55 protein-coding genes (2 of these 55 cut by a window edge) are annotated in these 57,671 nt (G+C 36.8%); 29 read left to right on the top strand and 26 right to left on the bottom strand.

Annotated elements, in window-relative coordinates:
- Positions 1-233: the final stretch of a hypothetical protein gene (locus tag E0F89_RS06350; RefSeq protein WP_131909008.1), read on the top strand. 247 nt of this gene lie to the left of the window's left edge; the window shows 233 of its 480 coding nt (coding positions 248-480); its start codon lies off the left edge, out of view; the stop codon is at positions 231-233.
- Between the two features lie 427 nt (positions 234-660).
- Here E0F89_RS06350 and E0F89_RS06345 read toward each other — a convergent pair whose 3' ends face one another.
- On the bottom strand, positions 661-1,008 hold the full coding sequence (locus tag E0F89_RS06345) for a helix-turn-helix domain-containing protein (protein WP_131909007.1): 348 nt from the start codon (positions 1,006-1,008) through the stop codon (positions 661-663).
- Positions 1,009-2,400: 1,392 nt separating this feature from the next.
- Here E0F89_RS06345 and E0F89_RS06340 point away from each other — a divergent pair.
- Genes E0F89_RS06340 through E0F89_RS06330 form a run of 4 tightly spaced genes read left to right on the top strand, consistent with a single transcriptional unit; the run spans position 2,401 to position 9,431 of the window.
- Positions 2,401-5,433, top strand: a complete 3,033-nt coding sequence (locus E0F89_RS06340; protein WP_131909006.1) for a SusC/RagA family TonB-linked outer membrane protein — start codon at positions 2,401-2,403, stop codon at positions 5,431-5,433.
- 19 nt (positions 5,434-5,452) lie between these two features.
- Positions 5,453-6,112 (top strand): RagB/SusD family nutrient uptake outer membrane protein, encoded by a 660-nt coding sequence (locus tag E0F89_RS17315; RefSeq protein ID WP_243699486.1) that lies wholly within the window; start codon positions 5,453-5,455, stop codon positions 6,110-6,112.
- 51 nt (positions 6,113-6,163) lie between these two features.
- Positions 6,164-6,823: a RagB/SusD family nutrient uptake outer membrane protein gene (locus tag E0F89_RS17310; RefSeq protein WP_243699485.1), complete on the top strand. Its 660-nt coding sequence runs from the start codon at positions 6,164-6,166 to the stop codon at positions 6,821-6,823.
- A gap of 1 nt (position 6,824) precedes the next feature.
- Positions 6,825-9,431, top strand: a complete 2,607-nt coding sequence (locus E0F89_RS06330) for a S9 family peptidase (RefSeq protein ID WP_131909005.1) — start codon at positions 6,825-6,827, stop codon at positions 9,429-9,431.
- 73 nt (positions 9,432-9,504) lie between these two features.
- Here E0F89_RS06330 and E0F89_RS06325 read toward each other — a convergent pair whose 3' ends face one another.
- From E0F89_RS06325 to E0F89_RS06310, 4 genes are all read right to left on the bottom strand, one after another.
- Positions 9,505-9,768: a DUF6520 family protein gene (locus E0F89_RS06325; RefSeq protein ID WP_072944067.1), complete on the bottom strand. Its 264-nt coding sequence runs from the start codon at positions 9,766-9,768 to the stop codon at positions 9,505-9,507.
- 83 nt (positions 9,769-9,851) lie between these two features.
- A complete protein-coding gene (locus E0F89_RS06320; protein WP_131909004.1) occupies positions 9,852-11,378 on the bottom strand; it encodes a MauE/DoxX family redox-associated membrane protein in 1,527 nt (508 codons plus the stop codon).
- 220 nt (positions 11,379-11,598) lie between these two features.
- Positions 11,599-12,507, bottom strand: coding sequence for a helix-turn-helix domain-containing protein (locus E0F89_RS06315; RefSeq protein WP_131909003.1), 909 nt, complete (start codon positions 12,505-12,507; stop codon positions 11,599-11,601).
- A gap of 55 nt (positions 12,508-12,562) precedes the next feature.
- A complete protein-coding gene (locus E0F89_RS06310) occupies positions 12,563-12,946 on the bottom strand; it encodes a DUF7793 family protein (protein ID WP_072944060.1) in 384 nt (127 codons plus the stop codon).
- Between the two features lie 253 nt (positions 12,947-13,199).
- Here E0F89_RS06310 and E0F89_RS06305 point away from each other — a divergent pair, with 253 nt between their 5' ends.
- The 6 genes from E0F89_RS06305 (at position 13,200) to E0F89_RS06280 (ending at position 21,699) form a co-directional block, all read left to right on the top strand.
- Positions 13,200-15,629 carry a bifunctional aminotransferase class I/II-fold pyridoxal phosphate-dependent enzyme/GNAT family N-acetyltransferase gene (locus tag E0F89_RS06305; RefSeq protein WP_131909002.1) on the top strand — a complete coding sequence of 810 codons (2,430 nt, stop codon included), beginning with the start codon at positions 13,200-13,202 and terminating at the stop codon, positions 15,627-15,629.
- A 120-nt stretch (positions 15,630-15,749) separates the two neighbouring features.
- Complete coding sequence (locus E0F89_RS06300) at positions 15,750-16,595, top strand: RteC domain-containing protein (RefSeq protein WP_131909356.1); 846 nt, start codon at positions 15,750-15,752, stop codon at positions 16,593-16,595.
- Positions 16,596-16,871: 276 nt separating this feature from the next.
- Positions 16,872-17,180 (top strand): helix-turn-helix domain-containing protein, encoded by a 309-nt coding sequence (locus E0F89_RS06295; RefSeq protein ID WP_131909001.1) that lies wholly within the window; start codon positions 16,872-16,874, stop codon positions 17,178-17,180.
- Between the two features lie 83 nt (positions 17,181-17,263).
- Positions 17,264-18,715 carry a DUF3945 domain-containing protein gene (locus E0F89_RS06290; protein ID WP_131909000.1) on the top strand — a complete coding sequence of 484 codons (1,452 nt, stop codon included), beginning with the start codon at positions 17,264-17,266 and terminating at the stop codon, positions 18,713-18,715.
- 21 nt (positions 18,716-18,736) lie between these two features.
- On the top strand, positions 18,737-20,824 hold the full coding sequence (locus tag E0F89_RS06285) for a type IA DNA topoisomerase (protein WP_131908999.1): 2,088 nt from the start codon (positions 18,737-18,739) through the stop codon (positions 20,822-20,824).
- On the top strand, positions 20,824-21,699 hold the full coding sequence (locus E0F89_RS06280) for an ORF6N domain-containing protein (RefSeq protein ID WP_131908998.1): 876 nt from the start codon (positions 20,824-20,826) through the stop codon (positions 21,697-21,699). Before E0F89_RS06285 ends, E0F89_RS06280 begins: the two co-directional genes overlap by 1 nt.
- Positions 21,700-21,747: 48 nt before the next feature.
- On the opposite strand, the gene E0F89_RS06275 is transcribed toward E0F89_RS06280, so the two are convergent.
- From E0F89_RS06275 to mobC, 5 genes are all read right to left on the bottom strand, one after another.
- Positions 21,748-22,983, bottom strand: coding sequence for a hypothetical protein (locus tag E0F89_RS06275; protein WP_131908997.1), 1,236 nt, complete (start codon positions 22,981-22,983; stop codon positions 21,748-21,750).
- A 3-nt stretch (positions 22,984-22,986) separates the two neighbouring features.
- A complete protein-coding gene (locus tag E0F89_RS06270) occupies positions 22,987-24,237 on the bottom strand; it encodes a hypothetical protein (RefSeq protein ID WP_131908996.1) in 1,251 nt (416 codons plus the stop codon).
- A 190-nt stretch (positions 24,238-24,427) separates the two neighbouring features.
- A complete protein-coding gene (locus tag E0F89_RS06265) occupies positions 24,428-25,084 on the bottom strand; it encodes a hypothetical protein (RefSeq protein WP_131908995.1) in 657 nt (218 codons plus the stop codon).
- 73 nt (positions 25,085-25,157) lie between these two features.
- The gene (locus tag E0F89_RS06260) at positions 25,158-26,366 is read right to left on the bottom strand and encodes a restriction endonuclease PLD domain-containing protein (RefSeq protein WP_131908994.1); all 1,209 of its coding nucleotides are present in this window, start codon (positions 26,364-26,366) and stop codon (positions 25,158-25,160) included.
- A 241-nt stretch (positions 26,367-26,607) separates the two neighbouring features.
- A complete protein-coding gene (gene mobC / locus E0F89_RS06255) occupies positions 26,608-28,608 on the bottom strand; it encodes a conjugal transfer protein MobC (RefSeq protein WP_131908993.1) in 2,001 nt (666 codons plus the stop codon).
- Positions 28,609-28,818: 210 nt separating this feature from the next.
- On the opposite strand from mobC, the gene E0F89_RS06250 reads away from it, so the two are divergent.
- The gene (locus E0F89_RS06250) at positions 28,819-29,376 is read left to right on the top strand and encodes a hypothetical protein (RefSeq protein WP_131908992.1); all 558 of its coding nucleotides are present in this window, start codon (positions 28,819-28,821) and stop codon (positions 29,374-29,376) included.
- Positions 29,377-29,403: 27 nt separating this feature from the next.
- On the opposite strand, the gene mobB is transcribed toward E0F89_RS06250, so the two are convergent.
- Together mobB and mobA are read right to left on the bottom strand one after the other, a co-directional pair.
- Positions 29,404-30,705, bottom strand: a complete 1,302-nt coding sequence (gene mobB, locus E0F89_RS06245; protein WP_131908991.1) for a conjugal transfer protein MobB — start codon at positions 30,703-30,705, stop codon at positions 29,404-29,406.
- A gap of 1 nt (position 30,706) precedes the next feature.
- Complete coding sequence (gene mobA, locus E0F89_RS06240; RefSeq protein ID WP_131909355.1) at positions 30,707-31,144, bottom strand: conjugal transfer protein MobA; 438 nt, start codon at positions 31,142-31,144, stop codon at positions 30,707-30,709.
- A 724-nt stretch (positions 31,145-31,868) separates the two neighbouring features.
- Between mobA and E0F89_RS06235 the strand changes: the two genes are divergently transcribed.
- The 4 genes from E0F89_RS06235 to E0F89_RS06220 are packed head-to-tail and all read left to right on the top strand — an operon-like array spanning position 31,869 to position 34,580.
- Complete coding sequence (locus E0F89_RS06235) at positions 31,869-32,636, top strand: ParA family protein (RefSeq protein ID WP_131908990.1); 768 nt, start codon at positions 31,869-31,871, stop codon at positions 32,634-32,636.
- A gap of 4 nt (positions 32,637-32,640) precedes the next feature.
- Complete coding sequence (locus tag E0F89_RS06230) at positions 32,641-33,057, top strand: DUF3408 domain-containing protein (protein WP_131908989.1); 417 nt, start codon at positions 32,641-32,643, stop codon at positions 33,055-33,057.
- 2 nt (positions 33,058-33,059) lie between these two features.
- Positions 33,060-33,692, top strand: coding sequence for a conjugal transfer protein TraD (locus tag E0F89_RS06225; RefSeq protein WP_131908988.1), 633 nt, complete (start codon positions 33,060-33,062; stop codon positions 33,690-33,692).
- Positions 33,693-33,725: 33 nt separating this feature from the next.
- A complete protein-coding gene (locus E0F89_RS06220; RefSeq protein ID WP_131908987.1) occupies positions 33,726-34,580 on the top strand; it encodes a hypothetical protein in 855 nt (284 codons plus the stop codon).
- Positions 34,581-34,832: 252 nt separating this feature from the next.
- On the opposite strand, the gene E0F89_RS06210 is transcribed toward E0F89_RS06220, so the two are convergent.
- Genes E0F89_RS06210 through E0F89_RS06190 form a run of 5 tightly spaced genes read right to left on the bottom strand, consistent with a single transcriptional unit; the run spans position 34,833 to position 40,225 of the window.
- Positions 34,833-35,633 (bottom strand): TIGR02391 family protein, encoded by an 801-nt coding sequence (locus tag E0F89_RS06210; protein ID WP_131908986.1) that lies wholly within the window; start codon positions 35,631-35,633, stop codon positions 34,833-34,835.
- Positions 35,634-35,638: 5 nt separating this feature from the next.
- Entirely contained in the window at positions 35,639-36,676 is a 1,038-nt protein-coding gene (locus E0F89_RS06205) for a nucleoid-associated protein (RefSeq protein ID WP_131908985.1), read from the bottom strand.
- 2 nt (positions 36,677-36,678) lie between these two features.
- On the bottom strand, positions 36,679-38,553 hold the full coding sequence (locus tag E0F89_RS06200; RefSeq protein ID WP_131908984.1) for a DUF3732 domain-containing protein: 1,875 nt from the start codon (positions 38,551-38,553) through the stop codon (positions 36,679-36,681).
- The gene (locus E0F89_RS06195) at positions 38,550-38,996 is read right to left on the bottom strand and encodes a three component ABC system middle component (protein ID WP_131908983.1); all 447 of its coding nucleotides are present in this window, start codon (positions 38,994-38,996) and stop codon (positions 38,550-38,552) included. Before E0F89_RS06195 ends, E0F89_RS06200 begins: the two co-directional genes overlap by 4 nt.
- Entirely contained in the window at positions 38,993-40,225 is a 1,233-nt protein-coding gene (locus tag E0F89_RS06190; RefSeq protein WP_131908982.1) for a hypothetical protein, read from the bottom strand. Before E0F89_RS06190 ends, E0F89_RS06195 begins: the two co-directional genes overlap by 4 nt.
- A gap of 216 nt (positions 40,226-40,441) precedes the next feature.
- On the opposite strand from E0F89_RS06190, the gene E0F89_RS06185 reads away from it, so the two are divergent.
- The 12 genes from E0F89_RS06185 to E0F89_RS06130 all read left to right on the top strand — a co-directional run bounded on the left by E0F89_RS06185 (position 40,442) and on the right by E0F89_RS06130 (position 50,233).
- The gene (locus E0F89_RS06185; protein ID WP_131908981.1) at positions 40,442-40,747 is read left to right on the top strand and encodes a DUF4134 domain-containing protein; all 306 of its coding nucleotides are present in this window, start codon (positions 40,442-40,444) and stop codon (positions 40,745-40,747) included.
- Positions 40,748-40,758: 11 nt separating this feature from the next.
- Positions 40,759-41,088 (top strand): DUF4133 domain-containing protein, encoded by a 330-nt coding sequence (locus E0F89_RS06180; RefSeq protein WP_131908980.1) that lies wholly within the window; start codon positions 40,759-40,761, stop codon positions 41,086-41,088.
- A complete protein-coding gene (locus tag E0F89_RS06175; protein ID WP_131908979.1) occupies positions 41,085-43,580 on the top strand; it encodes a TraG family conjugative transposon ATPase in 2,496 nt (831 codons plus the stop codon). Before E0F89_RS06180 ends, E0F89_RS06175 begins: the two co-directional genes overlap by 4 nt.
- A 34-nt stretch (positions 43,581-43,614) precedes the next feature.
- Positions 43,615-44,247: a DUF4141 domain-containing protein gene (locus E0F89_RS06170; protein ID WP_131908978.1), complete on the top strand. Its 633-nt coding sequence runs from the start codon at positions 43,615-43,617 to the stop codon at positions 44,245-44,247.
- A gap of 3 nt (positions 44,248-44,250) precedes the next feature.
- Positions 44,251-45,243 (top strand): conjugative transposon protein TraJ, encoded by a 993-nt coding sequence (gene traJ, locus E0F89_RS06165; protein WP_131908977.1) that lies wholly within the window; start codon positions 44,251-44,253, stop codon positions 45,241-45,243.
- 24 nt (positions 45,244-45,267) lie between these two features.
- Positions 45,268-45,891 carry a conjugative transposon protein TraK gene (gene traK, locus E0F89_RS06160; RefSeq protein WP_131908976.1) on the top strand — a complete coding sequence of 208 codons (624 nt, stop codon included), beginning with the start codon at positions 45,268-45,270 and terminating at the stop codon, positions 45,889-45,891.
- A 10-nt stretch (positions 45,892-45,901) separates the two neighbouring features.
- Positions 45,902-46,171, top strand: coding sequence for a nitrogen regulatory IIA protein (locus E0F89_RS06155; protein WP_207915784.1), 270 nt, complete (start codon positions 45,902-45,904; stop codon positions 46,169-46,171).
- A 5-nt stretch (positions 46,172-46,176) separates the two neighbouring features.
- Positions 46,177-47,502 carry a conjugative transposon protein TraM gene (traM, locus tag E0F89_RS06150; protein ID WP_131908975.1) on the top strand — a complete coding sequence of 442 codons (1,326 nt, stop codon included), beginning with the start codon at positions 46,177-46,179 and terminating at the stop codon, positions 47,500-47,502.
- A gap of 25 nt (positions 47,503-47,527) precedes the next feature.
- The gene (traN, locus tag E0F89_RS06145) at positions 47,528-48,421 is read left to right on the top strand and encodes a conjugative transposon protein TraN (RefSeq protein ID WP_131908974.1); all 894 of its coding nucleotides are present in this window, start codon (positions 47,528-47,530) and stop codon (positions 48,419-48,421) included.
- A gap of 27 nt (positions 48,422-48,448) precedes the next feature.
- On the top strand, positions 48,449-49,009 hold the full coding sequence (locus tag E0F89_RS06140; RefSeq protein ID WP_131908973.1) for a conjugal transfer protein TraO: 561 nt from the start codon (positions 48,449-48,451) through the stop codon (positions 49,007-49,009).
- Between the two features lie 11 nt (positions 49,010-49,020).
- On the top strand, positions 49,021-49,461 hold the full coding sequence (locus tag E0F89_RS06135; protein WP_131908972.1) for a DUF3872 domain-containing protein: 441 nt from the start codon (positions 49,021-49,023) through the stop codon (positions 49,459-49,461).
- A 217-nt stretch (positions 49,462-49,678) separates the two neighbouring features.
- Complete coding sequence (locus E0F89_RS06130; RefSeq protein ID WP_131908971.1) at positions 49,679-50,233, top strand: sigma factor-like helix-turn-helix DNA-binding protein; 555 nt, start codon at positions 49,679-49,681, stop codon at positions 50,231-50,233.
- Between the two features lie 269 nt (positions 50,234-50,502).
- On the opposite strand, the gene E0F89_RS06125 is transcribed toward E0F89_RS06130, so the two are convergent.
- The 9 genes from E0F89_RS06125 to E0F89_RS17450 are packed head-to-tail and all read right to left on the bottom strand — an operon-like array spanning position 50,503 to position 56,071.
- Positions 50,503-51,309, bottom strand: coding sequence for a PRTRC system ThiF family protein (locus E0F89_RS06125; protein ID WP_131908970.1), 807 nt, complete (start codon positions 51,307-51,309; stop codon positions 50,503-50,505).
- The gene (locus E0F89_RS06120) at positions 51,309-52,031 is read right to left on the bottom strand and encodes a PRTRC system protein B (RefSeq protein WP_131908969.1); all 723 of its coding nucleotides are present in this window, start codon (positions 52,029-52,031) and stop codon (positions 51,309-51,311) included. Before E0F89_RS06120 ends, E0F89_RS06125 begins: the two co-directional genes overlap by 1 nt.
- A complete protein-coding gene (locus tag E0F89_RS06115; protein WP_131908968.1) occupies positions 52,028-53,203 on the bottom strand; it encodes a hypothetical protein in 1,176 nt (391 codons plus the stop codon). Before E0F89_RS06115 ends, E0F89_RS06120 begins: the two co-directional genes overlap by 4 nt.
- A gap of 17 nt (positions 53,204-53,220) precedes the next feature.
- Positions 53,221-53,439 carry a PRTRC system protein C gene (locus tag E0F89_RS06110; RefSeq protein WP_131909354.1) on the bottom strand — a complete coding sequence of 73 codons (219 nt, stop codon included), beginning with the start codon at positions 53,437-53,439 and terminating at the stop codon, positions 53,221-53,223.
- A 16-nt stretch (positions 53,440-53,455) separates the two neighbouring features.
- Positions 53,456-53,995 carry a PRTRC system protein E gene (locus tag E0F89_RS06105; RefSeq protein WP_131908967.1) on the bottom strand — a complete coding sequence of 180 codons (540 nt, stop codon included), beginning with the start codon at positions 53,993-53,995 and terminating at the stop codon, positions 53,456-53,458.
- Positions 53,982-54,356, bottom strand: a complete 375-nt coding sequence (locus E0F89_RS06100; protein WP_131908966.1) for a hypothetical protein — start codon at positions 54,354-54,356, stop codon at positions 53,982-53,984. The genes E0F89_RS06105 and E0F89_RS06100 overlap by 14 nt, the downstream gene beginning before the upstream one ends.
- A 52-nt stretch (positions 54,357-54,408) precedes the next feature.
- Positions 54,409-55,482, bottom strand: coding sequence for a DUF932 domain-containing protein (locus tag E0F89_RS06095; protein WP_131908965.1), 1,074 nt, complete (start codon positions 55,480-55,482; stop codon positions 54,409-54,411).
- Between the two features lie 44 nt (positions 55,483-55,526).
- Positions 55,527-55,904 (bottom strand): single-stranded DNA-binding protein, encoded by a 378-nt coding sequence (locus E0F89_RS06090; RefSeq protein WP_131908964.1) that lies wholly within the window; start codon positions 55,902-55,904, stop codon positions 55,527-55,529.
- 38 nt (positions 55,905-55,942) lie between these two features.
- Positions 55,943-56,071 carry a hypothetical protein gene (locus E0F89_RS17450; protein ID WP_262709520.1) on the bottom strand — a complete coding sequence of 43 codons (129 nt, stop codon included), beginning with the start codon at positions 56,069-56,071 and terminating at the stop codon, positions 55,943-55,945.
- A gap of 682 nt (positions 56,072-56,753) precedes the next feature.
- Between E0F89_RS17450 and E0F89_RS06085 the strand changes: the two genes are divergently transcribed.
- A protein-coding gene (locus E0F89_RS06085; RefSeq protein WP_131908963.1) for a recombinase family protein crosses the window boundary here: on the top strand, positions 56,754-57,671 show its 5' portion. The gene runs 582 nt beyond the window's last position; only the first 918 of its 1,500 coding nucleotides appear in the window; the start codon lies at positions 56,754-56,756; the stop codon falls past the right edge of the window.

The following is a 57,671-nucleotide window of genomic DNA, read 5'->3' as shown; positions in this document are numbered from 1 at the left end:
TCGCCGGAGAATTCCGTGGAGATACATTATTTGCCAGCTATACATTTATTCGGGACGTTAATAACAAAATAACATATAAAAATCCAATGGCATTTCTAAAGCGAGGGAACGAATTTATTTTAGGCAAAGGTGATATACAAACCACTTTAGGTGCCTCTTATTTAGTTAAAGGCACTATCGATTTTGAACGTGTGAAATTTAGATTTACAACTGTTGACTGTATCGATAAATGATAAGCAAAAAGCGGAGAGTTATTCTCCCCTTTTTGGATATAGCCTAGGTTTATCAGCTAATTTACGGGGATTTCAGGTTTTGAACTATTTGAACAAAGTTACACGAAATGATACAAACAGACATCTTTTCCTTATTAAGTTGGATTCCCACGTTTTTTTTGAGTCTCAAAAGTATTTGAAAGAAAACATTAAACCAGTGCTATTATTTCGTAACATTCCATAGCTCAAATATAGAACCTATAAAGAGTTGCTTTTTTAACATTAAATCAAAGCCTTAGCAATTATGGTAAGAGTTTTAACTATTGGGGTTGTTTCTCCTACTTCAAATCTCAAATTATTTGTCCTATTTTATTCTCTGCCTAATGCTTTAAAACTATTTCTGTTATATTTTACGGTTTTCCGTAAATACATTTAAATTATAGTATAATTATTTTAAATGCTCAATCTTCACCACCTCAGAACTCAAAGCTTTAGTGCCACTTTCATTCATAGTTTGCTTTACGGTTACTTTAATTCTATCATATTGAGGAGTAGGGAACTTCATCAGGTCTGAAATATTTTTATACCCAAAAGCTCTGGCTAATAAAGTTAAATGGCGAGTTGAATACTTATGTGATTCATTAATATTCTCCACATTGCCTACAAAACTGCGAGCTAATCCCATACTTATACTTAACTGTTCTTGTGAGATTTTTTTCTCTAGCCTAAGCGTTTTTATATGATTTATCAGGTCAAAATCAAATTGCGATATGGTATATTCTGTAATTTTCATCATTAATTTCGTGAAATTTTACACCTATATATTGGTGTATTAAATAATTTTAGTATATTTGTTCTAGCGAATTGACAATTAGCCTCTTTTGGCATAATTTAAACGATGTTTTCTCGTTCCGTAAAGTCCTATTTAGCAGACGAGAGTATCGTGAAATCGCTCCATGTCAAAAAGTTTCTTACTTTTGTATACGGCATGCGAGCGGTTCTCACATATGCTTTCAATTGCATACAATAATTATTAATTATTGTAAGGGTCGTAGGACACCCACGGATTGAAAGTGTGAGACCGCTCCTTGCTTTTTCTGCAAAGATGCTTCATACCACGAAATACATCGTTCCATAACCATAAACCTATAAATTATGAGAACGATTTTTTTATGTACAACCGTTACCAAACCACCTTAACTACCTGCTAAAAGCAAGCTGCCTTTTGTTATCCCAAAACTGAAATAAACATTGTGTTAGGATAGAAAAACACCGAGAAGTACTCTTATCAGAGACACTTCCCCCATCAGAATTTTAGTGCTGATGTGTTTAACTCTACCTTGATATATAAAAAAGGGAATTATATAAAATAACAATCCCCTCTATATCAAACCTCAACCCAAACCTAAAATTCTTTTGGTACTTAGATTTAAGCTTTCCCTCTTTAAACTCGCACTTTAAAAGTATTGCCTTTATTTCTATTTTCCAAATGGTACATTAAAATTTTAAAGTTTGTTTCAGAAAGGAGAGCAAAAGGAGCTTTTTAAACCCTAAACCCATTATTCATATTATTCATAAATCCCAGTTAGGAAAATACTCTTTTTGTAACTGGTCGGGAAAACCTATGCCAACTTTAAACCAATGACCAATAACCGATAACGATGGACGAACAACGATAAACGATTACTACTAAAACACCTGCACTGAAAGGTCCTTTGAATAAAAACACCTAGTTAATTTAATTTGAATTTGTTAATAAAAGTGCAGGTAATTTAGCCACAACAGCAACTCATAACCCCTAACTAAAAAAAACACACACATGAAATACTACAGACAAATACAAATAGGAATAATTATACTTTTTATAGCAACGATGTGCATGTGGATTTATGGTTGAGATATAGGTTATTTAGCAGCAACATCAACTCATAACTAAAAAACGCCTATGATATAGTAAAAAACACTATCCCTAAAGACTTTAAGACATTCTACTGGATGACTTTAAGACAAAACAAAAAAAGTCCCCTAACTCGCCGGCAAGCTAAACTAGAGGACCATAGCAAAACAAAACTCACATTTCATTTAACTAAACCAATATCATGAAATGAGCATAACGCTGATGCGATGCAAGCACCAATAGCTATTTGCGAATTACATATGACCGATAAAAAACATTAAATATAAACATATGAAAAATATTTCATTAAACAAAGGCTTGGGAGTACTTTGGTATCCGCTTATTCTCGGGTTATACCTCTGCTGCAACCCTGCTCAAGCAAACAACAGACTGAGGCAAAATCAGTTGCAAAGGCAACAAAACCAAATAAGCGGCACCATCACTGATGGCACAAGCCCTTTACCTGGTGTGATAATTTCCATAAAAGGAAAAAGAAACAATACCGTTAACTCCGACTTCAACGGGCAATACATCCTTTCGGCTATCGCTACAGATACTTTGATGGTCTCTTTCATAGGATTCAAAACAGCAATAGTTCCCATAAACGGTCGTAAAACTGTCAACATACAATTACAGGAAGACATAACTTCTTTACAAGAAGTCCGCGTCAATGCAGGCTACTATTCCGTCAAAGAAAAGGAGCGCACGGGAAGTATTGCCAAAATCACTTCCAAAGACATAGAAAAGCAACCCGTTAATAATCCCCTTGCTGCCATGCAGGGGCGTATGTCCGGAGTCAATATTATTCAATCCACGGGTATTCCTGGTGGTGGTTTCAATATACAAATTCGCGGTATCAATAGTATTCGCAGGGATGGCAATGAACCGCTTTATATTGTAAATGGTTTGCCCTATTCTTCACAATCATTGGGAGATACAACCACTGCATCCACTGCGATTTTAGGAGTAACAAACCCTCTAAATACTATTAATCCTTCCGATATTGAAAGTATTGAAGTGCTAAAAGATGCAGATGCGACAGCCATTTACGGTTCGCGTGGGGCAAATGGCGTAGTATTAATTAGTACAAAAAAGGGGAAGGCTGGCGAAACAAAATTTAATATAAATGCTTTTACTACGGTTGGAAAAGTAACACGCACTTTAGATCTGATGAATACCCCGCAATACCTCGCAATGCGTGCAGAAGCATTCTCCAATGATGGAATAACCCAATATCCTGATGATGCATATGACATCAACGGAACATGGGATCAAAACCGCTATACCGATTGGAAAAAGGAAATGATTGGAGGAACGGCATACATAAACAATGTTCAGGCATCAGTTTCCGGAGGAAATCCAAATACGCAGTATTTGCTTAGCGCAACCTATCGTAAAGAAACTACCGTGTTTCCAGGGGAGTCGAATTATAGTAAAGGGGTGGTTCATAGCAGCATAAGCCATAAGTCTGCCGACAAGCGTTTTAATCTGAATTTCTCAGCAGACTATTCCAGTGATAAAAACACGCTGCCGGGTAGGGATTTGACTGCCCGTGCTTATGCTTTGGCACCAAATGCACCTGCGCTATATGACGCTGCCGGCAACTTAAATTGGGAAGAAGGAACCTTTGATAATCCTCTTGCCTATTTACAGGCAACATATCTGAACAGCATGCAAAACCTCATCGCCAATACACTGTTGTCTTACCAGATACTTCCGAGACTTGAACTAAAAACGAGCCTGGGATATAACAACACAAGCTTATCGCAAAGTTACACAAGACCCACAAGCATATTCAATCCTTTTGACACCTCAACCCATGAGGCTTCTTTATATCTGAGCTCCGGAAACGGGAAATCGTGGATTATTGAGCCGCAACTGAGTTATGAAAAAAGTTGGGGCAAAATCGCGATGAATTTCCTTATCGGAACTACATTCCAAAATCAAAAAACGACACAATTGGCACAATCAGGCTCAGGTTTTACTAGTGATGCGCTTATAAATAACCTTGATGCGGCAACAAGGGTTTCGGTACTCAATCATAAGGTTGTTGAATACAATTACACAGCGGCTTTCGCCCGTTTAAATCTGAATTTTAAAGAAAAATACTTTATCAATCTGACGGGTCGACGCGATGGTTCAAGTCGTTTCGGTCCGGAAAACCGTTTTGCAAGTTTCGGTGCGATCGGTGCTGCATGGTTAGTGTCAAATGAATCATTTCTAAAAAATAATGAGGTGTTGAGTTTTGCAAAATTTCGGGGCAGCTATGGAATCACAGGAAACGACCAGATTGGAGATTACCAGTATCTGGATACATACGAAGTGTCGCGATATCTTTATGATGGCGTGGTTGGCTTAACTCCAGCACGTTTATTCAATCCCAATTTTGGATGGGAAACAAATAAAAAAATGGAAGTGGCGATAGAACTGGGTTTCTTAAAAGACAACATATTTCTAACGGCAGCATATTTCAAAAACCAGTCGTCAAGTCAATTGGTCGGAGTTCCACTTCCCGGTACAACCGGCTTTGCTTCAATTCAGTCCAACCTTGATGCGACCGTTCAAAATACAGGCTTTGAATTGGAATTGCGAACCGTCAACTTTCGCAAAAAGGATTTTTCCTGGACAACAACTCTAAACTTGACAGTTCCAAAAAATAAACTGATGGCATTTCCAAACCTTGAAAGCTCTACTTATGCAAATAGCTTGGTCGTGGGAGAATCATTGTTTATAAATAAGGTTTTCAACTATACAGGAATTGACCCTGATTCTGGTGCGTATACCTTTCAGGACTACAATGGTGACGGACAAATAACGTTCGATAGTGACCGTCAAAAAGTTGTCGATACAGCTCCCAAATATTATGGCGGTTTCGGTAATCAGCTGTCCTATAAAAATTGGGGGTTTGATTTTCTTTTTCAGTATGTCAAACAACAAGGCAAAAATTATTTGTATTCTTCTTCATTGGCAGGAACTTTTACAAATCAGCCTGCTGAAATTGGAAATCATTTCCCACTGAACGGTACCGGAGCGATAGCACAGCAATATACAACAGGGGATAATTCTGCTGTGGTAGACGCATTTTACAATTTTATCGAAAGCGATGCGGCATTTAGCGACGCCTCTTTTATCAGGCTCAAAAGTGTAAATCTTTCCTATACAATTCCGTCCGCATGGTCAAAAAATTTTACAGGAAGGGTATACCTGCAAGCTCAAAACCTGTTCACTTTTACACACTATCGCGGTGCTGACCCGGAAAACCAATCTACAACAACCTTACCTCCTTTACGACAGTTTACTTTAGGCTTTCAGTTAGGATTCTAATCTTAAAAAAATAGTACAAATGAAATATATAAATCGAATAATTGTAGCCATCATCGTATGTTGGCTTTACAGCTGCGAAAATTTTACCGAAGTTGATACACCGCAATCCCAGCTTACTTCTCCGGCAGTATTTAAAAATGTGACTACAGCAAATGCAGCAATGGCTAATATTTACGCACGCTTGCGGGAAGACGGGATGGTTACTGGCACACCAGGCGGCCTATCAAGTTTAATGGCGAACTATTCGGATGAAATGCAATTTTATGGTTCAAGTATCGACATGGAGCAGTTTAACAATCATACAATTGTTCCTTCAAACAGCTTGATAGCATCTTTATGGAATGGAACGTACGGAGAAATTTACGCAGCAAATGCAATCCTTGAAGGATTAGCAAATTCAACTGCCATTTCTGACGAAGACAAAGCACGACTAACTGGTGAAGCTTTATTCCTGCGTGGGTATCTGCACTTTTACTTGGTAAATGTATTTGGTGATGTTCCCTATGTGACTTCAACGGATTATAATAACAATACCACGATCTTCAAAACATCACAAGCGCAGGTCTGGCAAAATATTATTTCCGATCTGACACAAGCCGAAAGTGTACTGCCTGAAAATTATCCTGTCATAGAAAGGGTCCGCGCAAATAAGGCTGTAGCAACGGCAATGTTATCGTGAGTTTACCTCTATACAGAAGACTGGGTAAAGGCAGAAGAAAAAGCATCAGAAGTGATTGCAAATAATCTATATTCTTGGGAAGGTAACCCGGCAAAAGAATTTCTTCGGGAATCGCCAGCAATTATATGGGCGTTGCATCCGGGAGTTGCGGGAGTAAATACAAAAGAGGCAAGGACATTTGTTTTTTCAAGTGGACCACCAATAAGACCTTCGCTGGCTGACAGTCTTGTAAGCGCCTTCGAAAGTAATGATCTTCGAAGAAATCTTTGGATTAAAACGGTCACAAACAGCTCAGGTACGTGGTATTGCGCATTCAAATACAAAAAAACTTCAAATACTGGTACTTCTCAGGAATACTCGATTTTATTCCGTCTTGCGGAGCAATACTTGATTCGTGCAGAAGCTTATGCTCACTTGGGTAACATCCCGGGAGCACAAGATGATTTAAATAAAATTCGAACTCGTGCGGGACTCCCAAATACAACGGCAGATGCTCAGGAAAGTTTACTGACAGCGATTGCACAAGAGCGACGCATGGAATTATTTACAGAACAAGGACACAGATGGTTCGATTTAAAAAGAACAGGAAAAGCCACCGAGGTTTTGAGCCCGATAAAACCCGGTTGGCAAAATACACAGGTTTTACTGCCGCTTCCTCAGACTGAATTACTACTTAACAATAATCTCCATCCCCAAAATCCAGGATATTAAAATGATAAAGATTAATAACACATTTCCTCTAACCGTGCTGCTGATTTTGGCAGTGGCAATCTGTTACGGGCAATCCGTAAATCGCAAAATCACCACAGCAGATTATGCAAAATGGAGTACACTGCAGGACGAAGCAATTTCTCCTGACGGCTTATGGATATCCTATAGTTTGCAATACGATTATGGTGCTGACACCCTTTTTGTCCAAAATTGCAAATCAGATAGAAAACTAATTTTCCCATCAGGGAACAATGCCATTTTTAGTAGTGATGGAAGATTTGTCACCGTTTCAGATCCCGAAAAAGGCTTAATCCTACAGGAATTTAAATCTGGAAAAGTGCAGTCATTTAGGAATGTTAGTAAGCATGAATTTTTTGCTGAAGCAAAGTATCTAGCAATGTTGAAGAAAAATGTGAGTTCAAACGAATTGCAGATTTTAGATTGCAATACGAATAAATCCTATATTTTTCCAGACGTTCAGGAGTTCACGATTAGTCGTGAGGGTAAAATCGCTGTGAGTACCTTTCACGAAGTACGAATTATAGATCCTGCAGAAAATTTTAGCGAAAAAACCATTGCGCAGGATAGCGCTGAAAGTTTTAAAAATTTATGCTGGAGTGAAAATGGTAGTGCAGTCGCATTTTTACAGCAATTGCCAAAGGATACTTTAGCTCCGGATAACCACAGGATTATCTATTACAATCTCACAGATTCAAAAAGTTACATGCTTGACGGAAGCACTAACGAAGCATTAATGGCACAGCGCATCATAGTGAGATTGAGTAAACCAGCACTTACATTTTCTCCTGATGGAAAACGCATTTTTTTTGCGATTACTACGCCGCATAAACCCTTTACTACGGAGCAGGTTGAAATATGGGATACCGCAACCCCGTTAGAATACACGCAAAATAAATACCGGGGCAACACGAATTACGAGCCCAAGCTAGCCGTTTGGTCTGTAGAAAGTGGAAGAGTAATGCAAATTGGTACGGTTGAAAATCCTAAAGCCATGCTGACCACAGATAAAAATTATGCAGTCTGCTTTAATGCCCTTCGATATGAACCCCAATATGAATACGATGCTCCGGCAGATTTATACCTGAAAAATACCCACACAGGAAAGGAAACACTGATTTTACAAAAACAGGCGACGTCCATCGGTATGATGGGGACTTCACCTGACGGCAAGTTTATAAATTATTTCAGAGATAATAATTGGTGGATTTATGACATTGAGAAAACAAAGCGTAGGAGTATAACTGCCCAAATAGGAATAGCATTTAAAAACAAAGAGAATGATAATTCCGGTTCGCCAACACCTTACGGCAGTCCGGGTTGGTCTGCCGACGGTAAGTATTTCATAGCTTATGATCAATATGACATTTGGCTTTTATCACCTGACGGAAGTAAAACTCAAAAGATTACGCACGGCAGCAAAAATAAGGTGCGTTACAGGATTTGCACAGATCTTTATCAGGAAAACAAGACACACAATCTTGATAATTTATTCGCACCAAAATTTGACCTTACCAAAGGCTTGATTTTGGAAGTCCTGGGAGACAACATGGCAAGTGGTTACTATAAATGGTATCCCAATGGGTCACTTAAAAAGATGCTGTTTAAGGAAAGTGGAATAAATCGGATACAAAAAGCTAAAGATGCTGAAATGTATATTTGTATAGAGCAAACTTCAGCATTACCGCCAAGTATTATACTTTTAAATAATACGGGCACATTCTCAAAAGTTATTATGCAATCCAATCCGCAAAGCAAAAAATTTGATTGGGGTCAGGCTGAATTAATTTACTATAAGAATAAATTTGGAGATAACCTGAAAGGTATTTTATATAAGCCTGCAAATTACAAGCCCGCTAAAAAATATCCCATGGTCGTTTTAATTTACGAAATATTTTCGCACGGATTACACAATTACTACAACCCTACTGAATATGATTCCATGGGCTTCATACCATCAAACTATTTTCTCGACGATTATATAGTACTTATGCCTGACATTAGATATAAAATTGACGATCCCGGAATGTCGGCACTTGATTGCGTAGAATCGTCGGTTAACGCTGTAAAGGCAACTGGCATTGTGGAAGAAAATCACATTGGAATCATCGGACACTCTTTTGGAGGGTATGAAGTATCTTTTATTATAACGCAAACTAAAACTTTTGCTGCGGCGATCTCCGGTTCAGCGATCTCAGATTTAATTGGAAGCTATTTTACTTATGCCTCAAATATTCTCCGCTCGAATACATGGAGATTTGAAGGAGAGCAGTATCGCATGACATCATCGCCGTTTAATGATTGGAATAGTTATCAGCGAAACTCACCCTTGCCAAATGCAAAATATATTAGTACTCCTTTGCTAAGTTGGGCAGGAAAAAAGGACCCGACCATTCCTTGGACACAAAGCGCCTCATTCCATATGGCGTTACGAAGGTTAGACAAAAAAAGTATATTCCTGGTTTACAATGGAGAAACACATACCATACTCACTCCCGAGTTGCAGAAAGATCTGACAATTAAAACAAAAAATTGGTTTGATTACTATTTGAAACAGAAGACTGGTACAGATATCAATGATATCCCTTAAATTACAGTATAAAAGAACAATGGCGGAATCTTCGTAAGATTCCGCCATTGCATTTTAAATCTACAGCATACTGTTATTGCAGTCTGTAAAGATGTACAGAACAATCCGTTTGTTCTTCGTTCATGTCAAACAGTTCAACAGAACCACTTTTACAAAACGGCTTAGTGGTATCATTACCACATTTCACCGTACTTACAGCACAATTACTACTTGGAATTAGACCCCAAATGTCAACTACTTCCGCTTTTTCAGGCGCGGGTGTAAATGCAAATGCTCCAAAAACGGCTAGAGCGATAGCCGATAGAGAAAAAATTGGTTTAAAAAATGTCGTTTTCATAATGTTATAATTAAATTTAATGATCTACTCTGTCACAGGTTTTCGATCTTCTCCTGATACTGCGCAGTATATTGTATGCGCAATTATTTTGTCTGCTTAGGTTTCTTTTGATTCCAAGGCACATAATAATCGCTGCGTAATTTGCTAATAGTCAAATATTTTCCAGTTAACACTATAACAAGATCATTCGAAATTATAAATTCCGACATTTTTTCCCCTCCTTTATCATAGATGTAAAAACTAAAGGCATAAGTGTTTTTAACAAGGTCGTAAACATCAATAATTGAAGCCTGTTTCCACATATCTTTTGGTTCAAACTTTCCGATTAGGGCGGCATTTACAAAAAGGTAGTTTCCATAAGTGGCTGTTTTTTTATTAACGATTACGGGTTGTTTGGCTAATGTTGTGATTTTTTTTGAATCAATTTTGGCAAGTTTAATCTGGGCTTGAGTAGTCGTATCAATAGTATGACCAATTGAATAGGAATTTAATGAATCATTTGCAATAATAAACTCGTTACGGTAATAGTAGGTATAAAGTATTTTGTCAAGCTGTGCGTTATATAAAAGCATTCCGTCAGTATCAAAAATCCCGTCTATCTGCTTTTCCAGCATAGTGTAATTCAGGTGAAGGCTGTCGGTATATGCAATAGTCGCCAAAACATTTTCATGCGTTTTACTTCCGATAACACGTAGAGCGGCTTTATTAGCATTCACAGGCGCTATCAGTGAAAAGTAAGCTTTTTTATGCATTACTAAACTTGGCTTCCAGTCAGATATACTACCTCTGAAGATACAAGGTACCGTTCCATCTGTAAAATAAAAATAGGGTGGCTTTACTAATAACCGCGGCGCAGTATATGAAAATTTGTATTTGGGTAACTGAATAACAAATTGCTTTTTATTTTGATGAGCAATGTTAACCATGGTTACGGTCAATGGTGCAGTGGAATTTCCTAAGTAAACATATTCGTCATCATAACCAGCAATATAATAAGAATCATATTGCAAGTCAATTTCTGATTTGAACGTAGTAGGATGATGAGGAAATCTTCTGGTAAAATTATTGCTACGATGGATCGTATCTTCCGATAATAAAAAAAAGACAGTAACCACGGTAACACTGAAGATCATAGTAACACCAATTCTTGTCAATCGTTCTTTAAAATTTAACGTTCTGGCAGGGAGTTCATTTGTTCTGTATAATAAAATTGCTATCAGCATAAGTACTACGAAAACAATATTAAATATAAGGTGTTGATTCCAACTCAATTTTTCCAATACGCCACCACAGGAACAAGGTACAAACGGACTAAAATGGAGCATAATAAATATATACGCCGTAAACATTACCATTAGGCTGAATGCGGCATGCATACCAGCATAACGCAACCGTACTGTCAGAAGCATAAAAGCAATGATAAATTCAACAGCGGGGACTGTATACGATACTAGTTCAGCAAATGCGCTAAGCAATGGTGACTGGCCCAATTGAACCTGAAAATTTTCAAAGTCTAAAAGTTTATTTAATGCTGCATAAACAAACAACAGAACATACAGTAGACAAACCGTTTCAATAATAATACTTTTGATTGTTACAGGTAGTTTCATATCGACAAACTTTAAGATTTAATCCGATATAAAATTCCGAAAAAACAAGGGAATAAGTGTTATCAATTCGGGAGCTTAACTTGCTCCAAAGGGAGTTTTTAAATAAGGGAGCAATTTGTATTCCCTATTCTCACCGCCTTGTTAACATTACGTGTTGGAATTGACATTGATTTTGCATTTAATTCCTACTCCTCACCTCTAACTTTCCATTTCAAACCTTCTACCTCCTCTCAATAGCATTAGGAGCATAATCAAAGTGTTTTTTAAAGGTTCTTGAAAAATTGGGATAAGTGTTAAATCCCATAATAGTTGCAATTCTTTTTAAGGGTATTGTTGTTTGCTGGATCAAAAGATGAGCTCTTTTCAACCGTTCAGTAGCATAAAATTGATAAATACTCGTTTTAAATAAAAGTTTAAACCCCTGTTTCAATTTATTATCATTGGTTCCAAAAATTTGAGAAAGTTCTTTTAAAGAAGGTAGCGGGGAATCCAAATGGTTTAAAATATAATCATAGACATGCTGTATCAATTGTACATCAGAATAACTACTGAACCCCCCAAGCAAATTAATATCTTCTGGTGAAACCAATGCTTTAGCCACTATGGTCTCATCAATAACAGTAGTAACCGAACTGATTAAAATATTGGTACTGTGCATCAGTCGTGAAATGGTGCAATAGCAAGGTACAAGCAATTGCTCTTGAGTAATATAAATGAGTTGCAAGGTACCATTATAGTTAACATCATGAATTATGGATTCTTTAATACTATCCCAAATGGGTAAAGATTCCTTCGAGAGTATACTGCTGAAAGCAGTATTATAGAGCATTTCATCAGTAAAACCTAATACTTTAGGAACAGCTGAATTATAACTTCTGATAATAAAATCGGTATCCAGAATAACAGTGGTTTGAACAAGATTGGTATAAGTATGGTGAGGATTAATAAAGCCCCAATGAAAAACAGATCCTTTCATTTCTTCTGCTACCATGTTAACAAGCACTACCAATGCCTCCAGTTCATCATCCTGCTCTGTACGTTCGATGCGATTGGTAAAATTACCACTTCCCATCTCAAGAAGCATTTTATGCATACTTTGAATACGCTGTTGATTAATTTCTTGTTGCATATAGGAACTATAAGGTACCAGTTAAAAGATTTATTAAAAGTAGTGATTTATAATATTACTTGTAAGCTTCCAAAAAAGCCAAAGCGGCTGACTCATCAGTAAAAAGCTTTGTTGGAACACTTGGTTTACCAATTTTAAGATAAAAAGAGGTTATAATTAGAGAAATACTTTGATGCCCAACCAGACTTACAGCTTTTGTCAAAACGGAACCAGATTGAGCCAAATAATCTCTGGCAGCTTTGTCAGAATCTACAATACCCCTGATATCGCACAATATAGGATAAGCCTTTTCATTTTGTATCTGTATTCGATCGGCTACAATGCGCTGGGCTACAGTTAAATCAATAACAACATTGGGTTTGTATTCAAAAAAAAGAATACTATTTCGAATCCAAAAATGGGCATATTCATTCTCAAAGTAACTAGCTGAAAACCTCATAAGATTTTAGATAAATATGATGTTATTTGTAAAAATAGTAATAATTCTAATTATAATAAGCATAAAAACAGCGAAAATCACTAAAAATAGCATTGTAGTTATCAAATCGGGAGTATGTCTTACCATATCGGGAGTTTATGATATTTCATACAATACGATTCATTATTTATTCAGATTTTTACCCAAAAATAGTATCCAGTAAGAAAGAAGTACTTACAAAATTTTACATTTAAATAACTTAAATTTAAATAATATGGCAAAAATCAAGCACAACAATTTCATTGATACGGTCGATGAGGTTTTATCAGGAGCAAAAAAAGAAGGCGTATTGCACTTATATGCTGAAGACAAAGTATTGACAGGAAGAACCATACAAATCAAAGGAAAAGAAATGTTTCATTTCGGCACAACAGGATATCTTGGTTTAGAACAAGATAATAGACTCAAAGAAGCTGCAATTCAAGCCATTCGGGATTATGGCACACAATTTCCGTTGTCAAAATCATACATTTCACATCCACTATACTATGAATTAGAAAGCAAAATAGAACAAATGTATGATATTCCTCCTATTATAACCAAGAACAGTACGCTGGGGCATTTAGCTATTATTCCAACACTCATTAGAGATGAGGATGCCGTAATAATGGATCATCAGGTGCATTGGAGCGTCCAAAATGCATGTCAACTTTTAAAACTAAGGGGAATTCCAGTAGAACTGATAAGACACAGTAATTTGGATATGCTAGAAGATAAAATCAAGCAACTAACCACCAAATGCAACAAAATATGGTACATGGCTGATGGTGTATATTCCATGTTTGGTGATTATGCACCCATCCCAGAATTATTGGCTTTGACTCAAAAATATACACAACTAAACCTTTATTTTGACGATGTCCACGGAATGAGTTGGAAAGGCAAAAACGGAACCGGTTTTGTTTTTGACGCTATCAAAGAACTGCCTGAAAATTGCATTGTGGTAAGTACTCTAAGTAAAACCTTCGGAGCCAGTGGTGCAACAGTATTTTGCAAGAATCAAAAATTGAGGGACAAAATCAAAAATTTTGGCGGGCCGTTAACCTTTTCCGCTCAGTTAGAACCTGCCTCTGTAGCGGCTGCAATTGCCTCAGCAGGCATCCATCTATCTCCTGAAATAGAATTGATGCAAAAAGATTTGGCGAATAAAATTGCTTACTTCAACCAATTGCTGTCTCAAGGAAACCTTTCCATAATTTCAAAAAACGATTCGCCAGTTTTCTTTTTGGGAATGGGTACACCCGCAACGGCCTATAACTTTGTGAAACGTTTATTCAAGGAAGGCTTTTTCCTGAATTTGGGGATTTATCCTGCTGTACCAATCAAGAATACTGGAATTAGAATTACGCTATCCAGTCACAATCAACAACAGGACATTACAGCCTTGGCTGAAGCGATGGAATATCATTTTCCTAAAGCATTGGAAGAAACAAATAATAGCGAGATCAAAATCAGACAGGCTTTTGGAATGGACAGTAAAAAAGCAGAAAACATTTCAGAATCAAAAGAGCAGGAGCTTTTTATCGAAGAAAAAAATACCATTCAAGATATCATAAAAGATGAATGGAACCAATACATGGGAAAACAAAATATCTTTGATTGGGAAGGACTGGTTTATTTAGAAAAAACATTTAGCCAGCATCCGGATCCAACAAACCAATGGGATTTTTATTATTTCACTATTAAAGACAACAAAGGTACCGTAGTATTAATGACCTTTTTTACCTACGGCCTTTGGAAAGATGACATGCTGGCTACTGAATCGGTCTCCATCCATTTGGAAGAAATAAGAAAGACTAATCCTTTATACCTCACCTCAAGAGTATTGGGTATGGGTTCTCTATTCACCGAAGGAAAACACTGCTTCATCAATCAGGAACATCCTTTGGCAGAAAAAGCATTGAAACTATTATTGGATAAGCTGGAAGAAAAATACAATGACTTAAATGCAGATATGCTAGTTTTAAGAGATTTCGAAAAAGACAACAGCTACAACAAAACAATAGTAGAACAAGGTTATTTCAAAATAGACATGCCGGAATCCTGTCTAATTGAAAACCAAGTTTGGCATTCATACGAAGAGTTTACAAAAACGTTGTCGCTGCGTTCCCGTAAACATTTCAATAAAGAGATAGAACCTTATGAGAAGTACTATGAGTTTGTAATAAAAGATAAATTGAGCAAATCAGAAATAGCAAGAGCATATCAACTCTACAACAATGTGAAAGACAATAATTACGCTATCAATACATTCCGATATACACAAGAAATTTTCGAAAGCATGAATGACAGTCCCAACTGGGAATTTATAATATTAGCCTTGAAAGCAGAGCCCGAAAATCCATTCATAGGAATTATGTTTTGCTACAAAAACGACAATCATACCTATGTCCCGGAATTAATAGGTATGGATTATAAATGGGCAAAAGAATACCAACTGTACAGGCAATTGTTATTTCAAACCATAAAAAGAGCTAATGAGTTGCAGCTTCAAAAGATAGATTTTGGAGTTTCAGCCTCATTTGAAAAAAGAAAATTAGGAGCTAGGATAATTCCAAAAGTAGCCTATGTTCAGACAAGAGATAATTACGCAATGGAACTTATGAATACTTTGCAAAATGATTACAAATCAATTGCAAAATGACGAAAGTATATTGACAACTAATATTAAAAAAATGTTTGAAAAAGGGATTGAATCATTTAATGCTGTCTGCAATGAAATATACAAATGAATTAATTATTCGTTTTATTAGTTATTATGATGATGGAGTCTACTTATAAAGATGCTCTTTACAGTATACTGAAAAAAGAACAGGAAATAAGTTTGGAATCAGTACATGTTATTGATGAATCCTATCGTATGATTGTTTTTCTTCAGGATTTACTTTCAGATATGAAAAAACGTGTTCTGGATCATCATTTTACAGAAGAAAATGAAGAAATTGAATTTTTTAGGATAATTAAGCCACAAATACTTGGAAAGTTGATTTATTATAACAAAGTGTATAGAATAGAGACCTCTTGTCCAGTAAACAGTGGTAAAATGTACTATAAATACTTTTCCTGTGAATTACAGCAGTTAAAGAATGAATACAAAGAACATATCTGTAATTCTGATTTTTACCGGTATTATCGTTCAGGACGGACAGATAGAGATCATGATTTTTTTAAATTAGGAAAAATAAATCTTAATACGGGCCTTAACAGCTTTATCTTTGAAGTTGATACTCAATTCTCTACTTATTATGATTACAAAGTGTCGCGCATTATAGCCGATGAATTGCTTTATAATTACTTGATTCTCAAAATCAATCCTGTCGACAAACCTGATATGGTTTTACAAAATGCAGAATCTACCAAAGATATCTTTTGGACAGAATCTAAAAACGCGATGATAGAATTGATTTATGCCCTATACGTATCTGGTGCGATTTCGAATGGTAAAATCGGAATCCGTAAAATTAGTTTAGTTTTTCAGCTATTATTCCGTACACAATTGGGGGATATTCATCATGCGTTTCATCGTATGAAAGACCGTGCAGGTAATCGCACTTTATTTTTAGACCAGCTCAAATCTTCTTTAGAGCAGTATATGGATAAAGATTTATAAATAATTATAATCTTCTATCATTTTAAAGCAGTGTTTTATTACACTGCTTTTTTTATATCTACCCATCCTTACCCATTGGCAAAATGTTTCTCCAATTCGAGTTTCTTTGATAGTGTAAATTCAAAATTAGTTTAATTATTAATAATTGTCTGTATTCTAGAAATTTCCAAAATCATGATTTTCAATTGGTAAAGCTTGGCAGAAAATACAACAAATAGCCTCCAATTTTGCATATATCATTAATCGAAAACTAATAATTGATTAAAACATATCTATATGAATATCGACAGAATAGAATTTATGGCTTGGATGGAGCGAATCATGGAGCGATTTGACATCCTTATGGAATTGGTAAGCGGGGCTAAAAATCAACATACTATTATTGATGGAGAAGAATTGTTGGATAATCAGGATATTTTGCAAATGTTGAAGATAAGTGCACGATCTCTACAGCGTTACCGCTCTTCTGGCAAGCTGCCTTATTATACCATCAGCGGAAAAATTTATTACAAACTGTCAGATGTACACCAGTTCGTCAGGGAAAGTTTTACCGCTCCCATGCCTAAAACAAAAGCCAACTCGTGACAAATAGTGTCAAAGGATGCCAGTTAGTAAAAAGCAGTGAATGCCTCTTTTACTTTCGATGTCGAACTTAAATATTTCAAATTATGAGCGAACAAACTTTAGATAAATCACGATCTCCCGAACAATTATCCGAGATATTATTGGTGCTGGATAAAGAGAAAAAGAAAATTCAGGCTGTAAAGGGCATTGATGAAAATGGCAAGCTGGAAACCGTTGAACCTACAAAAAAAAATCAGAACCAGTTTATGCGGGTAGATAAGCAGGGGGATTTATTTTCCAATTTCTTATCTAATTTCTTCAGTCAGTTGAAGAATCCTACCAATTTCTCATTCTTTAACGTTCCCGCACCATTGGCTATTAATACAGCAAAAAAAATGCAAAAACAGGTAGATCACCCAACACTTGAAGGCGATCAATTAATGAGACAACACGAAGTGAAAGAGGAACCTGGTCAGGATCATAAACAAGAAAATCAGAATAGTATGGAAACAACACAAACAACACCGGAAACAAGCGAGTACCGCTACAAACCGGAACAGATCGATTGGGAAACCATGAACAACCTCGGTTTGAGCAAAGAGAAGCTCGAAAAAATGAACCTGCTTGATCCGCTATTGAGAGGCTACAAGACCAATGAGCTTGTGCCTGTCAGTCTTAACCTCGGTACAGCGGTTACCCGCATGGATGCCCGCTTATCTCTGCAACACAATGATGACGGGCAGGTTGTAGTTGCCATTCATGGTATCCGAAAAGTGCCGAACCTTAATTATGCTTTTTTCGGTCACGAGTTCAGCAAGGAAGATAAAGACAACCTGCTCCAAACAGGCAATATGGGCCGGGTGGTCAATTTGACCAACCCGAAAACGAATGAGACCATTCCCTCTATTGTCAGCGTGGATAGGCTGACTAATGAGCTTGTTGCTCTGCGAACAGACAAAATCAAAATCCCTGATGAGATCAAAGGCGTGAAACTGGATGATGTACAAAAGCAAACCCTAATGGAGGGTAAGCCGCTTCATATAGAGGGTATGACTTCCAAAAAAGGAACTTCGTTTGATGCAGAGGTACAATTCAATGCCGACAAACGTTTTGTAGAGTTCTTGTTTGACAGAAATAATACCAATAAGCAAACGCAAAACAATCAGCAAAGCCAGTCGAAGGAAGCCCCTAAAACCTTTCGAGGTAAAGAACTGGATAATGAGCAATATCAAAAGTTCAAAGACGGCCAAACCGTATATGTTATCGGCTTAGTGGATAAGAAAGGCAAGGAATATAATGGTTACATCACTTTCAACAAGGAAACAAATAAGACGGATTTCTCTTTTCAAAATCCGAATCAGGTCAAAGAGCACGCGAAGCCTACCGAAGCTCACAAAACGCAAACGGCGGTTAATTCACAAGGCAAAACAGATGAAGCAACCAAGAATATTAAAGAGCCTTTGAATTCGGGACAAAAAGGCCCCGACAGCAAGGAACAGCAGGAGCAAGAGGAAAAAACCAAAGCACCTGCCAAATCCAAAGGCATAAAAAGGTAATCACTATAAATGTATTGAATTATGAAAGCAGTGATTGCAGAAAAACCAAGTGTAGCAAGGGAAATAGCCAGCCTGTTGGGAGCCTCCGAAAAAAAGGATGGTTATCTGACAGGTAACGGCTATTATGTTACGTGGGCTTTTGGACATTTGGTGGGATTGGGTATGCCGGAAGATTACGGCATTTCCGGGTTTCAGAAATCGTCCCTGCCGATACTTCCCAATCCTTTTTTATTGACCGTCCGAAAAGTCAAAAAAGACAAAATCTATACAGCAGATGCAGGAGCGTTAAAGCAGTTAAAGGTAATTGAACATCTCATTGACCGTAGTGAAAAGATAATTGTCGCAACTGATGCCGGGCGTGAGGGTGAACTGATATTCCGCTATATCTATGAATACCTCAAAAGCAACAAACCCTTTGAACGTCTTTGGATTAGTTCGCTGACCGAAAAGGCAATCAAGCAGGGTTTTGACAACCTAAAACCTGGTAGCGATTTTGACGGATTATATCAGGCAGCGCAGGGCAGGAGCCGAGCTGATTGGCTTTTGGGCATCAACGCTTCTCAGGCATTAAGCATTGCCGCAGGCAACGGGATTTATTCGCTTGGAAGAGTGCAGACACCTACACTTGCTTTGATATGCAGGCGTTATCTGGAAAATAGAAATTTTTCGGTGCAGCAATACTGGCAAATACAGGTGTCCCATACAAAAGAGTTCATAGACTTTAAAAGTCTTTCCAAAAACAAATGGCAAGATAAAAAGCTGGTGGAAAATATATTAAAGTCCATCGAAAGAAATGGAAATACAGTTACTGTCACCACTGTAGAAACCAAAAATGTGACGGAACAACCGCCTTTGCTGTTTGATCTGACTGGCTTGCAAAAAGAAGCCAATAAAAAGTTGAATCTGACGGCTGAAGAAACCTTGAACATTGCCCAAAGCCTGTATGAAAAGAAATTTATTACCTATCCACGTACCGGAAGCAAATATATCCCTGAAGATATATGGGCAGAAATCCCCTATCTTATCAGGGCTTTGCAGGACATGGGAACCTGCAAGGAAGCGGTCGCCAAAGTGAAGTGGGGGCATTTCAATAAACGTATCGTGAATGACTTGCGGGTTACCGATCATCATGGTCTGCTGATTACGGATAAAATCCCTTCAGCATTACCAGCGAAGGAAAATTCGATTTACAATATGATTGTCCTTCGACTATTGGAAGCAATTTCACAGGCCTGTACAAAAGAGATAACCGATATTATTTTACAGGCATTGCATTATGATTTTGCCTTGAAAGGCTGCAAGATATTGCAACCAGGCTGGCGTTCCATCAAAGGCAGTTTTGTCGATAATGATGCCGAACCTGTGCAGGAACTACCCGAACTGAAAAAAGGTGATGAACTTAAAATCAAAGATGTCTCTGTTCTTGAAAAGAAAACCAAACCGCCTGCGCTTTATACCGAAGCAGGACTTTTATCGGCTATGGAAACTGCCGGAAAGGAGATAGAAAATGAGGAAGAGCGAAGGGCATTACAAAACATCGGTATCGGTACACCTGCCACAAGAGCCGCCATCATCGAAACTTTGTTTGCCCGTAATTATATCCAAAGAGAATTGAAATCCCTGATACCTACTGAAAAAGGATTGCAAGTGTATGAACTGATCAAAGACAAGAAAATTGCCGATGTAACGATGACTGCAGAGTGGGAAGTTGCTTTACAGAAAATTGAAAATAATGAGGCAGATGCTGGAACCTTTCAAAAGGAAATGGAAACCTACGCAGCGTCCATTACCAATGAATTGCTGCAAACGTCGATTGCACAAACCAACATGCCCAAGCTTGTCTGCCCCAAATGCAAAAAACAACAACTTATCATTAGGGATAAAATTGTCAAATGCCCTGATGAGGTCTGCAACTGGTTACAGTTCCGAAATGTATGTGGTATGCAAATCGGTATAGCTGATGTAGAAAGCCTTGTCAATAAAGGCAAAACTTCCCTTATCAAAGGAATGAAAAGCAAAGCCGGAAAGAAATTCGATGCCTATATAGTATTGAACGAGAAAGCCGAAAGCTCCTTTGAATTTGAAAAATCCAAACCTTCAAAGAAATAATGAGCAATTCTATCATTACCCAAAAGGAAATAGAAAACCAGATTTATAATGTCAGGGGAAAGCAGGTAATGCTGGATAGTGACCTTGCTAAGATTTATCAGGTAGATACAAAAGTTTTTAACCAAGCGGTGAAGCGTAATGTTGACCGGTTTCCTGACTACTTCCGTTTTCAACTGGAACAGGATGAATTTGATGCCATAAACTTGAGGTCACAATTTGTGACCTCAAGTTTGAACTATGGGGGAAGACGTTATCTGCCTTATGCTTTTACAGAACAAGGTATAGCTATGCTTTCGGCAGTACTCCGTAGCGATATTGCCGTAAAAGTGAGCATCGAGATAATGAATGCCTTTGTGGAAATGCGTAAGATGCTTGTTAGTAACGCAGCCTTGTTTTATCGGCTGGATAAGATGGAATTGAAACTGTTGGAAGCTGACCAGAAATTTGAAGAAATCTTTAAGGAGTTGGAAAGTGGAAAGCTGCACAGTGAAAAGGGGATTTTTTACAATGGGCAGATTTTTGATGCCTATACCTTTGTATCTGATATTATTCGTAGTGCCAACAGCTCCATTATTCTGATTGATAATTATGTGGACGATACGGTACTAACCTTGTTAGGTAAGAGAAATAATAATGTTACCGCAACAATCTATACCAAAAGTATAAGTAATCAGTTACGGCTGGATGTGCAACGATATAACAGTCAATATCCTCCGGTTGACGTTGAAGTTTTTTCTGATGCACACGACAGGTTTCTGATTATTGATAGCATAGAACTCTACCATATCGGAGCATCACTAAAAGACTTAGGTAAAAAATGGTTTGCTTTTTCCAAGATGAATAAGGATGTTGGACAGATGTTAAGTTTTCTATAAGGCATTTGAACAAATCCCTGAATTTACTCAGGGATTTGTTTTGTATTATTAATAGAGTTCAATATATTGACTTTGATAACTAATTACAGGAACATCAGCAGAAATTTTATCTAGTAATTGTTTCTCCAAAATGGTTATAAACCTTTTAATCAAATTTAAAACATCAGCATAATCATCCGGATTTGATGTTGTAATATGGAATTCACTTTCTTTATTATGAACAATGCTATTGCGTATTCTGTATATCAGATTTGTAATACTGTCAGCATCTCTTTGATTAAAAACATTTGCGGGAGAGGATATATTAATACTCCAATATGTCCTCAAAAAGGTTGCTTCTTGCGCATTTAAAGGATTTATTTGAAATGCATCGCCAAGAATTTCTGCTTCAAAAATCTTTTTAAAATTCTTTTTCAGAATATTAAATTCATTATCTGATTGACCTTTTCCAGTGAAACTGTGGATTTCTCGTATAAACGTTCTGTTATTTCTTGCCTTTTGTTCTATCTCAACTAATTCTCTTCGGTAGACCAAATATTCAATTATGTGATATAACTTTAAAAATCGTGTAATTGTATCAGTAGCGTGATTTAATTCATTGATAATATCAAATACCTCAAAATATTGCTCATAACGAGTATTGGGCCTTAAAGTAGCCGTCGCTCCATGTGCAGGCGTAAAGTTAAGATTAGGGTTTAAATCAATTTTTCCTCCCTGTAAGAGTTCTCTATAATATAAATAGGAATAAATACTTAAAGAGGTTTGATGATGAACAATTTTATGGATTAGAATACCCCAGTTTTCGTTTGCAGTTTCAATGTGAGAAAGTAATATTGTTATTTTATCATGTTCTGTATTAACAACCGCTGTTGATATAAAATCTACAAGAGTTCTATAGTCCTGCGAAGTTTCATCAATTGATGACAAGGGATTTATCATTAAAAGTTTAGATAAAGCCAAGTATCCAAATTCACCATCGGAGTAACTGAAGGCCCTGTTTCTTTTTGTAAAATCATTATGGGCAAAGTCAATGAGTTCAACATTTTCTAGTGGCAGATATTCATCCACTAAATAATCGGAACCAGTTTTAGCCTCTGTAAATGCTTCTAATAACTCATGGATTTTTGGTAATGCAATTAGTATGGCTTCACCTCTTAATTGATCAATTATCTCATCATTTGTCCAAAAATCATCATCAACTTGTAATCCAAAGTCATCGATAGTCAAATGGTAATGCTGATGAATAAGCTTATAAAAGCTTTTAAGTATTTCCTTTCCAGTCATAAACTATCCATTTTTAGATTTTGAGTTAAAAATAGCCTCCCACGAAGGATCAGCATCTTCTAAAAGCTGAATGGTATAATCCATAACAACTTTTCTAATAAAATTTCCAATATTGACAGATCGGCTGGATAGTACATTATATTGCTTGGTAAATTCATTAAGAGTAAATCCTTTTTCTTTTACCATAATAAGGAGTTTATCAAAACTATCTTGATATAGTTTGGTGATGTCCTCGATGGATTGTGTCTCGTTTACTTTTGCATAAGCACCTAATCCTGCAAGAATACCCGAAAGTGTAGTGTCTTTGACAAACCATTTCTTTCCATATTCAGCTTCTTTTTCTATAACAACATCATCCAGAGCTTTTAGATTCTCTAAGAACAGTTTGATAAAATGAGTATTGAAAATACCCTCGTTAATTTCTCCTGACGATTCATCCTGACCTAATTCAGAAACATCTAAATCGTCAATTGAAACACGCAAGGGTTTCTTTTCCAAAAAGGACCTTAAAGCAACTATTACAGAAGTAAACATATAGTCCCCTGAATTGCGGGTACCTGATTTAATTTTGTTGGCATCAGATTCTTTTTCCCGATATAAAGTAATGTCTTTTAATTGAATTCGCAGGTCCTCCCACAAATACAGGAATAAGAGTTCAAATTGGTGCGTTTTGCTAACACTCCTCTGCCCAGCATTCAAAACAAGCATTTTGTGGATTACTTTTTTAGGAGTAAGATCTATCCAAACAACAAAATAAACATCGAAATCCTGAAATGATGTTTTTATCTCATCAAACTCTCCATTTTGATAGAAATTTTTAATCTTAGTTAAAGAAACTATTCCTGTTTCAAAAAAGATTGGATATTTATTTTTAATCTGCTTAGCAAATGATGTTGGATCAGTAATAGCTGAAGATTCATATTCTTTAATTAATTCATTATGTGCCCATAACCTAAATGTCCTTTGAAGTCCATCAAGTATTTCAATATTTTCCATATTAATACTGACTTCATCACCAACTTTAGGCTGGAGTTTATCGTCATTATAAGTCAATGTTATTACCGGTATCGGGTCTTTTTCTTTAATCGTTGTAATTAAAGTATCTAAATACTGGTTCTTCACGATTTTTCGTTGAATTGAAAAAGTATAAAATTCCGGTTTTAAACTTTCTAAATACTCATTCAGACTGCCTTTACACAACATCCATTTTCTATCCGGAAAAGTTTTACAATCTAATATTTTTAGTTTATACATATCTATTACTCTATTTATAAGTCTGGAAAAAAATCACATTTTATTTCCTTTCATTTGAATTAATAAAAGATGTCTTTATCTGTAAACTAAGTCCAATAATCAACATCTATTACAAACATACAAATTAAAATCTTCGTTATTAATTTAATTGAATTATTCAATATAATTGCCGTTAGATGCTGGTTCTTTTTTAAAATATCCAATTTAATTTTACTTTTTCATTTTTTTGGTATTCAAATATTTTATCAATTATTGATTTTCGATGAGCCGCTCCGATGGTGAAGATTGCTCTGTCATAATTATGGTCTTGACTATATAGATAAATATTTTGAAGCATTTGGTTTTCTCGCATATCATTAATGTCTTTCCATAATTTAAAAGTTAGAAATAATTTGTCATTGTTTATTTTTTGCAGGCCATTTTCTAATGCATTACAGATTTCATTGTTTATGTTAATGCTGTCTATGCTATTTAAATATTTGAATCCATATCTTTCGGTGTATATTTTATTATTGTCAACTAGATTTCGAAAAGTAAATCCATTAATATCAGCAAGACCTTCTATTTTTTCAATCATGCGCTTATGATCTTTGAAAAATTCTTCTGAAGGAAAATTATTTGAATCTACTGGGATATGTTCGATTTTATGGTTTTGAATGTATTTGTTTATTGTGTCTGTTTCTAAATTAGCACGCCTTTTATCAAGATAATACTCGTCAAAGAAAGTTGGAGGTATTTCTTCAAATATTACTTCTGGATTTATGAGTTCTATAATTTGGTATAATTCATTAGAATTACACTTACCTAGCTCATCATGTCTTGTACAAACCAGAGTAATATTATACATGGATTTGAAGATTAGAGAATTGGAGTCCAAAAAAAAATAGTAATGGCACATACAGGGTAAGGAGCTGGCGTTACTATTCTTCTTTTAAATTCCAATAAACATAGTTAAAAAAGCTATCAATTTCCAAGAATGATTTCATATTCAATTCTTGTCTAATTTGAAATAGAAGAGTCGTATATTCTTTATAATCAATTCCATTAAATGCACTTGGTGTTTTTAATTCTTTACCAATTATTGACAAAACAGTTACGGGATTTTTATTAAGATTGGCGAATTTTTCAGAATTATAAGTCATTAATATTTCGGCAATAATATTTTCTCCAATTCCAGACATTTCATTATTTCTTCTCATGTTATTTAGAAAAGTCATCGAATCACTAAATGCTTTTTCAATTGGTTGATTGATATTATTTTTTATTTCACGAACCAAAACACGAAAATTATTAGCATAATGATTTAATGTTTTATGTGTTCCCCTATGGATGCTTCCTGAATGCCAAAGTTTTCTAAACCCTGAATGCCCCATCAAAGGCCCAAAAAGATTGCGAAACTCAGTATCATTTAGGTTTATATTGCTTCCGAGAATATCTAAGTTTTCTTGTGCCTGTGTATATTGTTCTTCTCTTTCCGATGGTTCTACAAATTCAGTAGATTCTAAATAGTTTTCATAATAATTCTTTAATCTAAGCATATCAATACCCGCAATTGTGCTTTTTTTTCGTCTGAATCGAAATGTTGGTTTTTGAGAATATTTATCTTTAAATTGTTCTAATTGAAATTTATATTTTAAAATTAATTCTGAAATGTCATCAGTGTAATATGATTTATGTAGTCGACTAAAATACTTTAATAATTGTTTGTAATCTAATGAGTCAATTGTTGTTTCAGATATAGTTGAAACTTCATCATTTGTTAGCCAGCCGGCTTCTGTTAAATTTGCTGAGCCAATAACTATTGTAATATTTCTATTTTTACGAAAAACGTAAATCTTGGAATGAAATATCCCAGCGTCTGGAGTGCAAAGAATTAATTGGTGATTGGCTTTAGATTTAATAATATTATTCAGTGATTCAAGAGTTTTAGGATCAGTTTCGCCAAATCCGATACCAATATAGAATGTTGATTTTTTCCTTTTGTCTTTGCAAAAATCTTTAAGAACATCCTTGATATTATTTAAACCACTATTTTTTAAAAATCCTGAAGCAAATATAATTTCATCGGCTTCATTAAAAAGAGTAAGTAAATTTTCTTTATGAGATTCGTTGTGGTTGGTTATTATCATTTACTATTTGTTCTAATTAATTCAGATTTTCAATGCGCTTGCACTTAACCTGCTTATATTGTTCACAAAATCTCTCTGGTACATTCTAAATCAGATTGACTTTGCTTCGTAAATTTAGGGAATTATTTTAGTTGTAAATATACTTTTTTATAAATTATCTAAAAGGTTTTTGATATGGGAAAGATTACTTCACTGGATTTCAAACCAACGATATATTAGTATTTATAGATCCCTTTTGCAATTATCTCTTTTGTACTAGATGCTGCAAATCAGGATCATTTTTAATACGTTCCAATTCAGTTTCAACAACCTGAACAATGTCCAGCTTTATCTGTTTATAATTGAGTTCAATTTCTTGTTTCATTTTGTCTTCTCCTTGTTCGTCTAAAAAGGATAAAATTTCCGGTATTTTTTGATAATACTTGGTTTCGGTTGCTACTTTTTCATTATCTACAACAATTTCAGCATGGAAAATTTTCTGTTCGATACGTTCATCAAAATTGTCTGATACAGCCCCTACAAAAACACCTTGGGTCAATGTAGAAATTTTAGATGCAGGAATGAGGCTGTCCAATTGTGTGGAAATGGATGTCGACGTATCATTACGGTTGATTGACAAACTCTGCCTTTTCTGCAACACCTTACCAAAACGTTCAGAAAGGTTTTTGGCAGTTTCTCCTACTACCTGACCACTGAATATATTACCCACGGTATTTTGTATAACCTTACTTTCTTTGTCTCCGTAATCACGAGTTAATTGCGAATAATCCTGAAACCCTAAACAAACGGCCACCTTATTACTTCTAGCAGTGGCTATAAGATTGTCTAATCCACGAAAGTAGATGGTAGGCAATTCATCAATGATGACTGAACTTTTAAGCTGTCCCTTTTTATTAATAAGTTTCACAATTCTTGAATTGTATAAACCCAACGCTGCGGAATAGATATTTTGACGGTCAGGATTATTGCCTACACATAGTATCTTCGGCTCTTTCGGGTTGTTGATGTCCAGTGAAAAATCATCTCCTGTCATAACCCAATACAATTGCGGGGAAATCATTCTTGACAAAGGAATTTTCGCAGATGCTATTTGTCCCTGCAACTGGTCTTGCGCGCCACCTTGCCAGGCATCCATAAAGGGTGATAGATAATTTTCCAATTCCGAATAGGTGGTTAGGATTGTAAAGACGTCCGAATATTTTTTGTTGAGCAGTTCAATGGCGTGAGGGAACGTGCAGTATTTGCCGTTTTCATAGATTTTAAGAAACCAAATAATGGCAGCCAATAAGATGATTGGAGATTCTACAAAGAAATCCCCTTGCTTTTGTATCCAACTCCTGTTAAGATTCAGCATGATGGTGTACGCCGATTCGTAAGCATCGGATATATCGGTCATAAAATCAGGATTTATGGGATTGCAACGATGACTTTTTCTAGGGTCATCAAAATTAATGACGTAGAATTTCGGTTTTACCTTGTACTTATCAGTGTGTTTTAGTAAATGATTATAGGCAATTGTAGATAGGTCGTCAAACTTAAAATCATAGATATACATTGAAAAACCTTTTTCAATATGTTGCTTGATATAGTTGTTTACTACAGCATACGATTTACCCGAACCGGGTGTGCCCAATACAATGGTCGCCCTAAAAGGGTTTACAATATTGATCCAACCATTATGCTGTTTTTTGTTGTACCAGAATTTGGTGGGTAAGTTCACGGAATATTCATTTTGCATTAGCTTAGTTTCCTGCATAAAACTTTCATTCTCATTGTTGAAAACATCCTCCATCAGGTTGGTACGGAGGAGACGGCTAATCCAAACTCCTGCTACCATCAGGGAGATATAGCCCAAACCTGCGGTAAGGATATAAAGAAATGCAGCGATGTTTAATGACAGTTTTAACAATGATGTGTTCAGAAAGAATAGTGCAAAACCAATTCCCAAAACCACATAAATTTTTGTCCAGGTTATCTTTTCATTCTTTACGCCTTTTGTTCCCAAACAGCTTAATGCTAATAATATCAAAGCAAAGACTTTAGTATATAAGATGTGTGAAAACAAACCCGCCGTTCTGTCGAAATTGCCTAAAATTTTGTTGATGATTTCCAGTGTCCAGCCCTTTTCTAAAAAGAACCCATAACAGAACCAGTAAAAGTGCATCAGCACAATCAATATACTTACCGCTCTCATGAATGCCATTATCTTGGCTAAACCTCTTAAATCGTCTTCTCCTTGCATTTTCTCATTATTAAATGTTCGGGTGTTAATTTAAAGACAGTGTAGCGTGGCTATAAAAAAGTGGCAGGCATTAGCGGTGCGTGACAGTGTTTGGCGTTAAGTGGCTCCAACCAGGTTCAGATTTTATAATGATTTTTTATTAAATTTATACTGTTGAAAAATTTTTGGGTTATCTCATCAATTTAATAATCAATATTAAAGGGGAATAATATGAATTGGAATAATCTTGATGCTGATCCGGGAGAAAGTGAAGATGAATATATAGCTAAGAAAAGAGAAGAAAGTGATTCTGCTACTGGACTAATGTTTGTGGTCGTTGCGGGTTTTATTCTCGCCTTAAAAATAGCTGCTATTTTCGGTATGTTTTTTTATGCAGGATTTTTACTGTCTCAAAAGTTCTGGGGAGAAGAAACCGACAAATTTAAAATTTGGGGTATCTCCTTATTATTCACCTACCTTATTTTCTGCATTATTTATTTCCTTAAAGGAACTATCATTGGCTTGCAAGCAAAGAACAGGAAGTTATGGATATTACCTTGGGTAATATGTGTGTTAATATGCTGTATTATTCCAGCACTCATAGTAAAATCATTCGTTGCAGGTATGTTCAATCTGACAGAACGACAAAGTATATTGTGTATTGGATTGAGTTGGGGAGCATTTATACTTTTTTCATTATATGTCTATGGTATTTATCAGTTCAAGAACCCAACTGTTCCGAAGATTTTGTACTGGAGTTATGCATTGGGATTGAAAGTGTCTTTATAATGAGGAGTTCATAATAAACAATAAAACCTACTGACCTCTTTTACGTCTTCTTTTTTTCTTCATTTTATTGGTAAAGTCCTGTTCTTCGTAATCTTCTCCTTGTGCTTCAGGCAACAGTCCCCCAAAACTTTCCATGATACTAGTTTCATTTGTGCTGGAAGCGGGGACTTCTTTGTTTAGGAAATCGAATAATTCATGGGGCTTTTCGGCTGGTAGATCTTTCATTGCGTTGTGCTGAGATATTTTTGGATGAGGTTCTTTAAGCCTTTTTATTTCCGGTTTGATAATATGATTCCAATAATCATTAAAGGTATTGGCCGAAAGCTCTTTCCCTAATCTGGAGCCATTCCAAACGGTTCTGGAATTGTGGTCGACAAACGTAATGCCATAAATACGTCCTGCATCATTTCTGCGAACAATTACATTAACTCCCTGTTCCGCTAATTGCTTCTTAAAGTTCTTTTCATCATTTGTCGATTGGAAGGCAGTTTCAATCGAAGCTTTGATGATTAGTTTTGCTGTATGGTTTTTTAAGGCTTCCTTGGATTCTTCAAAATGCCCTTCCAAAGCCGGAATTCCTGCATTTTTACCGAATAGGGAAGCCTTGAGTGGATGCCCGGCTTTTTCTCCTTTTTCATTTAAAGGAAAGTATAATAAACCTTGCTTGATTTTTCCTTGTAGTTCGCCCTCTATTTTTTCAGTGGTAATTTTGAACAGGGAAAGCAAAGCATTATATTCCCCCAACGTCTGGAACCGATAATACTTAGGCAGATAACGGACAACCGAAGCAATCTGGCTTTTTATATCTCCTGTTTGGTAATTAACGGGACGAAAAATCTTTTCATTCTGCAGATGTCCTTTCTCCGTAGGCGATATCAGTCCATATTTGTTTTCGAGTTCACGGCATACATTCATAGACCGTCTTTTTTCAAACTTATCCGAAATTTTTTTGCCTTCTTCATCCACACAAACCGATACGATATGGATATGTGTGCGGCCAATATCCGTGTGCTTGAATACTACAAAAGGTTGTTCCCCATAACCCAGCTCCTGCATATATTCCTGAGCCATCAGTTTGAATTTTTCATCACTTACATTATCCTTCGGGTCAGGATTGAGTGAAATATGCAAAATTGGTTTTTCAGTATTGCGGTTGGCTATCAGATAAGGTTCGAAAGATTGGACCAATTGAGCAACGGAATACTGCGCATTAGGTGTTTCAATTATTCTATTGGTAAACAGAATTTGCCCGTTTTCCTTCTCGACTTTGAGCTGATTGTATGCCAAAGCTCCGTATAAATTGCTCCCTCTTCCGATTTTTGCTATCATTTCAACACTGTTTTTTCAAATGATTTGCTTCAAATTCTTCTGTGAGCTGAATGGTTTTTTGACATAACACCGCCATTTCGGCTGTCTGTTTTTCCAATTTGTAGAGATAAGCTGCCGCTTTTTTCTCCGAAAAATTACGGTACAACAGCTTTACGACCTGATTATAATTTACGCCAATGGAACGGAACTGACTGTGAAAAGAGGTTAACCTCATATAAAAATCCAACATAGCTTTGTCTATTTTGACCGTTTTAATCTCTCTTCCAAACAGTACGGAAATGATAAATTTTGCTTTATTGACCATTCCCGATGCTTCAAAAAGCAATAATAATTTCGCGTTTTCTTCTTCCGTAAGGCGAAAAACGTGGCGGTGAATACTTGGGTTGTTCTTGGGCGTCCGTCCGCCTTTATTCTGTTTTCTGTTATTGTTTTCGTTCATCATATATCCATTTTTAACTTTAGCAAAAAGCCTGACTTCGGAAGGCTTTTCAGCCCCCAGCAGGGCAAGCTGTTTTGAGGCACGAACTCAGTTTCGAGTGCCTCAAAACACAACTTGCCGTGTTCTGGTGAACACAAAAATCCGCCCTTCGGGACGGATTAAATAAAGCAGGGATAAACGGCTTCGGGCCGTTCACTTTCTTACTTGATATTTCATAATATTTTTGCATAAGTCCGTTAATAAAAAATTTAATTACAAAGTAAACGTCTCTTCAGTAGAGTATTACACTGTGTCACAGTGCCAAATAGCACCAATAAAGGCCAATTCGTTCCACCTTAGAATAAGGACGTATATATCTGCATTTCTTTGTACCTGCAAGCGAGTGTAAACAGATAACTATGTTGGTATGTAGTTACTTAATTATGTATGTAGTCACTTGTGTATGTAAAAGCGTCCGGATGTGGATAGATGCAGTTGAGGATATGAAATCATATAGTTGTATATGTGCATATTTACAGACTTGGGTTTGCATATAACTAGGTCTGATGATACAAACCTATATGTATAGGTGCCTAAAAATAGAGGCACATATGTTAGTATTCAAGCAGAGCAATACCTACTTAAATGACCACATAGCTTTCTACAAAACTGCATACGTATAGGCAATAGTAGATAAGTATCTACCAACGCAACGATATAAGTAAATAATTTAATACAGTTAAAAATGAAAACAGAACACAAAACAGTATTCATTGCTTTTTCTTCCCAAAAGGGTGGAGTAGGCAAAACCACCTTTACGGCACTTGCGGCCAGTACGCTGCATTATCGGCTGGGCTACAATGTAGCCGTATTCGATGTTGATTTTCCACAACATAGTTTAATGAAAATGAAGATTCGTGATTTGGCTATGGTGATGGAAAATGAGTTTTTAAAAAGAGTGGCATTCAAACAATTTACAACCATTAACAAAAAAGCTTATCCTATCATCCAACATAAAGCTGAAGGGGTATTGGAAGCTGCGCATGATTTTTTGGAATCCGCTTCCGTTCCGGTTGATTTTATCTTTTTTGATCTTCCGGGTACAGTAAACACTCCCGGTATTTTGAAAGCTCTGGCAGGGATGCACCATATTTTTACACCTATTATAGCAGATCGTGTAGTTATGGAAAGTACGCTTATTTTTACCCAGTTGATGAAGGATGTTATTATGAAAAAAGGAGAAACCTCCATTGAAACCATTAACCTGTTTTGGAATCAGGTAGATGGTCGTGAGCGTTCGCCTTTGTACGATGTTTATAATAAATTGATAGATGAATTGGGATTAAGTCTGATGCAATGTCAGATTAAGAACAGCACACGTTTCCGCAAGGAAAGCGAAGCTGGTGCCAAGACAATTTTTCGTTCAACTTTAATGCCTCCCGATGAACGTTTGATGAAAGCTTGCCGCTTAGACCAGTTTATGACGGAATTTTTAAGAATCGTTCAATTGTAATAGTATGGAAAAAGACAATAAGAAAAAAGCTATTCCTGAAATCAACGAAGAGCTAATGATGAATTTAATGGTAGATGGAGTAAAAAGGGAAGGGTTGCAACTTCCGCCGGAAGAACCCGAAGCTCCTATGAAACCGTTACAGGAAAAACCTTTACTGAAGGAACGTAATAGAACCAAAAAAGTAAATGAACAGGATTACGAAAGTATATTTTTCAAAAGGCCTGGTACCAATGCCCGTGATGGCAAAACAGTATATATCCGACCTGATTTTCATGAGAAACTGTCGCGTATAGTACAGGTAATAGGTGAAGATAAGATAACCATTTACGCCTACTTAGACAATCTTCTCGAATATCATTTTCAGGAGTTCGGTGAGCAGATTACCACAAGCTTCAACGATAAGTACAAACCTATTTTATAATTATGGAAACAGTAATCGTTATATGCTTACTCATTGTTATTGCGCTGTTGTTGGAGGATAAGATTATCATCAGGAAAGGGGAGGAGCAAAAACCAACGCAGGAAAAACCCAATCCAAAACTACCCGATATTATGGGACAGCCCAAACCAATGAGAAGCCTTCCAGTGTCAATGAGTGCGACTGAAAGCCAAATTAAAAAGCAAGAACAGGAAATTGATAATTTTGATGTTGAAATCGACGAGGAAGATGTCGATATGCAAATTCCGCAGGAAGAACTGGACGAAGTTTTTGGGAATATGCCTGATTTGGAGGAAGAGGAAGAAGAATGGAACAGGTATGGAATATCCGGTGGTAATGACGGTTTTGCCCAAGGGGTTACCTTTGAAGAACTAAGCTCCGTGGGGATGCTGCTGCAAAAAGAAAAATTGGAGCCATCTCAAAAGGAAACAGCAGTTGCTATAGTTCAGAAAATACAAGGAACCGAATTATTCACCTTACTGGAGAATTCTATGGAATGTGCTTCCCGTAAAATAGCTGAGCTATTAGACGGGAGCTTTTCTTCTGAAACGGATACCAGTTCTTCCATTTTGCGGAAAAATGATTTGGAGAATTTTGATATTGGGGATTTTCTATAGACTTCCCTTTGTCTTTTATAAAAGATGGACATTATGGAAAGAGAATTGCCCGAAATTAAAATTGAGGGAACACAATACCATTTCGACATAAACCAAATGGCATTACTCGAAAAAGAAAGACCTGAATGGAGACTCTTTCTGGAGGATATGAAAGATTGCGGCACACATTACGAATTTGTATATGATAGAAATTCCAAACGTCTAGACCAATCAAAGACGACCGATGGAATAAGTTCATCTGATATAGCAAAACAAATCTTTACGACTGTCAAAATACCTCAAATTTCCGAAATGGATCCATTGGGTATGTTTAAAAAGTACAACTGCTCATTTGGTGATATTCGACAAAAGACCGACTTTGAAATAATGGTGGATCAGAAAGCTTTTGAATTACGTATAAACAAAGGACTGCTACCCATTATAGAAATTACAGGGCATACTTTTTATGTTGATTTACGAATGGACAAGCTAAGACCCAAAGATGATTTCCGTTCCCAAGGCATTGTGTTTTCAGATATCGAAAGCTACTATGACGGAGATAAAAGAACATATACCATTCCCTATAATCCAAAAACACACCAATTTCAGGAGCCTGATTATCGTCTCATAACCGAATTTCCTAAGGATTTAATAGCTGTTGAATTTCCATCTGAAAGATTATTGGACAGGATTGGTTGGAACAGGAAGTATGGATTGGACATTAAGCATGGACTGGTAAAGCAAGGGTTAAAAATGCAGTTTACAGCAAAGAATGTTCCGTGGGAAAAAACTTTTCTAGTCGATTTAATTCAAAGCAACCTTAAAATAGAAAAGATGCTAAAAAAAGCTGCCGAAAAACAACAGCCAATCCAGCCAAAACAAAGTAAACAAAAAGGGCGTAAAATGTAAATCGAAAAGGCTACAGTAAAACATCAAATGGTAAAAGTTTAGCATTTTTTTATACCCAATTTCTGCTCAGAAAATACAGGGAGCCTAATTATTGAGCCTGCTGGAAAATTCCATTGAGGGTGCATCCCGAAAAATTGCCGAGCTATTGGACGACAGTCTTTATTCTGAAGCAGATGCAAGTTCTTCCATTTTGCGGAAAAATGATTTGAAGGATTTTGATATTGGGGAGTTTACTTAAGCTTCCACAATATTTCAAATTGCTTTGTCTAAACGTTTATGTATAAAGGATATTGTATTTAGGATATCAAGAGCTTCATCTTCAGTAATCTCATATTTAATTTTTGGTTCATGTGCAGTTGGGTTTCTTATTAAACCGAACACACCTTTTATTAGATTACAAAGACCAATATGTTCACTCCGGTCAGTATCGGTTTTTAAGTAATTTATACTTATCATAGGATTAGTAGTTGAAAAAGCTGTTTCTACTAAAGCATTACCATCTGCGTAAAGTCCAGTCATTTTTCTTAACCTGTCTGCAATACTTTTTGTTGCTTCAAAAACAGAATGAAAGTAATTTTCTACTAATAATTCAGCCTTACAATATTCAAATATTTTATTATGAATACTACGACTTTCTAATTTTTGTTTTAACCGACTTGCTCTTTGTTCCGCTTCAGAGATTGTTTTTGCTTTTTGTACCTCCCTGATATTTCCTTCCTCGGTAATTTCTGCACCCATAAAAAACAATCGCTTGTTTACTTCTAATCGTCTATTATGAAAAACCTCTTCCTTTCCAATGTATCTGACAGGTTGTAATGCATCTTTTATAAATCTTAAGATGTGATTTGAACATTGATTTTTATTTTGCCAATCGGCAAATGCTGAATATAATCTTCTCCACTTTGTATTTTGGGAATCGATATCCGGGATATTAGAATTTAAAAGGATTTGGCCAATTTCAGTACCAGTTAGACCATCTACGGTATCCCCAATCGTTCTACACAATCCTTCCAATACGTGAGTCTCGAACATTGGACGTTTAATACTTGCCATTTTTTCTACTTTTCTTCATGATAATAGATTTTATAATACTTTCTGCCATCCTTTTCAATACCTTTTTCAATAAGATTTTTATCTCCGTGAATGTAGATGTCAAAATTTCGATCAAGTTTTAATACACTTTTGAAAATACGAGATTGTTTTTTTACAGCTTGAGAAGATATTTGAAAATTGTCTGCTAGTTCGACTTCATTTTCTTGTCTGTAAGTTTGGTTAAATTTCTGGAACGATTCTATTAAATTTTCATCTCCAAAAACTTGTTTTTCAAATTCTTGCTTATTAAAGGTTTCACTATTTTTGAAATAGTCAACAGAACGATTTAAAAAATCAATTTTATCAGCTTTGGAAACTTCAAAATTTTCATCTAATTGTTTAGTAACAAACTGTTTTGCAATGCCTAAAAATTGATTGGTTTGATGAAAATCATTTTTGATTGTTTTGATTCCTAAAAAATCATCTTTCCAATATTGGGCTTCTGAACTTTTATTGGTATTATCAACGACAGAAATTAAAAAACCATTCTCTTTTCTGGTATTAAAAATTAAGCATCCTTTATCTAATTTATTTGTATTTATTCCTTTTTCTCCAGTTAGTTCAAATCCATTTTCTTTATTATTTATTTTAAGAATAGTGTCTTTATTTTCTGATTTAAAAATACCAATACAGTCTACTATTTCATTATTTATTTTGCAATCGTTGAAATAGATTATACCTAACTCACCACTTTTTATTTGTGGATGAGTACTCTTATCATATAAATATCGACCTGCATTTTGTGATTGTTCAATAAATGATTCTTTACTTTTAAAAATTGAACTTACGAATTGATATACAGGATTAAGTTCCAAATTTGGAAGAAAAAAGAATTGATATAATTCTTCGAACTTAAAACTATTGTTTAGCAACTGCTTAATGTGCTCTTCAATTTTATCAAAATCAGTTAAAATATCGGAAAAACGTACACCATCTCCATTGTTTTTATTTCCAATTGAATGAACTATAAATTTATTTATTTCGCCTAATGTTATATTTTGCATAGTTAGTTGTTGTAAATTTCTTTTGGAATTAATCCTTTCCCGTCTATAAATTCATCTACAGTATGAAAATGTGATAAATTGTTGTCGATCCAATACTCTTTAGGTGCGTGTTCAACCATAAAAATTTGAAAATGTGTATTTTTTTGAGTTGTTAAATAATTAATAAATGAATTTAACAAGGTGAACGCATCAATAAGTTTTGTTTTATCATCATTTCCTTTTTTATTGTCTCCAGTGTAATAAGGAATACTTGGTTGGTCAATAAATAAAAATTGAGGGACGTGTACTTGCTCTATATTTATTATGTGTTCGTGTAATCCTAAATAAACACATAAGTGCATAAACATATAATTAGATTTGCTTCCAACGTTATCTAAAGGAAATTGAAATTGATCTATAGGTGGATACAATTTCAAAATCATTTCATTCTCATCAAATCTCGTTGTGTAATTTTTATAGGTAGGTAGTGAGTTTAATTGATTGTAGTTTCTTTGAATACTCTCGTCTAACTGAGTTTTCATCAAATACTTTATCTGATTATTGTTTATTGGAACTTTTTCTAAACGAGCTTTTTCTTCATTCAAACTATTCAATTTTATTGTATCAATAGGTTTATTTATTTTACCTTTAAATATTTGTTCGAGTATAATTTCTATTCTCCCTAGTTCAATGAATTTTTGTCCTTCTGATTGATGATTTTTCTTAATATCATTAAGTTGAGTTATTCGTTTGTCAATTTCCTGAATTTGCGTTCGTAACTCCTTAACATCACCTGTAACTTTCAAGGGTTCGGTAATTTTATTTGAAAGATTAATTTTAATTTTTTTCAAAGAAGATTCTAATGACTCTATAAAAAGTTTTGTTTCGTATGAATCTACTAATTGGTCTGATAATTTTTGACTTAAAAATTCTATAGGTTGTAAGCTGTCAGCAGATTTATTTAAGTTCTTTTTATATAGATCATATTCTCTTTGATATTGACTTATAGCATTAAGCTGTGCTTGTAGTCCGTTTTTGTTTTTGTACAAAAGATTAATTTCCGAAAATAATTTTGAATTTTCTGCAACCTTCTTTGTGTTAGTAATAATATCTTTAATCGTCAAGATTGCATCATCTACATTATCGAAAGAATCAGAATATTCAATGAATTTTTGTGTTTTACATTTTTCAATTAGGTTAAATATTTCTTTTTCAAAATTCTTTGTGTTATTTTGATTATTTCTTTCTTGATTTTTAATTTTTTTTAAATCAGTATCAATTTCTTTTAGCCTTTCGTTGGCTTTGATATTTTTCATATCATTTACTCCAATCACCAAATCAAAAATATGACTTAAAGCATTGTCATATTCTTCTTTACCATAAAATGTAGTGTCAAAATATGTTTTTGAGGCACCAATAATATCTTCAGTAATCGAGTTAAATAATAAAAAATGCCTAAACGAAATGTTGAATGATGTTTTTCCCATTTCTTTTCCATAAGGAAATCTTAATGTATCGGTAATTCCAAATTTTTCATCTAAAATTGATTTAATCTCTGCAATTTCTTTATTTTTTATTGGGTTATTTGGGAATGAACCCCAATTAAAAAATACTTCCGATGAAACCGCTCCATTACTTGGTGTTTTGCGAACTATAGATATTTCTTTTTCTCCTATTGTAAAATGTATTCCAAACCATAATACTTTATCATTGATTGTATTTGCTACATTTACGTCTCCTGACAATAAGCAATAGTCAATTATACTCCAGAAACTTGATTTTCCAGTGGTTGCATCCCCTGTAATGACATTCACTTTATCGGGTAAAAATTGATAGCTTTTAGGTTCCGTATTTTCGTCCTTAAACCAAAGCTTTATTTCGTGAAGTATAAATTTCATAATTGTACTTTTAAGATTTTGTATAGTTGAATGGTAGAATAATTTTCTATCATTGATAAAAACTCTGGAATTACTCCCTCTATTTTAGTAAATCTTTCTCCTAAATTTTCATCTTTTGAATATAATTGAGTAGTCGCTATTATTTCATTTCCTATACTTATTTGATTGCTAGTATTTAATATTGTCAAAGAATTAATTGTAACTGGCAATAGTGATAAATACCTCTTATTAAACGATGTAAACAAACGGGATTGTTCTTTTATCATATCCTCTAATTCCATATCTTGATTTTTGGACAAATAACTAACTGTTCTATCATCCAATAAGAATGGCAAAACCAAACAAGAACGAGCAATATCTAATCTGTCGATATTATTCAATATTGATAAAAATATGCAACTTGCAATTGCTTCGTTATTATATACATAGTAGATTTCTTTCATTCCTTTTTGTATTTATTGCCCCAATCAAAATGCCATCCAATTTCAAGTTTGTCTGATAGAGCGTAGTAATGTCCATTGCTAAATTCAATACCCAAATCTGAATATCCAGGTATTGACAAGTCTTGTTTTCTGATATAGTCAACTAAATCGACGCCTAAGTTTTTAATATCATCTTCTAAATCCTCAATGGCATAACCATTATTTATTTGACGCTCAATTTGTCTATATTTTGCTTTAAATTCATTTATCCATATTAGGATACTGTTATTTTTGAATTCTTCTATGTCTGTAAGTAAAATGAAATTTTCTTCCTCAGACCAATAAGTAAAATGATTTAAAAATTTCAGCATTTGGGTAGTGTAATTCCTAATATCATTTGAACCTGTTTGCACTTCGCCTATGTCAAGTAATTGCTGTATGAAAATCTGACTTTCTAAATCATCAGGTAGTAAAACAGGAAATTCTCTTTTGGGTAGGGGTTTAATATCGGTTGCTATCTTGAAACATTTTCCAAATTTTTTTCCAAAATCTTCACCTGAAATTTCAAATCTTTGACCAGCTTTTATTTCTAAATACTTTGATAAATTCAAATTTGATGATAATTTTTCAAATATTGGCTCAACTAAGTTTTCTTGATAGTGTTTTTCAAGTATTCTTTTTTTAATCTTATCGATAATTTCATCTTCACCGGTTTCTATCGTCAAATTCTTTAAAAATAGTTCAAGTTTACTTTTACTTAATTTGGAAACATTTTTAAAGTATTTCTTCAACGTTTCGTCTTGAGTTTTGTTCCCTAATTCAGCTATTTTCAATTTCACTTTATCAGAATCATTATCTTCTTTGAATGTATTAAGCGTAGTTATAAAATCATTGTTATTTTCACTCTTATTTGTGACTAAAATGAATGTATGTTTTTTAAGAAAATCGGAACTTTTATCTGCATTAATAAAATCAACCCAATTAGATAAAGTTTTCCATAAGTCAGTATCCAAATCCGTTAAATTCTGAGGATTACCTTTTGAATTTTTTATGATTGTATGTTTTGCTTGATATAATACTGTTGTTCCATCTTCTTTGTCAATATGTACATCATCCTTAACTTCAAATCCAATTTTTTGACCGAATGTAAGATCAAGTGCTAAAAGCATAAAGTAATAGAATTGATAGTCAAATCCTATTGCTTGTGGTCCAGCTGTGTGTTGTTCTTGTATTGTTTTTGTTCCAGCCATATATCCTTTAAATATTTTTGTCAGAAGTTGTTAAATAAGTATTTCATTTTTTTTAAGATTGGCTAATATACTACATTTTGATGCTTAATAAGCCTCTCACCTCCAAACAATTCCTTTAACTGCCACTTTGTTAGACTACCTCAATTTTCATAACACCTTTGTCTCCGAAAGCCCGTAAAGTACGGGAAGACAATAACAATTTAATGTGTTTTAATCATGAAAAAACAAAGAAAAAGAATCCTGCTGTCAGCAATGGTAATGCTGACAGGTTTGGGTGCGATGGCACAGGGAGACGGTTCAGCTGGTATCACCGAAGCCACTCAAATGGTTACGTCCTATTTCGATCCTGCCACACAACTCATCTATGCTATTGGAGCCGTGGTAGGTCTCATTGGAGGGGTTAAAGTGTACGGCAAGTTCAGTAGCGGAGATCCCGACACAAGCAAGACGGCGGCAAGCTGGTTTGGTGCCTGTATCTTCTTGATTGTTGCGGCTACCATTTTGCGTTCATTCTTTCTTTAATCCCTTGCCTTATGAATTACAATATCAACAAAGGCATCGGAAGAACGGTAGAATTTAAGGGCCTGAAAGCACAATACCTGTTCATATTCGCAGGCGGACTGCTGGGAACGCTTATTCTGGTCATGATACTTTACATGGTCGGGGTCAATTCCTACATCTGCCTGTTGCTTGGAGCAGGCGGTGCTTCGCTGATAGTATGGCAGACCTTTTCACTGAACAAAAAGTATGGAGAACATGGGCTGATGAAAATCGGTGCAAGAAAAAGACATCCTCGTTACATCATCTGTCGCAAGCCTGTACATCGCTATTTAAAGTTCACCCCTAAATCGAATGCCGTATGAGGAATGTAGCCAAAACCACAACGTTGGAAAATAAGTTTCCCTTACTAGCGGTGGAAAACAATTGTATCCTGTCAAAGGATGCAGACATTACGGCCTGTTTTGAAGTGCGTTTACCGGAACTGTTCACAGTGGCTTCTGCGGAATATGAAGCCATTCATTCTGCTTGGCACAAAGCCATCAAGACGTTGCCTGATTATACGGTTATCCATAAACAGGACTGGTACATCAAGGAAAACTATACACCCGACATTACGGGTGATGGTTTGAGCTTTTTGGGCAAATCCTACCAACAGCATTTTAACGAACTTCCTTTTCTTAACCATTATTGCTACCTGTTCCTGACCAAAACCACTAAGGAAAGAATGCGTACGCAGAGTAATTTTTCATCGCTTTGTAAAGGTGCTCTCATACCAAAAGAAATCAGGGATAAGGAAGCGATTCATCGTTTTATGGAAGCGGTTGCACAGTTTGAGCGTATTGCAAATGACAGCGGATTTATCGGGTTACGACGCCTAACGGAAGAAGACATCATCGGTACGGATGAAAAACAAGGATTATTGGAACAATATCTAACGCTGTCAAGGGAAGCCGGAACACCAATGCAGGATATAGCAATCGGAGCTGAAGAAGTGCGCGTTGGTAACAAAAGATTGTGCCTGCACACTTTATCCGATACGGACGATCTGCCTTCAACTGTATCAGCAGATACCCGTTATGAAAAACTATCTACCGACCGGAGTGACTGCCGTTTATCGTTTGCTGCTCCAGTGGGATTGCTCTTAAACTGCAATCATATCTACAACCAATATCTGTTTTTGGATAACAGCGAAGACAACCTGCAAAAGTTTGAGAAGTCCGCAAGGAATATGCACTCACTGGCTCGATACAGTCGTGCCAACCAGATCAATAAAGAATGGATAGAGCGGTACCTGAACGAAGCACACAGTTTTGGACTGTCGTCCATCAGGGCACACTTTAACGTTATGGCTTGGTCGGATGACCCTAGCGAATTCAAACAGCTAAAGAATGATAGCGGTAGTGCTTTGGCACTGATGGAATGCAAACCCCGCCATAATACCACCGATGTGGCTACGCTCTACTGGGCAGGAATGCCTGGAAATGCCGGAGATTTTCCAAGTGAAGAAAGCTTTTACACGTTCATTGAACCCGCATTGTGCTTCTTTACTGAAGAAACTAACTATCATAATTCGCCATCACCATTTGGTATCAAGATGGCAGACCGTCTGACTGGAAAACCTATCCATCTTGACATTTCCGACCTGCCGATGAAGCGAGGTATTATCACGAACCGAAACAAGTTTATATTGGGTCCTTCGGGAAGCGGTAAATCTTTCTTTACCAACCACATGGTTAGGCAATACTACGAGCAAGGCGCACACGTTCTGCTGGTAGATACGGGTAACTCGTATCAGGGATTATGTGAACTTATCAAAGGAAAAACCAAAGGCGAAGACGGGGTTTACTTCACTTACACAGAAGACAATCCCATTGCCTTCAATCCATTCTATACCGATGATGGAGTGTTTGACATAGAGAAAAGAGAAAGTGTCAAAACCCTGATACTTACACTTTGGAAACGTGACGATGAACCACCGACACGTTCCGAAGAAGTGGCATTATCCAATGCGGTAAGTGGCTATATCGAGCGTATCAAACAGGATGATGTATATGCTTCTTTCAATGGTTTCTATAATTACGTGCAGGGTGATTATCGTAAGGTATTGGAAGAAAAACAGGTTCGGGAAAAAGACTTTGACATCGCTAATTTTTTGAACGTACTGGAACCTTACTATAAAGGAGGCGAATACGATTACCTGCTCAATTCTGATAAACAGTTAGACCTGCTTTCCAAACGCTTCATTGTGTTTGAAATTGATGCGATCAAAGACCATAAAATTCTCTTTCCAATTGTGACCATCATCATCATGGAGGTGTTCATTAACAAGATGAGAAGATTGAAAGGTATCCGCAAACTCATTCTGATTGAAGAGGCTTGGAAAGCGATTGCTAAAGAGGGAATGGCAGAATATATAAAGTACCTCTTTAAAACGGTCAGGAAGTTTTTCGGAGAAGCCATAGTAGTAACGCAAGAGGTAGATGACATCATCCAATCACCCATCGTCAAGGAAAGTATCATCAACAATTCCGATTGTAAAATCCTGCTCGACCAGCGCAAGTACATGAACAAGTTTGATGACATACAGGCAATGCTTGGCTTGTCTGATAAAGAAAAGGCACAGGTACTTTCGATCAATATGAATAATGACCCATCACGGCTCTACAAGGAAGTTTGGATTGGTTTGGGTGGAACCCATTCTGCAGTTTATGCCACAGAAGTGTCCGTTGAAGAATATCTCGCCTATACCACCGAGGAAACGGAGAAAATGGAAGTGATGAAGCTTGCCGGTGAACTAGATGGAAATGTAGAGCACGCTATCAAACGGATAGCCCTACAAAGAAGAGAAAAGTAAATACAATTATTAATCATTTAAAAATCGAAGAACAATGAAAAAAATACTATTCATGGTGTTGACAGCACTAATGTTGGCTGTAGCACCGTCCGCAAAAGCCCAATGGGTGGTTACAGACCCCACAAATCTGGCTCAGGGAATTGTTAACAGTGCCAATGAAATGGTACAGACTTCATCCACGGTATCCAATGTTATTAAAAATTTCAAGGAAGTGGAAAAGGTATATAAACAGGGCAAAGAATACTATGATAAGTTGCAAGCTGTCAACAATTTGGTGAAAGATGCCCGTAAGGTGCAGCAGACAGTACTGCTGGTTGGCGATGTTTCCGAAATGTATGTTCAGAATTTTGGCAAAATGATGAATGATCCCAATTTTTCTCCCCAGGAATTGATGGCTATCGCCAATGGTTATGCAGCACTGCTCAACGAAAGTACAGCACTGCTGAAAGAACTCAAACAGATCGTAAGCTCTTCCAGTTTGTCATTGAATGACAAAGAGCGTATGGATATTATTGACCGTGTGTACAAAGAAGTGAAGGAATACCACAGCCTTGTACGCTATTACACGAACAAAAATATTTCCGTAAGCTTTCTTAGGGCAAAAAAGCAGAACAATACTAAAAGAGTACTAGACCTCTATGGAACAGCTAACCAAAAATACTGGTAAGCTATGGAATTTGATAATCTTCACGAGGTTCTGCGCTCCTTGTATGATAAGATGCTACCACTGTCCGCCGATATGGCGGCAGTGGCTAAAGGAGTAGCTGGTTTGGGAGCCTTATTCTATGTAGCTATTAAGGTATGGCAGGCACTAAGCCGGGCAGAGCCTATTGATATGTACCCTTTGCTTCGTCCTTTTGCATTAGGCCTTTGTATTATGTTCTTCCCGACCATGGTACTTGGAACTATCAATGCAGTGCTAAGCCCAGTGGTACAGGGGACACATGCCATTCTCGAAAATCAGGTGCTTGATCTGAACGACCTGCAGACAAAAAAAGACCTGTTGGAACGGGAAGCCATGCTTCGAAATCCTGAAAACGCCTATTTGGTATCGGACGAAGAATTCGATAAAAAACTGGAAGAACTGGGTTGGTCACCATCTGATCTGGTCACGATGTCAGGGATGTATATGGAAAGAGGAATGTTCAGCATTGAGCAGTCTGTAAAAAACTGGTTCAGGGAATTACTGGAAATTCTATTTCAGGCAGCTGCTCTGGTAATTGACACCATACGTACTTTCTTTTTGATTGTGCTGTCTATTTTGGGTCCGATAGCTTTTGCTATATCGGTTTGGGATGGTTTTCAATCCACACTTTCGCAATGGCTTACCCGATACGTTAGTGTATATCTATGGCTACCCGTTGTCGACCTGTTCAGCTGCATGCTTGCTAAGATACAATCTCTGATTATAGAAAGGGATATCGAAATGCTTGCTGACCCGACTTTCATTCCCGATACGTCAAATACCGTATATGTGATTTTTATGATCATTGGCATTGTGGGATATTTTACCATTCCGACCGTGACAGGCTGGATTATTCAGGCTGGTGGGGCAGGGAATTTTACTCGTAATGTAAACCAAACCGCAATGAAAGCCGGAAATATTGCTGGAGCCGGAGCCGGCTCGGCAGCAGGAAATATCGGCGGGCAATTACTCAAATAATGTAGAACGATTAATCAGTAAAAAATGGAATTTAAAACGCTAAGAAATATCGAAAACAGTTTTCGCCAAATCAGGTTGTACGCTCTTGTATTTGCCGTTCTCTGCATCAGTGTTGCAGGATATGCAGTATGGCAATCCTACCGCTTTGCAGAAGAACAACGCCAGAAGATCTATGTATTGGACAATGGCAAATCACTGATGCTGGCACTTGCACAGGATGCGTCCATCAACCGTCCGGTCGAAGCAAGGGAACATGTAAGACGTTTTCACGAACTGTTCTTTACGCTGGCTCCCGATAAGAATGCTATCGAAAGTAATATGAGCCGGGCGTTTAACCTTGCCGATAAAAGTGCTTTTGATTATTACAAAGACCTTTCGGAAAAGGGATATTACAACCGTATAATATCGGGCAACGTACAGCAACGTATCGAAGTAGATAGTGTGGTCTGCAATTTCGACACCTATCCCTATTCGGTACGCACCTATGCCAGACAGTTCATCATCCGTTCTAGTAATGTGACCAAACGTAATCTTTTTACTTCCTGTTTTCTTGTGAACTCTGTCCGTTCGGATAATAACCCGCAGGGCTTCAATATCGAAAAGTTTGCTGTTTTGGAAAACAAAGATATAGAGGTCATTGAACGCTAAAACGTAGGATATGAAAAAAATACGAACTGATATGAACAAGTGGTTTGAGAAACTGGATGAACATTGGCGAAAATTGCCTTTAAGAAAACAGCACAAGTACACGCTTTACTTTTTTGCGGGGTATCTGTTGCTTAGCGCAGTGGCTATTTTCAAAGTATGGTATGATACCAGCAAGTCCAATAACGATATGGCCATCGAGCATATCGAAAATCCTGTTCTCAAAAAGAAAGGAAGTCCCGCACACTTGAAGGACACATTATCAACAATTTTAAAAAAATAAGATTTATGAAAGAAAATGAGAATAAAAAAACGGTTGTTCGGGTAACTGATGGTAACCTAAAAGAAACCGATGATGTGCAAGACAGTACACAGAACAAAGCCCAAAAGCTTAAAAAGCCCCTCATCTTCGGTTTGATGGGTGTTGTTTTCCTCGGCTGTATGTACTTGATATTTAAACCGTCTTCCGAGAAAAAGGAAATCGATAAAATCGGACTGAACGAGGTCGTACCTCAGGCTACTGGTGCAGGAATGCCTGACGATAAAGGTACGGCATACGAGGAGGAAATGCTGGAGCGTAAGAATCAGGAAAAACGGAACGCTCTCACATCTCTTTCTGATTACTGGAATGCAGACGAAAAAGGAGAAGTGGGAGAGGAGCTGCCTGAAGAGGAAGAAAGCTACAGCAGTGCCAACGGATCTGGAAAACAAAGTAATCCTGCTTTGAACAGTTACCGCAATGTGCAAAGCACATTAGGTTCTTTCTATAAGGACGATAATTCTGAATCGCAGGAACTCCGCAAGCAATTGGAGGAATTAAAGGAAAAACTGGCTGAGAAAGACGTTCCTGCGGGAGTATCAGTAGATAACCAATTGGCATTGATGGAGAAATCCTATCAGATGGCTGCAAAATATCTTCCTTCAGGTACAAATATGGGAGAAGTTGTATCTTCCAATGGTGCTGTTTCTAAGTCGTCTTCGTCTGCACAAAAAGAGCAGTTTGTGGCATTCACTTCAACAAGAAAGAACACTGTATCCGCCTTGTACCGTGAGCCTAACGATAGTGCCTTTTTAGCAGATTGGAGTCAAAACAAGAACAGCCGTTTTTATACTACCAGTGCTTTAGAACAAGTGGTACAACCCAAAAACAGTATAAAAGCCTGTGTACAGGAAACGCAGACCATTATCGGTGAAACTGGAGTACGCTTACGGTTACTGGAACCCGCCCAAACGCCTAATCTTATCATTCCCAAAGGAACAATTTTAACGGCTAATGCCAAACTTGAGGGAGGACGTTTACAGCTCAAAGTTACTTCCATAGAACTGGACGGAAACATCATCCCCGTTGATATTACGATTTATGATCTTGACGGTCAGCATGGTTTGTATGTGCCCTATTCGCAAGAAATGAATGCCCTTACTGAAATGGCTGGCAATATGAGCCAGCAATCCGGGACGAGCCTGATGCTTACCCAATCGGCAGGACAACAGGTTGCCGCTGATTTGAGCCGTGGTGTAATACAGGGCATTTCGGGCTATTTCTCCAAAAAAGTAAAGACACCGAAAGTTACCTTAAAGGCAGGGCATCAACTGTTCCTTGTTTCCAAAAAATAATGTTAAACATAAATAGAATTAAACAATGAAAAATTACTTAAAAACCTTTTGGGCATTTACCATGATCATTGGCTTTGCCGTATCCTCTTTTGCACAGGACAGTGCAAAAACTCCTCTTGCTTTGGGTACGATAGAACCGTACTGTATGGAAGTTACTTATGACAAGACTTCGCATCTGATTTTCCCGACCGCTATCCGCTACGTGGATCTGGGCAGTGAATATCTGATTGCGGGAAAAGCTGAAGATGCCGAAAATGTACTACGTGTAAAAGCATCGGTAAAAGAATTTGAACCGGAAACCAATTTTTCGGTAATTACCAATGACGGCCATTTTTACAGCTTCAATGTGCATTACAGCTCATCCCCGGAGGTGTTGAGTTATGACCTGCTAACAATTCAAAAGACAGTGGACAAGGCTAATAGAAGTGATGTGCTTTTTGAAGAGTTGGGTAACAACTCACCATCTCTGGCAGGCTTGTTACTGGAAACAATTTACAAAAACGATAAAAGCATTGTAAAGCATATCGGGGCGAAAAGTTTCGGCATACAGTTTATCCTGAAGGGAATTTACATCCATAATGGTAAATACTATTTCCATACGGAACTCGGAAACCGTACCAATGTTCCTTTTCAGATTGATTTTATAAATTTCAAAGTGATGGATAAAAAGATTGCCAAGCGAACCGTGGTACAGGAAAGACCAGTGACACCACTACGTACTTACAAGCCACTCAGTGAGATTGGAGGAAAAACAACAGAACAAAATGTGTTCCTGTTGGACCAGTTTACCATTGCCGATGACAAGGTGTTATTGATTGAGATTTTCGAGAAGAATGGGGGCAGACATCAAACACTTCAGGTAGAAAATTCCGATTTGATCAAGGCTCGTTTGATTAACGATATGCACCTGAAATTTTAGTAATCCATTAAACGTAATAACAGAAAAATGAAAAAGTATATTTATACGATGATGTTTGTCCTTATAGGCATCACTATTGCACAGGCACAACGAATGCTGCCTAAACAGAAAGGACTGGAAGTAAACGCAGGAACCTTATCCGATGACTATCCCGGCAGGAACTACTACCTCAATATCGGTATGACCGTAAACGGTAAAAATGGTAATTATCAGCTTTGGGCATTGGAATATACGTACCAGTATGATGCGTATAAAAACCTCCGCTTACCACAGGAAACATACACAGCAGAAGGTGGTTACAGTTTCTTCCTGCTTGGTGATACCCGTAAGAATATTACCCTGAATGCAGCAATAACTGGTGTACTTGGTTATGAAAGCATTAACCGTGGCGAAGCTTTGTTGTATGACGGGGCAAAAATACTGACTGAGGACAATTTCATATACGGCGCAGGCGGACGGCTGTCTTTTGAAACATACCTGTCCGACCGTTTTGTGTTGATTCTTCAGGGTCGTACAAAAGTTTTGTGGGGTACGGACCTGGAACTGTTCCGACCATCAGCGGGTCTGGGATTGAGGATTAACTTTTAAAATATAAAACAATGATAACATTTTTTAATAGATTCAGAATAGGATTACTGCCAATGTATGTATTGCTGACAATCCTGATGAGCTCCGTTACATCCTGTAGCAAAGACGAACTGGAAATACAAAATAATTTCCCTTTTGAGTTAAAGGTGATGCCCGTACCCAAAGAAATTGCTAATGGCAATACCGTAGAGATTAGGCTGACAATACAGCCAACCGGTAATTATAGTAACACACAATACTTTATTCGTTACTTCCAATTTGACGGACAAGGAACTTTGCAGTATAACGATGCGCCACCTTATCTGCCCAACGATTTGTATCCGTTACGGGCTAAGCAATTCAGATTGTATTATACTTCGAACTCCACCGTCTCCCAATCCTTTGATGTATGGATTTCGGATAATTTCGGGAACGAAAGGCAGTTGAGCTTTGAGTTTAACAGCAGCGATTAACTGCCAAGTATTCGTTTAAGTTTATAGTATAAAAATTTGCATTTAATCACAACCCGAAGTCGATCTTCGGGTTGTTTCATTTAATGTTTTCCAGACGTATCTATAATATAAACATTGGATAACTCCATAAACCTTGCTATCTTTAAATAAAATATAGAAAAAAGACTTCACTAAAGAGGATATTATTTCAGTGATAAAGTAATTTAAATGCATTCCTATGAAAGATGTAATAGCACGTACCAATAGATTTTATATCGAAATGTCCCGAAAAGTACTCTCTGAAAAGGAATATGATGTATTGCAAAAGCTCCTGATAGAAAAAATGACACTACAGGAAGTGGCGTCCATTTATGGGGTCACTGGTGAAAACGTCCGCCAAATTTTCGAAAGAACATATAAAAAAGTAAAAAGCGTAACGGAGTTACTTGCTGAAATTGATGACTATAAGCAAAAATTACAACAGTTAAAATACGACTTTAAATGCGAGACCCAGCAAATCAAAAAAAGGAAAAGTAAAACTGAAATTGAAATTGACCAGCATAAGTTACTAATTGCAAGCCATTTCCCTTTCAGTAAAAGAATGTATAGCATGTTCGAGGTTTTGGATATTGATACCATAGGGCAATTAGCTGAAATACCTCTGAAAAGTTTTGGGTGTTTCAGGCGATTTAAAGGACAGTGCAAAAAAGAACTAATTGCATTTATAGAATTTGAAAACATTGAACATCTTTTTGAAGGCTTTTCTGTTTGGAAAACACAGCCAATAGAGTAATTAGCAATGGTAGAAAATCCAATTTTAATATTGCGGTCTTCTTTTGCTTCTTTGCTTTGACCGCTGCTGTGGAAAGAAAAGAAGTCCCCTAAAACAACGAAAGGGATAATGAATATCCCTTAGAAATTAGATTGCAACCTGTTTGGTAAAATATGAGAGAGAAATTTATGGATTGACATATATTTTAGCAAAGTGGTTGCACCGATTAGGCGCAAAAAGACTATCCCGACCATAGGAGGGAGTGTCTTTTTGCTGCCCGATTTTGACTTTCAGGCTACTTTTATGGGGTGGGTACGAAAGTCTTTCAGATTGTGGAAAAAGCCTCTGTACGGTGTCATACCATATCGAAACAAGCTCCATAAAAGCGAACAGCCCATTTGTGTTAAAGAGGAATTGATAAACAAATCCTGTTTCTCCAAAGCTTCCGCTAAACTGCAACTCGGTGTGTCATCGTGTTGTTCGGACTGCTTCAATAATTCTCCAAATTCTTCCGTAATCATTGGCAGATTTGCCACCGTTTCGTATTTCTCCGAATTGGGTTGATGAATGTTTCCTATGGTAGATAGCAACACTTGCCCTGTATATTGGCTGTTGCCAAAATCCAACCAATACTTCGGTTCGTCCCTGTGGTGTCGGCGGTAACCTATTTCTTTCAGTATTTCAGCAACTCCAAACCTCGCCTGTACATTGTCCACGCAGGTAATGTAAATAGTTGCCTGTGCTTCTTCGGGTATTCTGCCCAAACTGTCCTTCTCAAACTTTTCGGTTTCGGCTTTCCAATTTGTACCTGAAAAGCGGTTTGCACGGTTGATGAGTGCAACGGATTTGTATAACCCTGTTTCACTTTCTGCAAAACGCTGTCTTCCTAAATTGGCATTGGTCACAATATCATCATCCCATAGGCGGACACGTAAGCCTGCGTGTCCCAATTCGATTAAGCTGTGGTTCATTTCCATTAAAGCGGTCAAAATCTTTGAACCTGTACCACCTGCACCGATTAAGTTTACCGCAATGGGATTGGTCGGGCTTATCAGATAGTTATCGGTAAAATGTACTTTTAGTTTCTCGTTATTCATCACAAAAGATTTTTAAGTGTTTTGTTGTTCTTTTTCAAGGTCTCTTTAGGAAAGACTTCGCTGGTTTCAATCAGTTTTTTCCAAAGGATTACGCAATTCCCTTTTATGGGATTTTGTTTTCCTAAGAAATGGCTGAAATAGCTGTTAAAAAAGTAGTCTTCCCAAGCAGTTGTAAATTCCTCCACAGAAGCGGAATTTTTAATGTCTATACTTACAGTTCCCATACAGACTTTGCCGTCTTCATAAATGTTGAAGAAAGGAGCATAATACAATGGTGTATTTTCCGATGGTCTTCTGTCAGTTGCAAGAGCAAATACCGCAAGGCTGTTTTTACTGGCATACCAAAGCATTGATGGTACATAAGCTTTGCCGTTGGGTATGCCCAAGCCGTTCACAAAATATAATTGCTGTTCCTGTGCTTTGGTGTACCAAAGTACCGCGCCTTTTTCGCTTGGATTGATATGCAGTATATTGGTCTGCAAAATCCCTTTTGGCTTTAAAAAGGCTTTGTCCTTTTCTTTGTCGGTGTGTAAAGCCTTTGCCAATACTTTAGCTTCATTTACGGTCAATGGATGGGCATTGACAGGAGTTCCGTTTTTGTCCAAATCAAAATGCTCCACATACATATCGGTATTCGTCCCTTTGGTTTGGTAAAAAACCAATGCAGATTTTGGGTGGTAAAGTGTTCCAAAATTCTCGGTTATGTCGTTTATATTGTTCATTTTCTTGTCGTTTTATAATCATACAGTAGTGTGCAGAGTTCGTCCAAAAGGGCAAACAGGCGGTTCTCAAAATCAAGATTGGTTTGCGTTATGTTGCTACCGTCAAAGTATTTACAAATTGTTGGTTCTTCCATTGCTCCATACTCGTTAAACTCATTGTTGATACTATCCGCAAGGCTCTCATACAACCAACCTGTGGTATCTGCTATAAAGGAGATATACTTTTCCATTCCAACAGTTTCGCAATCGTTTTCATCAGTATAGGGGTCTTCTTCGGGTCTTGGTGCGTTTCGGAAAATGCTCTCGTGTGGATATTGTGAATAAAGGGCAAAGGCATCGCAAGCGACTTTTTGGCATTCCTGGTCGAATGTATCACGGCTTTTAAAGCGGTTAAAACGCTGTTCAAATAACTGTAAATTGATGCGATTGAATAGTTTCTGTTCAACCCGTTCGCCTATCCATTCAGCTTTTGCAATCTCAGCAATACAGCTGTCCGTTTCTTCGGTATAATCATCCTGTTCTACCCAATCGTTCATCATTTCATACATCCAATACAGATAGCTGTTTTCCTGTCTATAATACGGTATATCGACAATATGATATAGATAACTGCAAATCGAAACAAGCAATTGAGCCGTCTTTTTACGCTTTGGGTCATAGAGCATTTGAAAGAGTGGCACGATTGGAATATAGTATAGGGTTGTACCTGTGCTGTATCGTTCTTCGCTCGTAAAAAATGTTTTCTTACTATCCTGTACCAAACGTAAATTATCCCAATTGACATTGTTTTGTTTTAACTTGGTTTCAGCATCCCACATAGCCAAAGCCATATTGTAGGGGTAGCCGTATTCCTGCGTTTGTAACGGTTCAATGCCGTAATGCTCTGCAAGTTGGGAAAGGGACTTGTAAAAATCCCTTTGCGTTTTTGCTGTTTTCTTACAATCCTGTGTGGATTGTGTTGTTTTCAGTTTAGGCAGAAACCCACACTTTAGAAAACCATTGGAAGCATTGCTATCGGTACGGATTTCTGTTTGTCTTTCCGTACTTCGTTTGTGTCTTTGGCTCTTTGCATCCATTGTGAGAACTCGCCCAATTGTCTGTGCAGTTGCCGTTGTGTTTTCTGTTCGGGTATGCTGATAGTTCCCGATAGGATATTGCGTTGCATAGTTCATTGTTTTTTATTTTTGGTTTAACCTTTTGTTCCCATTACGCTCTCTAATTTGTATTCTATCCTATCATCACGGATGATGGGGGCAGATATTTTTGCGGTGGTTAGTATGGGATACGTATTGGCGTAAAAATTCAATACCGCTTCCACACTCCAACGTGGTTCGGGGTCGGTCAGTCTGATGTCCTGCCCTTTATCTTTAAGTATAAATACTCGTTCTAACTGTGTTGCTAATAACATAACTCTTGATTTTGTGTTAAACGGTAGTTTGTTCAGTCGCAAAAAGACCTGTTGAAGAAAATTGGTTTGATAGTTCCGATTTGCGTTTGCGTATCTCGTCTGCCTTTTCGGGGAAGTCTGTAATTTCGGGTACTTTCATCCATGCTTCACGGAATTTATCCTCTTTCTCCAATTCGTCTGCCTTTGCCATGCCGTCTTTAAACTTCTTGTCTTTGGCTTCCTGTTCTTTCTTCTCTTTTTCGGATTTTTCTTTCTCCATTGCCGATTGCTTTTTGGCTACTTCCAATTGCTTCATAAAGGCTTCCATATTTACCACTAAACCCGAAGCGGTATGCAAAGGCGTTGTTATCTGCTGAAAAAATCCCTCGTCCAATTCTTCTGCTGTTCCCCGCAGATTAAGCGGTGGTATCAGTTGTTTCGCATTATCACCACATTGCTCATTTTGAAGCATTATGGAAACAATAAGGGTGTTTTCTATACCCTTTGATATAGTGAGCTGTAAATCTCCCGTAATGCCCATTTGCGCTATCTGATTGAAAAAATTAGTCGGTTCCATAATTTAATTTGATTTTATAGTCTAACATTTGCTTAATTGTTGCTTCGTCATGTCCAATGGCACGTAAGCGTTCTTCATATTTTTTCATTCTTTCCCTATAATCCTGTTCGGCTTCTTTTCCACGCAGGATCAATAGGTGTGTGTTCCAGCCTGACATAGCTTCCCTAATTATAATATCAAGTTTAAATACGTATAATCTTTCTTCAGACTGTTCTTCATCAGACAACCCAATCTCTGCATATTGGGTTAAAACGTTCCAATAATTCAGCGACCAATCTTGTTTGTCCCTACGTTCTGCTTTTACAAATTGGTTGAAAAGGTAATCTGCAAATTCATTTTTCTTCTTGTTTTCCTTTGTCATGATTGTAAATTTTAAATAGGCGACCACCTGTAAAGGCAGTCGCCTGTAGTTATTAATTGAGATTTAAGATTTCCGAGCCGTTTATTGAAAAGGCAGTACACAATTCAAATGCTTTCTGTGATTTGATTTGAGCGGTTCCACCCATTACAATACTTTGTAACTTGGCTTCATCATCTTTGTAATTGCGCACATTCTGATAGTACCCTGTCACAGCATTGTATGCCCCGAACAATGTGCCTTTGGTGGTATCCATTTGTTGGGTGTCGCTTGTCATAGCATAGGCAAAGGCATCTTGTACCACATTTTTGAAGACGGTGGAAACTTCATCTTCTGCACCCTTCTTTAGCAAATCCAATGTTTCCTTGTTTGGGCAAAGAGCCAATTGGATTAGTTTTTTTACTTCTTGGTCAGTCACCTTTACTTTAGCCCACTGGTTGAATATTCCTTCTAACTGGTTGCTTAAGGTATCCGCTAATCCCATAACCTTGTGTGCATTTTCCAAGTGCTGTTTTGCTCCCGAAGTATGTTTGATGCGTACCACGTTGCTCATTGAACGAAGCGAGGCGTTAAGGGTATTTTGGCAAACAATACGGATAGGGGTGAAGGCTGCTGTTATGCTTCCACTGCCATCGTGCGAAGTGGTTAGGAAAATGTACTTTTCTGTTACATCATCGCCATTTCCTACTCGGATATAATCGGGTAGTTTGGCGGTAATAAAGATGCGTTCCCCTTGTCCCAATACTCCTGCGGTTTCGTATAATATTCCTTGTGAACCACCTACAATAGCATCAAAAAAATTGAATGCTTCACGGTTTTGTACGATGTGATAGTCTTTGCCAACCACACCCAATACGGCATTGTTATCGGCACGGATATTGGCATAATAGGAAGGTACTTCCAATTCGCTACTGCCTATTTCAATACCGTTTCTGGTTTCGATGATGCCCGAACCTTTGGTATATAGTGGTGTTTTTATGACTTCATAATCTAATCCTGCGTGCTTGATTGCTTCTTCGCTCGTAGGGTATTGCGCTACGATTTGCCCTAAGCCGTGCCACGCTTTTTCTTTTACGCTAAAGAATGAATAACGTCCTGTTGTGCTGTTGAAATTGATATTATGTGCCATGATAAAATGATTTAAAAATTTGATAATTGTTTGAATACTCTTGATTAAAATGGGAGGTCGTCATTTTCCTTATCGTTGCTGTTTCCTGCGTGAGCCTGCACCGTTTCGGATTTTTTGCCACCCCCGTGCAGTTTGATTTGCGAGGTATTGAAATTTAGCCCTGCGTGTGCTTCTCCGTCACTGCCCGTCCATGCCCTTGCACTTACTCTGCCTGTGAGTTCTACCACCGTACCTTTTGTGAGTATCTGCGCTACTTTTGGACTAAGCCAATACGAACAGTCGAAGTACGTTGTCTGCTCTATGCGTTCGCCCTGCTTGTTTCTGTAGCTGTCGTTAGTAGCTACTGAAAAGTTTACTACTTGTTTTTCCTGTGACGTTCTGCGTACTTCCGCATCCCTTGTCAGTCTTCCGATGATGTTCATGATTTTCTTTTTTAACTGTTATTCACTATTGTTACACTTCATTTTCTTTCAATCTGCTCTCCTCTGTGAGCCTTATTAGGTTTGCCTATTTTTTTAAAATATTTATTCGGCAATGAGAGGAGGCGCTGTTTTGTTTCATTTGTAATATTTAATTGATTGTTTTTCATATGTGACATTTTTTTTATTCGTGTAAAGAGCCGGAGTATGCTGGTTTTGTTTCATGAGCATAAAAAGGTAGGGTTTAGGAAAACCAAGGTTTTTGAGAAAAATACAACCCGCATGGGTGGAGATTTTATTCAAAACCTCAAAGGGCCTGACCTTGGTTATCCGTTAAGAGCCCGAAAATACCTTTGCTCCTGAAAAAAAAGAACCAAGCATCGGTGCTCCTCACCAAATGAAATAGGAAGAAAGGAAGTTAAATGAGATAAAACGGTAAAAAAAAAATAGCTATAAAAACTAATCGAAGTCTTTATCTTAATTGTTTAGTTGTATTGGATAATTGATGACATGTGAATAACCAGAATTATAAATGATGGGTATTTTTTTTGCAATTTGTTGAAGTATTTTTAAGAGATAGGAAATATATTTCCAGACAGAGCCAAGTACTGCCATTATGACTATTAGAGCCAGTTTTACGGTTAAATTACTTTTTAAAAGAATATGAATTTAAAAAAGTAAGAGGATGGAGAAGGATATGGACTATAGGGATTCAAAGCTGACGCCTGAAAGGGCTTTACATATGCTGAGATCAGAAGGATTAGATGTAACTTTCGAACAGGTACAGGAAATTTTGTATTTGTTGAGGAAAATCGCTAATATCGCTGTGTCTAAACATTTAAGCGAAAGAAGATGAGTAAGATAGCAGATTTATATATAAGGGTCAGCACTGACGAGCAGGCTGAGAAAGGTTTTTCACAACGTAATCAGGAAGAAATGTTGCGAAAATATTGTAGCATTAATCATATGGAAATACGCAACGTAATCTATGAAGATCATTCTGCAAAGACTTTTAACAGGCCACAGTGGAAAAAACTTTTGGTTAATCTTAAAAAACATAAAAATAAAGTAGACCTGATTCTTTTCATGAAATGGGACAGGTTCAGTCGTAATGCAGGGGATGCCTATCAAATGATAAACCTGTTAAGAAAACTAGGTGTTGAACCTCAGGCTATAGAGCAGCCTCTTGATTTAAGTGTCCCAGAAAATAAGATGATGCTTGCATTTTATCTGGCAGCACCAGAAGTAGAAAATGACAGAAGGGCACTCAATACATTTCAAGGGCTCAGACGCGGTAAGAAAGAAGGAAGGCATATGGGCATGGCTCCTTATGGTTATGTTAATAAAGCAACTGAAGACGGAAAAAAATATATAGCCCCCGAGCCGAAGGCAGCAACTCAGCTTATATGGGTATTTGAGCAGATTGCAAAAAATGCTTTCAGCACTGAATCCATTTACCAGATGGCAAAGGAAAAAGGGTTGCGCATTGCTAAGAGTAACATGTGGGTTATTTTGCGTAATCCGCTGTATTGTGGGAAAATCGTAGTTCCTAAATATAAAGATGAAGAGGTCCGATGGGTGGATGGACAACATGAAGCAATAATCAGTGAAGGACTATTTTACCGAGTGCAGGATGTTCTTGACGGTAAATCCAGAACGTATAGGCCTAAGGTCAGAACAATAGAAAATTTTCCTCTAAGAGGTTTTTTCCAGTGTCCACAGTGCGGACGAAAGCTCACAGGCAGTAAATGCAAAGGGAGAAACAAATAT

It is taken from the genome of Flavobacterium caseinilyticum (assembly GCF_004349085.1).
Classification (GTDB): domain Bacteria; phylum Bacteroidota; class Bacteroidia; order Flavobacteriales; family Flavobacteriaceae; genus Flavobacterium; species Flavobacterium caseinilyticum.
Note: the sequence above shows the minus strand (reverse complement) of the source record. Positions and strands in the feature narration are given on the sequence as shown.

Bases quoted from the DNA above. Each gene is read 5' to 3' on its own strand.
- E0F89_RS06180 (WP_131908980.1), top strand. From the start codon at position 40,759: ATGAATTACAATATCAACAAAGGCATCGGAAGAACGGTAGAATTTAAG.
- E0F89_RS06110 (WP_131909354.1), bottom strand. From the start codon at position 53,439: ATGTTATTAGCAACACAGTTAGAACGAGTATTTATACTTAAAGATAAA.
- mobB (WP_131908991.1), bottom strand. From the start codon at position 30,705: ATGATAGCAAAAATCGGAAGAGGGAGCAATTTATACGGAGCTTTGGCA.
- E0F89_RS06190 (WP_131908982.1), bottom strand. From the start codon at position 40,225: ATGGCTGGAACAAAAACAATACAAGAACAACACACAGCTGGACCACAA.
- E0F89_RS06345 (WP_131909007.1), bottom strand. From the start codon at position 1,008: ATGATGAAAATTACAGAATATACCATATCGCAATTTGATTTTGACCTG.
- E0F89_RS06225 (WP_131908988.1), top strand. From the start codon at position 33,060: ATGGAAACAGTAATCGTTATATGCTTACTCATTGTTATTGCGCTGTTG.
- E0F89_RS06095 (WP_131908965.1), bottom strand. From the start codon at position 55,482: ATGGCACATAATATCAATTTCAACAGCACAACAGGACGTTATTCATTC.
- E0F89_RS06195 (WP_131908983.1), bottom strand. From the start codon at position 38,996: ATGAAAGAAATCTACTATGTATATAATAACGAAGCAATTGCAAGTTGC.
- traK (WP_131908976.1), top strand. From the start codon at position 45,268: ATGGAATTTAAAACGCTAAGAAATATCGAAAACAGTTTTCGCCAAATC.
- E0F89_RS06115 (WP_131908968.1), bottom strand. From the start codon at position 53,203: ATGAACTATGCAACGCAATATCCTATCGGGAACTATCAGCATACCCGA.
- E0F89_RS06310 (WP_072944060.1), bottom strand. From the start codon at position 12,946: ATGAGGTTTTCAGCTAGTTACTTTGAGAATGAATATGCCCATTTTTGG.
- E0F89_RS17315 (WP_243699486.1), top strand. From the start codon at position 5,453: ATGAAATATATAAATCGAATAATTGTAGCCATCATCGTATGTTGGCTT.
- E0F89_RS06315 (WP_131909003.1), bottom strand. From the start codon at position 12,507: ATGCAACAAGAAATTAATCAACAGCGTATTCAAAGTATGCATAAAATG.
- E0F89_RS06170 (WP_131908978.1), top strand. From the start codon at position 43,615: ATGAAAAAAATACTATTCATGGTGTTGACAGCACTAATGTTGGCTGTA.
- mobA (WP_131909355.1), bottom strand. From the start codon at position 31,144: ATGAACGAAAACAATAACAGAAAACAGAATAAAGGCGGACGGACGCCC.
- E0F89_RS06155 (WP_207915784.1), top strand. From the start codon at position 45,902: ATGAAAAAAATACGAACTGATATGAACAAGTGGTTTGAGAAACTGGAT.
- E0F89_RS06325 (WP_072944067.1), bottom strand. From the start codon at position 9,768: ATGAAAACGACATTTTTTAAACCAATTTTTTCTCTATCGGCTATCGCT.
- mobC (WP_131908993.1), bottom strand. From the start codon at position 28,608: ATGCAAGGAGAAGACGATTTAAGAGGTTTAGCCAAGATAATGGCATTC.
- E0F89_RS06265 (WP_131908995.1), bottom strand. From the start codon at position 25,084: ATGTATAATATTACTCTGGTTTGTACAAGACATGATGAGCTAGGTAAG.
- E0F89_RS06185 (WP_131908981.1), top strand. From the start codon at position 40,442: ATGAAAAAACAAAGAAAAAGAATCCTGCTGTCAGCAATGGTAATGCTG.
- E0F89_RS06205 (WP_131908985.1), bottom strand. From the start codon at position 36,676: ATGCAAAATATAACATTAGGCGAAATAAATAAATTTATAGTTCATTCA.
- traM (WP_131908975.1), top strand. From the start codon at position 46,177: ATGAAAGAAAATGAGAATAAAAAAACGGTTGTTCGGGTAACTGATGGT.
- E0F89_RS06120 (WP_131908969.1), bottom strand. From the start codon at position 52,031: ATGAACAATATAAACGACATAACCGAGAATTTTGGAACACTTTACCAC.
- E0F89_RS06125 (WP_131908970.1), bottom strand. From the start codon at position 51,309: ATGAATAACGAGAAACTAAAAGTACATTTTACCGATAACTATCTGATA.
- E0F89_RS06175 (WP_131908979.1), top strand. From the start codon at position 41,085: ATGAGGAATGTAGCCAAAACCACAACGTTGGAAAATAAGTTTCCCTTA.
- E0F89_RS06130 (WP_131908971.1), top strand. From the start codon at position 49,679: ATGAAAGATGTAATAGCACGTACCAATAGATTTTATATCGAAATGTCC.
- E0F89_RS06105 (WP_131908967.1), bottom strand. From the start codon at position 53,995: ATGGAACCGACTAATTTTTTCAATCAGATAGCGCAAATGGGCATTACG.
- E0F89_RS06140 (WP_131908973.1), top strand. From the start codon at position 48,449: ATGAAAAAGTATATTTATACGATGATGTTTGTCCTTATAGGCATCACT.
- E0F89_RS06220 (WP_131908987.1), top strand. From the start codon at position 33,726: ATGGAAAGAGAATTGCCCGAAATTAAAATTGAGGGAACACAATACCAT.
- E0F89_RS06285 (WP_131908999.1), top strand. From the start codon at position 18,737: ATGAAAGCAGTGATTGCAGAAAAACCAAGTGTAGCAAGGGAAATAGCC.
- E0F89_RS06230 (WP_131908989.1), top strand. From the start codon at position 32,641: ATGGAAAAAGACAATAAGAAAAAAGCTATTCCTGAAATCAACGAAGAG.
- E0F89_RS06235 (WP_131908990.1), top strand. From the start codon at position 31,869: ATGAAAACAGAACACAAAACAGTATTCATTGCTTTTTCTTCCCAAAAG.
- E0F89_RS06340 (WP_131909006.1), top strand. From the start codon at position 2,401: ATGAAAAATATTTCATTAAACAAAGGCTTGGGAGTACTTTGGTATCCG.
- E0F89_RS06135 (WP_131908972.1), top strand. From the start codon at position 49,021: ATGATAACATTTTTTAATAGATTCAGAATAGGATTACTGCCAATGTAT.
- E0F89_RS06250 (WP_131908992.1), top strand. From the start codon at position 28,819: ATGAATTGGAATAATCTTGATGCTGATCCGGGAGAAAGTGAAGATGAA.
- traN (WP_131908974.1), top strand. From the start codon at position 47,528: ATGAAAAATTACTTAAAAACCTTTTGGGCATTTACCATGATCATTGGC.
- E0F89_RS06210 (WP_131908986.1), bottom strand. From the start codon at position 35,633: ATGGCAAGTATTAAACGTCCAATGTTCGAGACTCACGTATTGGAAGGA.
- E0F89_RS06305 (WP_131909002.1), top strand. From the start codon at position 13,200: ATGGCAAAAATCAAGCACAACAATTTCATTGATACGGTCGATGAGGTT.
- E0F89_RS06295 (WP_131909001.1), top strand. From the start codon at position 16,872: ATGAATATCGACAGAATAGAATTTATGGCTTGGATGGAGCGAATCATG.
- E0F89_RS06090 (WP_131908964.1), bottom strand. From the start codon at position 55,904: ATGAACATCATCGGAAGACTGACAAGGGATGCGGAAGTACGCAGAACG.
- E0F89_RS06275 (WP_131908997.1), bottom strand. From the start codon at position 22,983: ATGACTGGAAAGGAAATACTTAAAAGCTTTTATAAGCTTATTCATCAG.
- E0F89_RS06290 (WP_131909000.1), top strand. From the start codon at position 17,264: ATGAGCGAACAAACTTTAGATAAATCACGATCTCCCGAACAATTATCC.
- E0F89_RS06100 (WP_131908966.1), bottom strand. From the start codon at position 54,356: ATGACAAAGGAAAACAAGAAGAAAAATGAATTTGCAGATTACCTTTTC.
- E0F89_RS06270 (WP_131908996.1), bottom strand. From the start codon at position 24,237: ATGTATAAACTAAAAATATTAGATTGTAAAACTTTTCCGGATAGAAAA.
- E0F89_RS06330 (WP_131909005.1), top strand. From the start codon at position 6,825: ATGATAAAGATTAATAACACATTTCCTCTAACCGTGCTGCTGATTTTG.
- E0F89_RS06300 (WP_131909356.1), top strand. From the start codon at position 15,750: ATGGAGTCTACTTATAAAGATGCTCTTTACAGTATACTGAAAAAAGAA.
- E0F89_RS06280 (WP_131908998.1), top strand. From the start codon at position 20,824: ATGAGCAATTCTATCATTACCCAAAAGGAAATAGAAAACCAGATTTAT.
- traJ (WP_131908977.1), top strand. From the start codon at position 44,251: ATGGAATTTGATAATCTTCACGAGGTTCTGCGCTCCTTGTATGATAAG.
- E0F89_RS17450 (WP_262709520.1), bottom strand. From the start codon at position 56,071: ATGAAAAACAATCAATTAAATATTACAAATGAAACAAAACAGCGCCTC.
- E0F89_RS06200 (WP_131908984.1), bottom strand. From the start codon at position 38,553: ATGAAATTTATACTTCACGAAATAAAGCTTTGGTTTAAGGACGAAAAT.
- E0F89_RS06320 (WP_131909004.1), bottom strand. From the start codon at position 11,378: ATGAAACTACCTGTAACAATCAAAAGTATTATTATTGAAACGGTTTGT.
- E0F89_RS06260 (WP_131908994.1), bottom strand. From the start codon at position 26,366: ATGATAATAACCAACCACAACGAATCTCATAAAGAAAATTTACTTACT.